Consider the following 51,707-nt stretch of genomic DNA (forward strand, 5'->3'; position numbering starts at 1 on the left):
ACTTCACCGTGGAACCATGTTCCATAATTTTCTTCTGCAAATAAAGTCGCTACTTGATGATAACTATCATTAAAGAGAACGCCATAAAATACAGAATCAATAATGTTTCCTAATGCTCCAGCAAAAATTAAAATAATAGCTATTATTAGGTAGTTAGAACTATGTTTTTTAAGTGAGTCTTGTAACCACCATGCAATTCCAAAAACAGCAAAAATTCTAAAAACAGTTAGAATTATTTTACCATAATCTCCTGGTATTTCAGCACCCCAAGCCATTCCTTCATTTTCTATAAAATGAATTCTAAACCATTCAAAAACTTTTACTTCTTCATTTAGGAAAAAGTTGGTTTTGATATAGACTTTAGAAATTTGATCAATTAATAGAACAATAAATATATAGAGATAGGCTTTCTTTAATGACATTTTTTGAAATTTGTTTCACAAAAGTAATAGATTTTATCGTATAAAAAAACGCCCTTTATTATAAGAGCGTTTTTTTATTATTATTTTAGGATTTAAGACCTAATTAATTGATAACAATATCATCTAATTGTAATGTTGTAGTTGGTCCAGAAACTCCGTTTCCTAAATATTGGAATACGAAAAATCCGTTTCCAGTAACTGAAGCTGGAATATTATAAACTCCACTATTAGTAAATGAAGAGCCATAGCCATTTGTATTACCAGTAGAAATAGTAAAATTTGAAGTAATATCAACTAAAGTTGCAGTTGTAATTTGACTACCTGGAACATAATTCGTTGTATAAAATACTTTAAGTGTTGCACCATTATTATATCCATCATTTGTTTTAAATGATAAAGTATTAGCGGCTGTCATATCAACTGGAACAATAAATAATGATTTATTTGTTTCTGTATTTCCACCACCAAATGATGACATTTGAAGGTATGTGTTTGAGCCAAATGCTTTTCTTTGCCAATATCTACTTCCTTCTGCAGCATCGTTGATGTACTTAGGAAAACTTTGTTGATTAGTAGTTGTGTAAGAAGTGAAAGGCTCGTTTAATGTTGAGTTAAAAACTATACCACTTCCAACAATTGGAGGATAAAAATCAATATCAAGACGATCATTTGGTAAATTAACGTCATTCATAGTTCTAATCATAAACTGATAATCACTATTATATTTAGTTAAAACACCTCTAATTTTTCCACTTCCAGTTGGGATTGAATTTGATGCAAAATTAGCAAATTCACTAATTCTTACAATAATAGTTTGACCAAACTCATCAGTAATAAGGTGATTGGTAGCACCTCCAAAACTATTTACAGAAGGATCATAAAAAGTTTTACCTAAAGAAGCATCTGTAAATTGAACATTATTAAACTCAATTAACATATTTAAATACTGGTTGTTTTTAGCATTTCCAACTGTTAAATTTTTTACAATATCATCTTCATCTACTTTAGTACATGATCTTTTTAAAACATCTTTATATTCTACACCACTGATTCTTCCAACGTTTCCATTGTATAAATTACCTATAACAAAAGAACTTTGGTAAGAAGAAACGTAACGATCTTTCATGTTAATATAAACCAATCTTCCTGGCTCAAATTGATTGAATAAGTTGTATGTATCAACTGTCATACTAAATCCTTTCGTACCATCAACTGATTGAAAAGAAAGTGATTTGTAGAAATTTCCACCTTCATCACTTGAAGTCACGTAAGCTTCAATTATATCATCTCCTGAATATAATGTTGCTGTTGAAGTAGCAGCATTTGTAATATCCGCTACAGTCTTTGTAGCAGTTAAACTAACACACTCAGAAGACAAGTCTGGTGTATTGTACTCATCACTATTTGCACAACCCGAAAAGATTGCCAAAAGTGATACTAATGTTAAATTTTTAATTGTTTTCATAGCTATTTAATTTTCGTAAATTTTGATATCGTCTAATTGAAAAGTAGTTGTTGGGTTTGTAGATTTACTTCCTTGGTATCTGAAAGCAATTCTTACATTTGTTCCTTTATAACTGCTTATATCCATTGGTCCGCTTGATACTCTTACATCATTTTGAGCGCTACTTGTTGGAAGAATTGGATTTAATTCATTCCATGTAGCAGTAGTAATTCCTGGAATAGTTCCGTCATAATCCTCAGAAATATAAACTTTTAAAACGCTTCCGTTATAAAAGCGATTCACTGAACTAAAAGATATTACCTTACTGTCTGAAGCAGATAAATCAATTGATTTTGTTATTAACCATGCATCATCCGTTGATCCAGCAGCAGAGTAAAAAGAAGAGAATTCTGCAAATTTAGTTCCGCTAAATGATTTACCAGACCAAACACGTGTATTAGATGTATTAGTATTTATCCATCCTTCAAGATCAATTGCTATCTCATTTGAACCACTACCAGCAGTAATTTCTTCGAAATTTTCTGTAAATATAACGGGTTTAAGAGTTGGAATAGCAAAGTCATCTTCTTTAACACAACTTGTAAAAGTTAATGTCATTAATGCAATTAAGACAATTGGTTTTATAAATATATTTTTCATAGTTCTTTTTTTATTATATATTAAGGTAGAAGTTTAAGAAATAAGTTCTTCCGTATCCATAGAAATATTTAGGCCCAAAAGTTCTTGTACCACTTACTAAATCTTGTTGTAAATCTGGAAAAGTTGCTTTTCTTGATTGTTCAAAACCACCAGTTTTGTATTCAATATCAAATATATTATTTACAGATGCAAAAATACCAACTGTATTTCTATTTTTCTTGCTAATTCTCCATGATTTTCCACCAATTAGATTAACCAAAGTAAAAGAACTAAATTTTTCTTGTTTTAAAAGACTTCTAACTGTTGCTTCATCAGCTCCATCATAAGAAATACCTGCATTATCAAGTGTGAAATTTTCTGTTCTTAAAACATTAGAAACATCAATATAACTGTCTGCTAAATAATTAACGTTAGCTCCAATCCACCAAAATTTCGGTGATCTATATTCTAAACCTAATGAGTAAGCTTGTTGAGGCATTCCTGGTTGCTTGTAATCTTTTAAATAAGCATTACCAAAAGAAGTTAAAGGATTAGGGTTTGTTGGGCTTGCCTGAGCATCGTCATTAATATATAAATTTGGATTGTTATCATATATATATTGTCCGTAAGAAGCAGCACCATTTACTTTAACTGTTGATGTAATTTGATACTCAATACCTAATTCAAGACCAATATTCTTTTTATTAATTCCTGTTACAATTTCACTAATAAATGCATCTTCATCACCAACAACGTCTGATATATTTTCAGCATAATAGAAAGAGATTTCTCTAGTATTTTGAATTTTTGTCATGAAACCAGTAAGTCTAGCTTTTAATTTAGGTGCTCTGATAATATAACTTGCATCTAAACTCATAATATTTTCACTAGTTAAATCTGGAGTGTAGTTATTGTTTAAACGAGCATTAGAAAATGTATTTCTTAAGTTTGGAGCTTTTGTTAAATATGCACCGTTGAAACTTAACAAATGACGACCTGTAATTTTATAAGTTAATCCACCTTTGAAACCAAAGTTCTCAAAATTTACCTTTTCACTATCTCCAAAAGAGTTATTTGCATAAATTCCGTTTCTATATAAACCTTCTCTTTGATATTCTGTTTTTGAAAAAGATTGAGCTAAATAAAAATCTACCTTATTATAAGAAAATTTAAATTGTGTAAAAGCATCTGCGACAGTAGCATTTAAGTTATAGTTATACCCATAAGTATCACCTTCACCCACTTGTCTGTTTGGATTATTTAAATCTGTTTGAGAAGCGTCTCCAACATAAAATTGATCAATATCTAAATAATAACTTCCACCCATTAAGTCAATTAGGTTTTGAAAATTATGTGATTTTAATTTTTTAAACGAAACCCCAGCATTTAAACTAATATTATCAGATAAGCTTGATGTTAAAATTGAATTTGCGCTAAATTGATCATCATCGGTTCTATCTTCATACAAAGCGTAGATACTTCTTCCTGGATAAGAACTATTTTGATTAGCAATATAAATTGAATTCCAATTAATTTGACTATTGTTTAAAAAGAAATTTCTGGCATTATCTGCTCCTAATTGATTTGGAGTATAATTACCGTCATTATCAAATGTATTTAAAAAATAACTTGGTAAATTTCTATAATATGTTGGGTCAGGATTATTTCCGTTTGTAAAGTCAATTCTTGTGTTACCTATCGAACCAGTTTGATAAGAAACATTAGTATTTAACCTATTGTTTTCGTTAATTTTCCAGTAGTGAGATAAGATCACAATTGGTTCTTGAATATCTTTATCTCTTGAGTTTCTTTTTTTACCGTTTTGGTATCCCCAATATGAGTTATAATCAACACCCATCAAATCGGTAACCTCTTGTGTATTAGGCGAACTTTTTCCTCTACTGTTTTGAGCAAAAATCGAAGTTAAGTTTAAACTGTGTTTTTCGTTAATTTTTTTCTCAACACTAGCAAATAATGAATTTGCACTGTAATCTGTTCCTTGAAAATATCCTTCTTGAGCCCATCTTCTTGAAGCAGAAAGCGTATATGCCCAACCATCTTTGTTAAATCCAGATGCATGAGTAGCCATAGCTCTCCAACTATAATTTGTATTTGTTCCTGAGAAAGTAACTCTATTTCCTGGTCTGTAGAAAGAGGCTCTTGTATTAATTTCCTGAGTTCCTAATATATTACCAAAAGTATAATCATTTGGAGTTGTTCCCATTGAAAATTCTTGGTTTCTTGTAGCATCATTTAATCCACCCCAGTTACTCCATTGTGGTCTTCCATCATAAATCTTATTCATAGCTAAGCCATTAATCATGGTAACACCATATTCATTGTCTAAACCACGAACTCTAAATCTAGCTTGTCCCCAGTTAAAAGCTGCAGCTTGTTGAAATACATCTCTTGTAGCTTGTAATAATCCTGATGTACTTTCAGAACCACTATTGTCGTCACCTAAGTCATTTTCTGTAATGGTAACTAAACTCATTTGTTTTTCTGTTGTAATGTCTTCTTCAATAACAACTGTTCCCAAATCTAATAATTCTCCTTCTGTTAATTCTAGTTGAAACACTTGAGTAGTATAACCCGTGTAAGTGATAATTAAAGAATGATTTCCCGAAGGTACTTGGTCAAATTTAAAAATTCCATTAGAATTTGACACTTTAGATTGATTAGTACTTTCAATTGTCAATACAACGTTTTGGAGTGGCTTTAAAGTTTTAGAATCAATCACTTTACCCTGTAAACTAGCCTCTTGACCAAAAACAACCATTGTTTGTATTAATAATAAAATACCGAATAATAGTTTTTTCATAAAAAAATAATGTTTAAATCGTATATTAAAGTTATGTTAAGAACTACACTTAACAGTCTGCAAATGTACAACTTTTAATAATATTATCTACCTTTGGCACCGTCTTTGAATAAATTTGATATTAAAATAACATACCATTTATGAAAATTAAACAATTCCTTATTGCCTTTTTATTAGTAATCTCAGTAAATAAAGGGGTTTCACAAGAAAAGAAATTCGAATTACACACCATTGCATTTTATAATTTAGAAAATTTATTTGACACGATTAATGATCCTATTATTAATGATGAAGAATATTTACCTTCAAAAGGATGGACTTACAAAAATTACAAGAAGAAACTAGACAATCTAAGTAGGGTTTTGACCCAAATTGGAACTAATGACCAACAAAAAGCATCACCAACAATAATTGGTGTTTGTGAAATTGAAAACAGAAGAGTGCTAGAAGATTTAGTTAAACAACCTCGTTTAATTGACAAAAATTATAAAATCGTTCATTTTGACTCTCCTGATAAAAGAGGTATAGACACTGGATTCTTATATGATCCATTACATTTTACTCCTACTAGTTATAATAATGTTCCGTTATACGTTTATAAGGATGATAATGTAAAGTCAAAAAAAGAAAAAAATGAAGAAACAGACGACGCTGAATCAATAGATAAAAAATCCAGTAGAGTTTACACAAGAGACCAATTACTTGTAACAGGACTTTTAGATGGTGAAGAAGTTAGTTTTATTGTTAACCACTGGCCATCTCGTTCAGGTGGAGAGAAAAAGAGTAGCCCATACAGAGAAGCTGCCGGTGCTTTAAACAGAAAAATAATTGATTCATTATTCAAAATAAATCCTAATGCAAAAGTAATTACAATGGGAGATATGAATGATGGCCCTTATAACAAGAGTATTAAAAAACAAATTGGTGCTGTTGCTCACAAAGAAGATCTAAAAAAATTCGGTGTTTTTAACCCCATGGAAGAAATGTCAAATAATGGAATTGGATCTTTAGCTTATAGAGACTCATGGGATTTATTTGATCAAATTTTATTAACAGAACCATACATAAATAAAGATTATTCATCTTGGACTTTTTGGAAAGCTGGAGTTTATAATAAAGACTTCTTAATTCAAAAAGAAGGACAATATAAAGGATATCCTTTAAGAAATTCAAACGGAGTTCCCGGATTTAGTGATCACTTTCCAGTTTATGTTTATCTAATTAGAGAACAAAGAGCATTTAAAAAAGTAGTTACAAATGTCGTTTCTAACAAAAAAAGCATCTCTTTTACAAAAAATAAAGAAGGACAAATTGAAGTTCCATGCACCGTTAACAAAAACAATTCTAGCTTTGTATATGATGCAGAAGTTGAAGACATATTAATTTCAGGAAAAGAAGCATTATTTTTACTAAAAACAGGAAAAGTTAAACCTGAAAACTATTCTGGTCAACAGGCATATTCTTTAGCTGACGGAAGAATTCCAGAAGGTGCTACCTTGTTAATTGATACTATTGAGTTTAATGGTTTCACACTATCAAATGTAACTGCTGTAATTACTAATAGTATTTCATCTGATTTAGTAATTGGAGAAAACACATTGAAAACACTTGGAACTGTAGAGGTAAACTACAAAGAAAGCACGCTTTCAATCACAAAATAATTTTACTTTTACATATAAATTAAAGGTTAGTTAACGCTAACCTTTTTTTATTTTTAGTAACTTCGTAAGACTAAATATAATATTATGGGAATTCAAAAACCATTCAATCTTAATCAATGGGTTGAAGAAAATAGAGCTTTACTAAAACCACCTGTTGGAAACAAAAATCTATATATAAGTTCAGGTGATTATATCGTAATGATTGTTGCTGGACCCAATGCTAGAAAAGATTATCATTACAACGAAACCGAAGAATTATTCTACCAATTAGAAGGAAATATTACGGTTTATGTTCAGGATGAAGGCAAGAAAAAAGCAATGAAATTAGGTGCTGGTGACATGTTTTTATTACCTGCAAAAGTACCTCATTCACCAGTTCGTGAAGAAAACTCTATTGGATTAGTCGTTGAAAGAAAACGTGCGGGACAAGATATTCCCGATGGTTTACTTTGGTTTTGTGACAATTGCAATCACAAATTATACGAAGTTTACTTTGAACTAAAAGATATTGAAGTCGATTTTCTAGCGCATTTCAAACATTTTTACGGTTCAAAAGAATTACGAACTTGCGATAATTGTGGAACAGTTATGGAAACTGACAAACGATTTGTAAAATAATTTTTAGAAGCTATTTCCAGCTATTCACTATATCTTTTTATTTATTTTGGAAATAAATAAAAAGGATGCCGTTTCTATCTGGGCTAGGGCAAAATCTTAAAATCACAAGTTATTGTGTAACAACAATTGCAAAAAAAGTCAAAAAAAAGCCTTATTTTTGCTAATAATATAACAAAATCACTAAAAAAAGTTACAATGTCAACAATAGCACAACAATTCGGAATGGTTGAAGCACTAGAAAAACTAGGAGTAAAAGCCATTAACGAAGGAACCTCAACAGGAAACGAATGGTTTTCAAACGGAGAAATCATTGAAAGTTATTCACCTGTAGATGGTCAATTAATAGGAAAAGTAAAAACAACAACTGCTGCAGATTACGAAAAAGTAATGCAAAGCGCAACAGCTGCTTTCAAAACATTTAGAGCAATGCCAGCTCCACAAAGAGGAGAAATTGTTCGTCAGTTTGGAAACAAATTAAGAGAATTAAAAGAACCATTAGGAAAATTAGTTTCTTACGAAATGGGTAAATCTTTACAAGAAGGTTACGGAGAAGTGCAAGAAATGATCGACATCTGTGATTTTGCTGTAGGTTTATCAAGACAATTAAACGGACAAACAATTCCTTCAGAACGTCCTGGTCACGTAATGAGAGAACAATGGCATTCAATTGGTGTTGTTGGAATCATTTCTGCATTCAATTTTCCAGTAGCAGTTTGGGCTTGGAATACAGCTCTAGCTTGGATTTGTGGTGATGTTTGTGTTTGGAAAGGTTCAGAAAAAGCTCCTTTATGTACAATCGCTTGTCAAAATATAATTGCTGAAGTTTTAAAAGACAATAATTTACCAGAAGGTATTTCTTCTATCATTAACGGTGATTATAAAGTGGGTGAAATGATGACCACTGATACTAGAATTCCATTAATTTCTGCAACAGGTTCAACTCGTATGGGAAGAATTGTTGGTGCAAAAGTTGCGGAGCGTTTCGGAAAATCATTATTAGAGTTAGGTGGAAACAATGCAATTATTATTACACCAACAGCTGACTTAAAAGTTGTTGTTCCTGGTGCTGTATTTGGCGCAGTTGGAACGGCTGGACAAAGATGTACTTCTACAAGAAGATTAATCATTCACGAATCAGTTTATGATAAAGTTAGAGATGCAATTGTTGGTGCTTATGGTCAATTAACTATTGGAAATCCATTAGATCAAAAAAATCATATCGGACCACTAATTGACAAAGAATCAGTAAACACTTATTTAGCTGCAATTGAATCAGCTAAAGCTGAAGGTGGAAAAGTATTAGTTGAAGGTGGAGTTCTTTCTGGTGAAGGATACGAATCTGGATGTTATGTAAAACCTGCAATCATAGAAGCTGAAAATAGTTTTAAAATTGTACAGCATGAAACATTTGCTCCAGTTTTATATTTAATGAAATATTCTGGTGAAGTTGAAAACGCAATTGATTTACAAAATGGAGTTGTACAAGGATTATCATCAGCAATTATGACTAACGAATTAAAAGAAGCAGAAAAATTCTTATCATTCGCAGGTTCAGATTGTGGAATTGCTAACGTTAACATCGGAACTTCTGGTGCTGAAATTGGTGGTGCCTTTGGTGGTGAAAAAGAAACTGGTGGTGGACGTGAGTCTGGTTCTGATGCTTGGAAAGTATATATGAGAAGACAAACAAATACTGTAAATTATTCAGACGAATTGCCGTTAGCACAAGGAATTAAGTTTGATTTATAGTAAATGAGTATTAAGTATTAAGACATTTTTAAATATCAAAAAACCTGTAAAATATTTTTGCAGGTTTTTTTATTTTTTATCTATATTTCTGTGCGAAAGCTTTGACAAATCGTTTTTTTTTTTTTCTTTGTAAGGTTAATATACAATTTTATGAAAAAAATACTACTGATTCTTTTAGCAATAAATTCTATTGCTATGTTCTCGCAAAAAGTAATTATCGAAGAAAAATTTGAAAAAGACAATGTCCCTTTGGGTTATAATTTTTTAAGCCAAAAAAATGAATTGGTAATCCAAAAAGGAAAACATATTGGAATTTCAACCAATAGAGAAATTCATGAATTAGTCTGCTACGATTCCAAAGGAAATAAAAAAGTTTTACTTGAAAATGCTGAAGTTATGAATCCAGATTTTTCATATAGTGAAAATACTTTTAGGGTTATTGACTATGCTAAAATGAGTTATTCTGGCTCAACTTATAAATTTATAAAAGAGGGTAAAGATTCTAAAAAATATGATGTAAAAGAATATTATAATTATTTTATAGATGATTATCAATTTAATATAGAAAATCAAAAAGGAAAAACTTTTTCAAAAATAAATTTTGAGAAAGATGATTTGTATTTAAATAGTATGAATTTAAACACAAATAAGGTTAATAAATTTAAAATAGAAAAACCAGATATTTCAAGGCTTGTAGGTGGCGAAAACGTTAAATACGCTAAAGATTTAACTTTTAGTGTTATGCCTAAAAAAGAAAATTTTGAATTAATTACAAAAAGTATAAATAGCGACTACAAGTCAATGGTTTTGTATAGAACTGTTTATAATTTCGAAGGGAAAAAAGTTAAAGATTTAAATTACAACATTAACATAAAAGCAAATTATTTAATGTATTGTTTTAATGGTGGTGGACAAATAGGATACAATTCTAATGGATTTCCTGCTTTTGAAGATGATTTAAATATTAATAATTTTATTATAGATGAATTATCTAATGAAGTATATGTTTTTGGTTTAATTGGAAAAAAAGATAGAAGCGCTAGTTATTTTAAAAATGAACCATTAGGTTATTACATTTTTAAATTTAATGAAAAGGGTGATAAAATTTGGGAATCAATTAATATGATTTCTGACAAAAAAGATTTTAATGATGATCAAATAATTTCAAAATTAAATGCTTTCTTAACAATACAAAACAATCAATTAATATTTACTACAGGGCCAAGTTTATTTACTGGTAAAGATATAATGCATTATTCAGAAATAGAAATCAGTAGTGGAAAATTGATTTCGAGTTCAAAGCTAAATTATGAACAAATAAAGAGGGCATCAATGATGACTGGTACACGTGATTTCTTACTTTCCTTTATGGAATTAGAAAAAATGAAAAATAAAGCTTTTGATTATGCTGCTTTAATTATGTATAATAAAGATTCTAAATTTAAAAAATACATTGATTCAATAAATTCAAAAAACGAAGTTTCTTTTAACACCATTATTAACAAAGAAGGTACTTGGTTAATAGAATCGGATAATAGTACTTATTATAAAGTAACTTATTTCTAAAAGTTAACTAGAAAGAGAATAAAAAAAACCTGCAATATTTCAATTGCAGGTTTTTTTATAAAGTAATTCTATTTTATCGTTGCATATTCTTAGCTTCAATACTCATAGTTGCATGAGGAACTAATTTTAAACGTTCTTTAGCAATTAACTTTCCTGTTACTCTGCAAATTCCGTAGGTTTTGTTTTCTACACGGAAAAGTGCGTTCTTTAAATCGCGAAGAAATTTTTCTTGACGAATGGCCAATTGCGAATTTGCTTCTTTAGACATTGTTTCGCTTCCTTCTTCAAATGCTTTAAACGTTGGTGATGTATCATCAGTTCCATTATTTAAGTCATTCATATAAGCACTTTTTATCAAATCTAAATCTGATTGTGCTTTCTCGATTTTCTTTATAATTAAATCCTTAAATTCAGCTAAATCTGAGTCTGAAAATCTCATTTTGTCTTCGGTAATCATAATGTGTTATTTTGAGATTAATATTGTTGTTTTAATATCATCAAATTCAATTTCTGTGCCATTATTTACTTGATCTACAAAAACCAAACTTTCTGTTAATGTTTCAGATTTGATATAATCTTCGTTAGCTAGAACTGCCTCTTCTAACACAGCATTTTTTTCTAACTCCACTTTTATTTTATCCGTAACTTCTAAACCACTATCTTTTCTTATATTTTGAATTCTGTTGACTAACTCTCTCGCAATTCCTTCTTTTCTTAATTCGTCCGTAATTGTTATGTCTAAAGCTACTGTGATACCATTAGCATTAGCAACCAACCAACCCGGAATATCTTGCGACGAAATCTCAACATCTTCTAAGGATAAATTTATGCTTTTTCCTGCAATTTCAATCATTAGGCTTCCTTTTGCATCAATCTCATTAATTTGTTTCGCCGTAAATGCCTGTATCTCTTTGGAAATCAGACCCATATCTTTTCCGAAACGTGGCCCAAGGGCTTTGAAATTTGGCTTAATTTGCTTCACCAAAACTCCAGAAGCATCGTCTAAAAACAAGATTTCTTTGACATTAACTTCAGCTTTTATAAGGTCAGAAACAGCTTCAATTTCAGCCTTTTGAGCATCGTCAAGTACCGGAATCATTACTTTTTGTAACGGTTGACGTACTTTAATCATTTCCTTTTTACGCAGTGATAACACTAAAGAAGAAACAGTCTGAGCTTTCAACATTTTGCTTTCCAACGATTTATCAACATATTTTTCAACATACTCTGGAAATTTTGCCAAATGTACGCTGTCAAAGTTTTCTGAATTTGTTGTTTGTGTTAAATCTCTGTAAAGTTTATCCATAAAGAAAGGTGCAATTGGTGCTCCTAATTTTGCAACAGTAACTAAACAAGTATACAATGTTTGGTAAGCTGCTATTTTATCTGTTCCATATTCCCCTTTCCAAAATCTTCTTCTACATAAACGAACGTACCAGTTACTTAGGTTTTCTTGTACGAAATCAGAAATTGCTCTTGCTACTTTTGTTGGTTCGTAATCTGCGTAGAAACTATCCACATCTTTAACCAAAGTATTTAATTCTGATAAAACCCAACGGTCAATTTCTGGTCTTTCTTCTAAAGGAATTTCAGCTTCAGCGTAAGTGAAATTATCAATATTTGCATATAAACTGAAAAATGAATATGTATTATATAAAGTTCCGAAGAATTTACGACGAACTTCTGCAACTCCTTCTATGTCAAATTTTAAATTATCCCACGGATTTGCATTAGCAATCATGTACCAACGTGTTGCATCTGGACCATATTCTGCTAAAGTTGTGAATGGATCAACAGCATTTCCTAAACGTTTAGACATTTTTTGTCCTTCTTTATCAAGAACCAATCCGTTTGAAACCACATTTTTATAAGCTACTTTATCGAAAACTAAAGTTCCAATTGCGTGTAACGTATAAAACCAACCGCGGGTTTGATCTACTCCTTCTGCAATAAAATCTGCTGGAAAATCTTGATTCTCATCAATTTTCTCTTTGTTTTCAAATGGATAATGCCATTGAGCGTAAGGCATTGAACCTGAATCAAACCAAACATCGATTAAATCACTTTCGCGTTTCATTGGTTTTCCTGATGCAGAAACTAATACAATTTCGTCCACAACATTTTTATGTAAATCAACTAAATCATAATTTGATTCGGCCATATTTCCAATTTCAAATCCTTTAAATGGATTTTCTTTTTGGAAACCAGCTTTTATTGATTTTTCAATTTCGTTATATAATTCTTCTATAGAACCTACTAAAATTTCTTCTGTTCCTTCTTCGTTCCTCCAAATTGGCAATGGAATTCCCCAATATCTTGAACGCGATAAATTCCAGTCATTTGCGTTTTTTAACCAATTTCCAAAACGACCTTCTCCAGTAGCTTTTGGTTTCCAGTTTATAGTTTCGTTTAGATCGAACATACGCTCTTTAACTTCAGTCACTTTAATGAACCAAGAATCTAATGGATAATATAAAATTGGTTTGTCTGTTCTCCAACAATGTGGATAACTGTGTACGTATTTTTCAACCTTAAAGGCTTTGTTTTCTTCTTTTAATTGGATTGCGATTTCTACATCAGCCGAACGCTCTGGTGCTTCACCATCATTGTAGTATTCATTTTTAACGTATTTTCCTGAATAATCCCCTAAACCTTGAATGAATCTTCCTTGTAAATCAACTAAAGGCACTAAATTATCATTAGCATCTTTTACTAACAATGGTGGTATTTCTGGAGTTGCTTCTTTAGCCACTTTAGCATCATCTGCTCCAAAAGTAGGTGCAGTATGAACAATTCCTGTTCCATCTTCTGTTGTAACGAAATCTCCTGAAATTATTCTAAAAGCATCTTCAGGATTATCATTAGGTAAAACTAAGGGCATTAATTGTTCGTAACGAATTCCAACTAAATCTGCACCTTTAAATTCAGTTAAAACTTGAAAAGGAATTTTCTTATCACCTTCTTTAAAGTTTTCAAAATCATGAGGTTCTGACGATTCGAAAAACCCTTTTGTAAATTGCTTTCCAACTAGATTTTTAGCTAGAATTACTTTTGTTGGTCGAAAAGTATATTGATTAAAAGTATCAACCAAAACATAATCTATTTTTGGTCCAACTGTTAAAGCTGTGTTTGAAGGCAATGTCCAAGGAGTTGTCGTCCAAGCTAAAATATGAATATCTCCAAATCCAGTTAAGAAATCTGGCAATGATTCATTAATAGCTTTAAATTGAGCTACAACTGTTGTATCAGTAACATCTCTGTAACTTCCTGGTTGATTTACTTCGTGAGAAGATAAACCTGTTCCAGCTTTTGGAGAATAAGGTTGAATTGTGTAACCTTTGTACATCAAATCTTTATTATAGATTTGTTTCAAAAGCCACCAAACCGTTTCCATATATTTAGATTTATAAGTAACATACGGATCTTCCATGTCTACCCAATACCCCATTTTTTCAGTCAAATCATTCCAAACATCTGTATAACGCATAACGGTTTTCTTACACGCTTCGTTATATTCTGACACAGAAATAGTTTTTCCGATATCTTCTTTGGTGATTCCTAATTCTTTTTCAGTTCCTAGTTCGACGGGTAAACCGTGTGTGTCCCAACCAGCTTTACGCTTAACTTGAAATCCTTTTTGAGTTTTATAGCGACAAAAAATATCTTTAATAGCACGAGCCATTACGTGGTGAATTCCAGGCAATCCGTTTGCAGAAGGAGGTCCTTCAAAAAAAACAAATGGTTGTTTTCCTTCACGAGAAGTTACCGATTGTTCGAATATCTTATTTTCTTTCCAAAATTTAAGGGTTTCTGATGCTACAGTTGGTAAGTCAAGTCCTTTATATTCAGTAAATTTTGTGCTCATTTTGTCGTTTTCTTAAATCAATTTGCGAAAGTAAGGAATTTTGAAAAAAAGAACACAGATTTAGTTAAAATTCATCAAATTTTTATGATAATTTTAGATTTGTAAAGGCAATATCAAAAATTATGAAAAAACTTCCTTTAAAACATCAAGAGATTTAGGTTTTTTGAATCCGTCTAAATGAACAGCATAAAAATCGAGAAGAATTTTTAGCAATAATTGTCTTTCAACTGAAGCAAAATTATTTTGCATGTCATCAAATTTTAAATCTATCAATCTGTTTAATAAACTGGTTTCGTGTTTCGACAAACAACTTGTTCCTTGAAACAGCGAAAAAACTCCGTCAATTGTTTCAAAGTAGGGCAATTCTCTATCGGAAATGTCTGGATAGAAACCTAAATATTTTGTCATCTCCAACAATAGTATTAAGTGAAAATTAGAAATTTCATCATGTGTATCTAACCATTGAAAAGCTGTTTCTAGAAAGGAGAATAAGTTTTCATTTTTTTCTTCTTCTTTTATGCTGTGATGCAATACTTCTGAAAGAAAAATGACTATTGTACTCTTAAAAATATTTGTGTTTATTGATTGATAAGGGAAAGCTAATTTGATTTCCTTAAAGTGCTCTAAAGTTCCTTTGTTTTTATGATTAGCTTCAATTTCAAGAATATTTAAAGGTTGAAAATAAGCGATTTTTTGATTGTTTTTTTTAGAAGAAAATGCACTTCTAACAAAATAAGTTTTTAAACCATCAGATTGTGTAAAACATTTTACAATAAGACTTTTCTCTTGAAACTTTAATACAGAAAGAACAATCGCTTTGGTTTTAACTTGCATTTCTACTTTGATAATTAACGAATAATCATGACTTTTTTGACTTTAGTTTCAATGCCATCTTCTGCAGAAATAAAAATCATATAAACTCCAGATGCAACTCTATATTTTCCAAAGGCAGTTGTATCCCATTCAATTGTTCCTCCTTCAGAAGTAGTTTCGTGAACAAGATTTCCTTCAATATCAGTGATTTTTATAGTTGCTTTGTCAATTAATCCGCTGATTTTTACAGTTCCATTAAATTCTGGTCGAACAGGATTTGGATAAACATAAACATTTGATAAATCGTCGCTTGGTTTAGTGTTTACTCCTAGAAAAGAAATTAGACCCTTATCGGTTGCCATAAAAACTTCACCTGTTACATCATCAATTTCTAAATCTATTATGTTGTTGCTAGGCAATGGAGAATTTGTTTTAGTAAAACGATATATTGTCTGTTGTCCGTTAGGAGAAACTAGAAAAACACCAGCTCCGGCTATTGAAACCCATTTGTTATTTGCGCCATCGACAGCAATATCTAAAACCGATTGCTGATAAAAAAGCTCTTGTGCTAGACCATCTTCCTCAATTATAATTGAATTTGCAACTATTTCATTTTCATTGATAAATTTATCTACAGACAATGTTCTTAGACCTCTGTAAGTTCCTATCCAAAGTTGGTTTCTGTTGTCTATAGCTAGGCAACGAATGTCATTGTTTGGTATATTTCCGTCTTCATCTTTAATAACGATAAACTTGTTATTAAAATTTTCGTTGAAAGCGACTAAACCATTTGCTCTAAAACAAGGAATCCATTTAGTACTATTTTTATCAATCACCAAAGGAGCATATCTTTCAGCTACAGCGTCTACTAAGACACTTGACATATCTATAGATTGCCATGTACCATTACTTTTTAATGATTTTAGAGGTCTTTCTACATATGCATTTGTCATCCAGAGATTTCCACTTTTGTCAAAAGCCGGTCCGTTTATACGAACAGATACATAAGTAGGTGTAGTAATTTGTTGATTTTGCAGACCGTTTGCTCCCGTATTTGTTTCATTAAAAACAGATATACCTGCGTTATTTATTTTCAACAAACCATCGTGATGAGAAGCAACATAAATTTCATCTTCATTAATGGGATTAACTGTTATATTGCTAAGAGTTGTTACTCCTAATAAATCATCATAAGGTATAATTTCCCAACCTACATTATTTGAAAATTTACTTATTCCTTTTTGTGACAAATTTGGGTCATAAGTTCTATCATAACCACCATAAACTGCCCATAAATATTTAGATGTTTTTTTTACTCGAAAAATATAATTTTGTTCAGGTCCATCTGGTGAAAGTAAATCAAAAAGAATTGGATTAGACAATTGTGTTTGAAAAAGTCCGTTATTTTCGGTTCCAATAAACAAATTATCATCAATTGTTATAGCACAAGTAAATAAATTAATATTATCTGGAATTTGTGTAACATGTGCAATTGTTGAGAATAAAATATCTAGAACATAAACATGATTATTGCAAGTAATTATAAGATTTTCATCGGTTGAAGTAAATTTTATTCCTTGCTGTGGCAATGAAAAAACTTGTTGAAAATTTGTACCATTATGTTTATATACTAATTGATTAGAATTTAAAGCTACCAATTGATTATTAAAATTAGTTATGCCTTTCCAAATTCCATTATCAAAAATTTGCCATTGATTAAAATCGATTAAATTTGGATTAGAAACTAATGCTTTTTTTATTCCTTGACTTGTAGTCGCTGCATAAATCTCTCCGTTGTAAACGGTAGTTTGTAATATCGGTAAATCTTCTCCCGATGAACCAATATAATAGGTGTCTTCAAATTCTAAGTTATTTAATTTTAAAACTGTAATGCCATAATTTGTGGAAATATAAACCTTATTATCAAACTCAAAAAAATGATTAATGGTTTTCATGTTTGGAGGTACGGGAACCTCGTTAATAATATCAACTTTGTTGATAATTGTTCCATCATCTTTTGTAATGATTATTAATCCGTTATCATTTCCGGTTAACGTCAATTTATAATTTTGACTATAATAAACTGAAGTTACAGTTTCTGGCTTAAAGCCATCAATAGAATTTTTTATATTTAATTCACTACTAACTATATCCTTAGAAAACAAAGCGTTTTCTGTTGCAGCTACAACTTTTGTGTTTCCATAGGAAATATCAATAATTTCATTGTAAGAATAATATCCTTTCCAAAGCTGATTAGTTTGTGAAAAAGAGACAATTGAAAATAATAGTAGTAAAAATGTTTTTCTCATTTGAATTATTTGATGCAAATATAATACAAACGTTTATATTTAAGTTTTATGATAAAAAAAGCTCTTCAAATTGAAGAGCTTTTAAAAATTTATTTAAAAAAAGTAATTTACACTACTCCTTGAGCTAGCATCGCATCAGCAACTTTAACGAAACCTGCAATGTTTGCACCTTTCACGTAGTCAACATAACCGTCAGCATCTGTACCATATTTTACACATGCTTCGTGAATATCTGCCATGATACTTTTTAATTTTTCATCAACTTCTTCACTTGTCCAAGCTAGACGAAGAGAGTTTTGAGACATTTCTAAACCTGAAGTTGCTACACCACCAGCGTTTGACGCTTTACCTGGAGCAAATAATATTTTTGCTTTATGGAAAACTTCAATTGCTTCTGGAGTTGAAGGCATATTTGCTCCTTCAGCAACACAGATACATCCGTTTGCTACTAAAGTTTTTGCTTCTTCATCGTTTAATTCGTTTTGAGTTGCGCAAGGTAATGCAACATCACATTTAACTTCCCAAGGACGTTTTCCTTCTACGAATTTTGCATTAGGATATTTTTTTACATATTCTGAGATTCTTGAAAAATCAACATTTTTAATTTGCATAATGTGTGCTAATCTTTCAGCATCAATTCCGTCTGCATCATAAATATATCCAGATGAATCAGAAGCAGTAACAACTTTCGCACCTAATTCTGTTGCTTTTTGCATTGCATATTGCGCTACGTTTCCTGATCCAGAAACCACAACAGTTTTACCTTTAAAACTATCTCCTTTAGTTGCTAACATGCTTTGAGCAAAATAAACATCTCCATAACCTGTTGCTTCTGGACGAATTAAAGATCCTCCAAAAGAAATTCCTTTACCTGTTAATACACCTGTAAATTCGTTTCTTAGTCTTTTATATTGACCAAACATAAAACCAACTTCTCTTCCTCCTACACCAATATCTCCAGCTGGTACATCAGTATTTGCACCAATATGTTTAGACAATTCAGTCATAAATGCTTGACAGAAGCGCATAATTTCATTTTCAGATTTTCCTTTTGGATCAAAATCAGCTCCACCTTTTCCACCACCCATAGGTAATGTTGTTAAACTATTTTTAAAAGTTTGTTCGAAAGCTAAGAATTTTAATATACTTAGGTTTACTGATGGATGGAAACGAATTCCTCCTTTATATGGTCCAATAGCTGAATTCATTTGAATTCTATAACCTCTATTTACTTGAGTTTTTCCAGCATCATCCGTCCAGACTACTCTAAACATAATAATTCTTTCAGACTCTACCATACGCTCTAAAAGCATTTTGTTTTGGTATTTTTTATTTTCTTCGATAAAAGGGATAACTGTTTCTGCTACCTCTTTAACAGCCTGCATAAATTCAGGTTCATTTGGGTTTCTTTTAGCAACCGCATCAATAAATGATAAAATATTTGCACTCATAATAGTGTGATTTTGTATTAGAAAAAACGTTTTCGTAATCGTTGGCAAATATACATTTTATTGTAATATTAATATTGAAGTTTTAATAATTATCAATAAAATTTAACTGATTTTTAGCAATTTGGTATATGATTTAGTTGATTAGATTACCAAATATTTAAAATTTACAGTCTTTTTAAGTCTTTTTTGGCTTATATTTTTCAATGTGGATATTGTTTTTATATATTTGTGGTTCAAAGTAATAAAACCCAAATGTTGAAAAAATTAATTATTCCGTTTTTTTTCCTTCTTTTTATTGGTGCAAAATCACACGCTCAGTTTGGTAGAACATATCAAGAAGTTGGAATTATGGCTGGTCCTGTATTTTTTAAATCGGATTATGGAGAACGTGGTGATTTTGAAAATTTTTCAAAAAACATGGGATATTCGGTCGGTGTTTTTTACTACTTTTCATTTATTGAAGACTATAAAAGTTTAAGAGAAAATTTTAAACTTAGAGTGGATGCATCTTACATGAAAGCAGATTTAGAACATTTCGGCAAATATGTAGACCCCGCAAAAACAAGTATTGTGGCAAACCAATTGAGAGCTATGAATGGTTCTACAAGTACAATAAATTTAGGACTTCAAATGGAGTTTTATCCATGGAAAACAGATGATTACAATAGAGGAACTACTTTCTCTCCATACATAAGTTTTGGTGGTCAAATGGGATATTATACTTCAAAAGTAAAATCAGATTTGGGACCAATTGGAACACCACTTACAACCCCAGTAAAATATGCAAGTGGAACAAGGAATGAAAGTCGTCCAGTTGCATCATTGACCTCTAGTGTTGGGGTTAGATATAGAATAGATGATTATAACTCATTAATATTTGATTCAAGATTACAGTATTATACCTCAGACTGGGTAGATGGTTTAAATCCTGACAGAAGAACATATACTGAAAACAAAACTAATGATTATTCATTAACTTTTAATTTTGGCTACGTTTATTACTTCAATTAAAGTTTATCTAAATTTAATATATTAAGCTCTTTTTTAAAGGGCTTTTTTTTATTTCACAAAGCTATTTAATAAAGTAATGTAAAGCCTCAAAACTTTTTAAACAGAGTCTTATATGGCAAATAATTTTTCAAGGTTAAAGGCTTTTTATTATAAATAGAATCTAATAAAATCAGTTTAGAGTGGTTTAATAAAAAAGCAGTATCATACTATAATACTGCTTTTTTTTAAATTTATAAATCAAATGCTTAGTTGACGATAATCTTTTTAGTGAAAGCTAATTCATCTCCTTCAAGTTTTAATAAATAAATACCTGACTGAATTGATTGAAGATTAATTGATTTTTCAGTATTAAAATCATTCATTGTTTGATTAAATACTTTCCTTCCATTAATATCATATAACTCTATATTTAAGTTACCACTATATTTAGCAATTGCAATATTTAACAATCCATTTGAAGGATTAGGAAAAACTTTAATCATATCTTCATTATTAAAAAGACTTGCTTTTAAGACACAATTTGGTCCTGGTGAAGGCTGAGTAAAATCTTGTACTTGATCATTAGGGTTGTTGTTACTTCCTGAAGATGCATTTAATCCAACTCCTCTTCTAGCAAAAACTTCCCAAATTAAACAATAATTTTGGCCACCAGTTGTTGCTTGGTCTGCTGCAATTAAGGCATCTCTTCCAGGTACTATTCCTGGGTTACATGGTTGTAATTTCAAACCATCTAAAACCAACTGCATAACTTTGTTATTTCCACCTGTTCCTGAGTATATATTTGAATCAAACCCATACTTATTTATATATGCCCATGATAAATCCCATAATGTTGTTGCCCAAAATTCACCAACAACATATCTATAACTTGTATTTGATGGATCTGTAGGTATTGGTTCGTTAGAATTAATAAAAGTTAATGGGTTGACAGACATATCAGTTGTATATGGATATTGTCTTAAACCTGCCCCTGTAGTTGGTTGACTAAGAACGAATGTAGCAATAGACTTGGGAGTTGTTCCTACATCACCAGTTTTTAATTGCATCATAAGAGCAAACCAATCTGACCATCCTTCACCCATTCCTTCATAATTACTTAAACAACTTGAATTTGCAGGTCCTCCTGTTAATCTATTAGAAATTCCGTGACCATATTCGTGAGAAATAATTCCATTATCGAAATCACCATCAGAATTCACAAATGTTACAGCGTCTGCTTTAATTGTTCCGTTAACTGTACCAAGAGCCATTTGTGCTAAAATAGCATTTCCTTGATTGTATGTAACAAAAATAGCTGGAATTGTAATTGTTGCATCTGCTCCCGACATATTAACCAAAGTATTTGGTAATGCTGCGTCGTTATTATAAACAATTACAGCTGAAGCACCAGCAAGTTGTGCATTTTTAACTTTTACAACAAAGTCACAATTACCTCTTTTAATAACTGCTATTTTTCCATTTAACTGAGCTGCATTAGTGGCAGCTGAACAAGCTTCGCTAGTTCCTCCTGCATCTAAATACAAAACAAAGTCAGAGGTAAAGCCTGGCAATGGAGGCAAAGGTACATTTCCGGGAGAAAATGCGTTATTAGCAACAGTATAATCACCAACAATTGAAGCAGGTGAATTAATTGTTAAAAATTTTGGTGTTGGTCCAACATTCCAAAGAAACATCTGCATTCTTGGGTTTGCACCATCCGCAGGAGTTGAAAAATTAGCATTATTGGTTCCCGAACCGTCTTGGCAATCAGCAAAAACTGCATCCCCTGAAAATGTAGTAGTTCCTCCTTTACCATAATTGTTTCTTTGAAAATTTCCATTTATTTCATTGAACCCGTATTGGTACCAAACATCGTGCATTATATTGTTCATATAAAACAAGTTTGTTGTAGCTGCATCTAAATAAGTAGAAGGTTGTGCACCTGTTCCTCCATAAGGAAAGTCAAACAATAAAGACGCTCCACCTGATGGACTTAGACCTGTTCCGTTATTTCCATCAGCATCTTCTTGAGCAAAGGTATTGTTACCTCTTGTATCTGTAAATTCATTTCCAGCTATTCCATTCACATCATGCCATCCGTAAGGAGATGCATTTGTGTTGTGAGGATTAGCTATTAATTGTCTTGCTATTTGATTTGGACTTTCATAATTGTATGGAATTACTCTGTAAGAACCAGATTGTGGATTTAACATTGTGTTATTAAATTCGTTAAATCCTTTTTTACTAAAGAAAAAATCATTTTTATGGTTATGATTTGTGTGATTTGCATCTCCAAAAGAACATGAAATAACCCAATCCTGCTTTTCTACTATTTGATTAGTAATAGCGTCGATTCTGACACTCCATAAATGATTATAATCTTGAGAATAAAAGTTCAGATCCCAAGCTAATCTCAATGTGTTTTCACTTGTAACTTGGTAAACTAATTCCGCTAAAACTGGATTATCTGTTAAATTTCCATTTGAAATTTTAAAGTTTTTTGATGAAGTGTTTTCAATTATTTCAGAATTAACTGCATCGTCATTAAGCAGTTGTCTTGCTGTTGATAGCGCTTGTAAAACTGAAACACTTGGTGTTACTGTATTTGTTTTTTGAGCTATATTTGGTATAAAAGAACTTGAGAAATTAATGACTTCTCCGTTTTTTACCCAAGCATTAGAGGCTGATTGAAAAATTTCAATTCCTTGATACCTTTGTTTAATGTAATAAACATCAATTTTAGTAGCGTTAGAATTTCCTTGACTTTCAACAACCCAATCAGATATATCTTGTGTTGATAACCCGAATTTTGCCTTGTTATTATTTAAATAATTTTGAATTTTTGCAGTTGGTTCTTGCGAAAATCCTATACTAATTGTAAATAAAAACAAGAATAGTAATGTTTTTTTCATAGTTTCTTAATAGTTTAATAATCACAAATATATACTTTTAGCTTATAACTAAAAATTATTTTTTGTGATATAATTGACTTTTAACCTTTGTTTGATTCTATAGTATTGTACAGTTGTAAAGCTTTTCCGTCAGTTAGCATAGATACAAAATGGCAAATATGCAATAATCTATCGTATTGGTTTTCTTTTTGAAATTGATATCTTTCTGGCAAAACTTTTAGAATTAAATTATCATAATTTGATGCTTTTCCTTCTATTTTATTGTTGTAAGCAATACAGAACTTATCTAAAAGAGTATTAATTACTTTGTAACCCATTAATTCTTTGTCAATTACTTCTCTACTTTGATATACGTTTTTAACACTAATTTGTATTATATCATCCATTTGAGCAGCATATTGACTTTTATCCATTAAAGCATAAGGAAATTCTCCTTTTAAAATTGCTTCTTCGTTTTCGATAAAAATCTTTACTGCGTCTTGAATTAAACTTCCAATGGCTAAAGCTCTTAAGTAACTTATTCTATCTTCTTTTGTGTTAAGAGAGTTATATTTTTTAGAATCAATTCCGTTTTTGACTAATTTGATTAAATATTCTAAGGCAAATTCTTCTTGAATTAAACCTAAGTTTATTCCGTCTTCAAAATCTATAATAGTGTAGCAAATATCGTCTGCTGCTTCTACTAAGTAGGCTAAAGGATGACGTTCAAAACCAATATCATTTCCTGCTTTGTTTTTAATTAAACCTAATTCTTGTGCTACATCTTTAAAAAAGATTTTGTCTTGTTGAAAAAAACCGTATTTCTTATCGCAAATTCTTGAAGTTGGTTTTTTAGGTAAACTTTCTTTCGGATATTTCATAAAAGCACCAAGAGTTGCATAAGTAATTCTAATTGAACCTTCTACTCCTTCTCTTGATGTTGTTAGTACTGAAAACCCATTTGCATTTCCTTCAAAATCTATTAAATCTTGCCATTCTTTATCGGAAACTTTGTCTTTGAATTGTTGACCGTTTCCAGTTTTGAAATATTCTCCAATGGCTTTTTCACCAGAATGTCCAAAAGGTGGATTTCCAATATCGTGAGCTAATGAAGCTGCTGCGACGATTGCACCAAAATCATTCATTTGATAACCATGAATTTCTGATAAATAAGGATATTTTTCAATGATTTTTTTTCCAACTAATCTTCCTAACGAACGACCAACAACAGAAACTTCTAAACTATGAGTCAATCTATTGTGAACAAAATCTGTTTTTGATAATGGAATAACTTGGGTTTTATCTTGCAAACTTCTAAAAGCTGAAGAAAAAATAATTCTATCATAATCTACCTCAAAACCTAAACGTGTATCATCTTCTTCTTTTCTAAGTCTTTTACTTGTATCACCTTGTCTTTTTAGTGATAATAGTTGTTCCCATTTCATCATTTTGATTTAAGATTTTTGATTAACGATTTTTGATTTCAGAATTTACAAACGTTTTCTTCATACACATACTTGTTTCAACACCAATATATTGTCCATAATTTGGAATATCTTGGTAGCCAAATTTTTTATATAAAGCAATGGCACTTTCTAATTTTTGTGAAGTTTCAAGAACACAAAATTCAAATCCTGACTCTTTTGCCCAACTTTCTAATTCAGTTAGAATTTTTGAGGCTATTTGTTTTCCTCTTGCTTCTGGCAAAACAAACATTCTTTTTAATTCTGCTGTTTTTGAATCTAATTCTTTGAAAGCTCCACAACCTAATGGAATTTCATTTTCATAAAAAACCACTACATTTTTAATATAAATTTGATTGAATTGCGCAAAAAAATCTTTTTCATCACCATCAATATCGACCAAATATTCATCAAACAACTTAGTTAAGTATTTAAAATCTTCATTTTCTGAAGTTGTTCTAAGCAGTTGATTCATAAAAATTATTTCTTTGAAGATTTAAATTTCAACACCTATTTGAGAAATAGAGTTTTGACTGTTTTTAATTTCTTCATATTTTTTAATATCTACAACAACAGTATCAGTCCATGTGTCATGCCATCCTTTATCACCGTTGCCTAAAAATGACAAAAACTCAAAAGGAACAATTCTACTTAATGTTCTTCTTAAAACCACATCTGACTGCGCTTTTGATCCATCAATCATTAAAACTTTTGTATTGGTTATGTATTTACCAATTGTTCTGCCGTTAATGCTTTCAAAAATCAAGTAATAAATAAACAAGAATAAGAAGCCAATAAGAATCTCTGTTACTTTATTAATGTTTTCCATAGCAAAAATAATGTCTTCACTACCTATTATTTGTGCATAAATGGCAACTAATAGACTTACTCCAAACATAAGTATGATTCTTATTATGTAGTCGACAACAAAATTGGCTAATCTTTTATTTTTTGATGCGAGCATATCCTTTGTAATTCGGATATTAGTATGTGGTTTTGTATTCATAAGCTTACTCTTTATCGTTCGCTAAGAAGAATACTCTTGACTTTTTTGGATACTTGTCATAACTAATATCACTTGGGTTTTCGATAACGGTTTTTAGATTCACCTCATCACCAATTTTAAATGATGCTACAGTGTACTTATAATCTAATAAATAAGGTCCACAGAAGAAATTTCCGTCTGCGTCTTGTTCAATAAATCCTGTATGAACTCCTTTTTTTTCCTTTGCCATGATTGCTTGATTTTTATTTTTTCAAATATACTTCAAAAAAGCAAAACAGCCTACAAATTAATGAAGGCTGTTTTTTTATTAGTTTTAAATTAATAAGGACTATTTATATTTTGCAATTATTTCACTAATAACTTTCTCTGTCAACTCTTCTCCTTTTAAAGTTGGAAAACCTTCCCATCTAACAATTCCATCAGGATCAATTAGAACACAATGTGGAATTCCTTGTACTTCATAAATGTTTTTTAAGGTTTCATTTGTATCAATAGCGCTGTAATAGTCTATTTTCACCTTTTTAAAATTATTTATTTTTTCTTTAGATTCGTCACTTATGCCAATAACAACTAAGTCCTCTTTAAACTTTTCATGAAAAGCATTTAATTCTGGAATCGCTCTTATACATGGACCACACCAAGTTGCCCAAAAATCAATTAAAATAAATTTGCCTTTAATATCTGGCTCAGAAGAAATCCATTCCTCAACAACTAATTCTGGAGCCTTTTCATTTAGAAAAGACTTTGCCCAAAGCTGTTTTTTTTGAGCAAAAATTGATAGTGAAAAAAGAAAAACGATTAAAAACATGCTTTTTCTAGACTTCATTCGTGAATGGTTTTTAGTGATTTATAAATTGTTTTTTTATTACTTATTTCAAATATACTTTAAAAAAATAAAACAGCCCTCAAATTAATGAAGGCTGTTTTGTTCTTTTCAATTTATTCTATATTCTTCTTAAGAACCACACATTTCACAATCGTCAATATCTGCATTTCTTGATAATTCGATCATTGCTTTGTATTCGGCAGCTGTCATTTCAACTGGTTCGTTTACAACAGAAATTGTTTCTAATTGTGGTTTAACCATTGGTTTTTCTACAGCTGCAAGAACTGGTTCTGCTTTTTTATCATTATTTAATGTAAACTTAATTGCATCAACCGCTGATTTCGTTCTTAAATAATACATTCCAGTTTTTAAACCACTTTTCCATGCATAAAAGTGCATTGAAGTCAGTTTAGAATAATTTGCATCTTGCATAAACAAGTTCAACGATTGCGATTGGTCAATGAAGTAACCTCTTTGACGAGACATATCAATAATATCTTTCATAGAAAGTTCCCAAACGGTTTTGTATAATTCTTTTAAGTCTTGAGGAATATCTAGATTCTGAACAGAACCGTTATTTCTCATTAACTCTTGCTTTAAAGTCTCATTCCAAAGTCCTAAGTCAACTAAATCGTGTAATAAATGTTTGTTTACTACAATAAATTCACCTGAAAGCACTCTTCTTGTATAAATATTTGAAGTATAAGGTTCAAAAGCTTCGTTATTACCTAAAATTTGAGAAGTTGAAGCTGTTGGCATTGGAGCCACTAAAAGTGAGTTTCTAACTCCATTTTTCATCACTTCTTTTCTTAAGCTTGCCCAATCCCATCTTCCTGACAATTCTTCGTCATTGATGTTCCATAAGTTATGTTGAAATTCTCCTTGCGAAATTGGAGAACCTTCAAATGTTGAATATGGACCTTCTTCGATTGCCATTTCCATTGAAGCCGTAACAGCAGCAAAGTATAACGTTTCGAAGATTTCTTGGTTTAATTTTTTAGCTTCATCACTTGTAAAAGGCATTCTAAGTAAAATGAAAGCATCTGCTAAACCTTGAACGCCTAATCCAACTGGACGGTGACGCATATTTGAATTTTTCGCTTCTTCAACTGGATAATAATTTCTATCAATTACTTTATTTAAGTTTCTTGTAACTCTTTTAGTTACTGTGTAAAGTAAATCGTGATCAAATTTTCCGTTATCAACAAACATTGGAAGTGAAATAGAAGCTAAATTACATACTGCTACTTCATCTGGAGCCGTATATTCCATAATCTCAGTACAAAGATTTGAAGAACGAATTGTTCCTAAATTCTTTTGATTTGATTTACGGTTTGCTGCATCTTTATACAACATATATGGTGTTCCTGTTTCGATTTGCGATTCAAGAATTTTTTCCCAAAGCTCACGTGCTTTTATAGTTTTTCTTCCTTTTCCAGCTGCTTCGTATGAAGTATAAAGTGTTTCAAATTCATCTCCATAAACATCACATAAACCTGGACATTCATTTGGACACATTAAAGTCCAAGTAGTATTTTCTTCTACACGTTTCATGAATAAATCTGAAGTCCACATAGCGAAGAATAAATCTCTTGCACGCATTTCTTCTTTTCCAGTATTTTTTTTCAAATCTAAGAATTCGAAAATATCTGCATGCCAAGTTTCTAAATAAATTGCGAAACTTCCTTTTCTTTTTCCACCACCTTGATCTACGTAACGAGCTGTATCATTAAAAACACGTAACATTGGTACAATTCCGTTTGAAGTTCCGTTTGTTCCTCTAATGTAAGAACCTGTTGCACGTACATTGTGAATTGACAATCCAATTCCACCTGCAGATTGTGATATTCTTGCCGTTTGTTTTAAAGTATCGTAAATTCCATCAATACTATCATCTTTCATGGTTAAAAGGAAACATGATGACATTTGTGGTTTTGGTGTTCCTGCGTTGAATAAAGTTGGAGTTGCATGCGTAAAGAATTTCTTAGACATTAAGTCATAAGTTTCTAAAGCAGATTCAATATCGTTTAGGTGAATTCCAATTGAAACACGCATTAACATATGTTGAGGTCTTTCAACAATTTTTCCGTTTATTTTTAATAAATACGAACGTTCTAATGTTTTGAAACCGAAATAATCATAATTAAAATCTCTGTTGTAAATAATATATGAATCTAAAACAGCAGCATTTTCTTGAATAACCTTATATACTTCTTCTGATAAAAGAGGTGCTTCTTTTCCTGTTCTTGGGTTAACATATTCAAACATTTCTGTTGCCGTTTCTGAGAAAGACTTCGTTGTGTTTTTATGTAAATTTGAAACTGCAATACGCGCAGCAAGTTGTGCGTAATCTGGATGAGAAATTGTCATTGATGCAGCTGTTTCTGCGGCAAGATTATCTAATTCTGATGTACTTACACCATCATAAAGACCTTCAATTACTCGCATTGCTACTTTTACAGCGTCTACTAAATCATTTAAACCATAGCAAAGCTTTTTTACACGATCTGTGATTTTGTCAAAACTTACTGGTTCTTTGTGCCCATCTCTTTTTACTACGTACATACTCTTTTTTGTTTCTTGAAAATAGAAAATCCCTTCCCTATAATCGGGTTATTTGTTTTTTTTGTTGCTTAACAACTTAATTACTTAGTAGCAGAGCTACTAAGTTTAAAAATCAGCGTCGAAACTAATTTTTTGTGCTTCACTATCTGTGTTCATTACACCAGCTTTTTGGTATTCTGCTACACGTTTTTCAAAGAAATTTGTTTTTCCTTGAAGCGAAATCATATCCATAAAATCAAATGGGTTTGAAGAATTGAAAACTCTTTCACATTCTAATTCTACTAATAATCTATCCGTTACGAATTCTAAATATTGCGTCATCAAGGTTGCGTTCATTCCAATTAAACTAGCTGGTAATGATTCTGTAATAAATTGACGTTCGATATTTAAAGCATCAACAATAATTTCTTTAATACGTTCTTTTGGTACTTTATTAATTAAGTGATGGTTATGTAAATGCACAGCAAAATCACAATGCATTCCTTCATCACGAGAAATTAATTCGTTTGAAAAAGTTAAACCTGGCATTAATCCACGTTTTTTTAACCAAAAAATTGAACAAAAAGATCCTGAAAAGAAAATTCCTTCTACAGCAGCGAAAGCAATTAATCTTTCTGCGAATGAATCAGATTCAATCCATTTTAGAGCCCAATCCGCTTTTTCTTTAATGGCTGGAAAAGTTTCAATAGCATGAAATAATTCATGTTTCTCCGCTTCATCTTTCACATAAGTATCAATCAAAAGCGAATAGGTTTCACTATGAATGTTTTCCATCATGATTTGGAAACCGTAGAAAAATTTTGCTTCTGGATATTGCACTTCGTTTACAAAGTTTTCGGCTAAATTTTCGTTTACAATTCCGTCTGAAGCTGCAAAAAAAGCTAAAACGTGTTTGATAAAATAACGTTCATCATCATTTAATTTATTATTCCAATCGTTTAAATCGGTATGTAGATCAATTTCTTCAGCTGTCCAAATACAAGCTTCCTGTTTTTTATACCATTCCCAAAGATCTTGATGTTTGATAGGAAAAATAACGAATCTGTCTTTATTTGGTTGTAAAATTGGTTCAACTGTTGCCATGATAATATATTTTGGGTTGTGAGTTTGAGTACTTCTTGATGTTTACAAAGTTGGCGATTTATTGTCTGAAATGAAAGTCAAACTTATCCACAATCAAGGGAAGTTTTTAACAAAGAGTAAAAAAAGACTTGCTAAAAACATAATCATAAAATTCTGTTATTCAATGATTTACAAAAATAAAATTTAACTAGTAAATCCTTGTAACTATGAGTAAACACATTAGATGCGAGCGTTTTAAACTGTGAAGAAAATGTTAAAAAAAATAAGGTGAATTGAATTTCAAATTGCATAGCAAATTAAAAATATAAAGCTTCATTTTTAAAGTTTAGATTTCATATCTTTAATTATTATTTTAACTCACTTTATTTTATGAAGACTTTATTTTTATTTTTGATTAACTCACTTTTAATTTCTGCATACTCACAAACAACCACAATAGAATACAAGTTACAGCGAAATATTAGTGAAAAGAAACTTAAAGAACAACCAGGTTTTGCAAAAAAAGCATTTTCAAAAGATTATTTCTACATTTTAACATACAGCAACGACATTGTTGAATATAAAATTAATGATTCCATTAAGGACAATGAATCTTATTTAGATTATGAAAAAAATGAAGTAATAAGGATTGACAAATCAATGCAGAAATACATTTATAAAGACTTAAAAAAGAACATTACTTATTCAAAATTAAATTCATTTGACGAAACATTGAATATAAAAGACAGCTTAATTGATAGAAAATGGAAAATCACATCAGAAACCAAAATAATAAATGGTCTTGTTTGTAAAAAAGCAATTTCGAAAATTTTTAAAGTAAAAACTTATGCGTGGTTTACTGAAGAAATTAATATAAAAACAGGGCCAGATTTATTTGATGGATTACCTGGATTAATTCTTGAAATAAACACAGAGCATTTAAATTGGATTGCAACTTCTTTAAAAACAGAATTAAAAGATTCTATTATCAAAAAGCCGGAATTTACAGGTAAAATTTACACTTTTAAAGAAGGGAAAAAAATAACCAAAGAAAAACTACTAAATCGTTATTAATTAGTTTTTACTTCTTCATTTCAGCAGCCACTTTTTCTAAATCATCATACCATTCTTGTCCAAATTTGCGAATTAGTGCTTCTTTCAAAAATTTATAAACAGGCACATCTAATTCTTTTCCTAAAGAACAGGCATCATCACAAATATGCCACTTGTGATAATTTACAGCAGAAAAATCAGCATATTCTTTCACACGAACTGGATATAAATGACAAGAGACCGGTTTTTTCCAATCTATAATTCCCTGATTATAGGCTTGTTCTATACCACAAAGAGCCGTTTTTTTATCAAAAATTACGTAAGCACAATCTTTTCCTCCAATCAATGTAGTTTCTGGCTCACCATCAAGACCGACAACAGAAGTCCCTTGTTCTTCAATGGCTTTGATTCCTTCTTTTCTTAAAAAAGGCTTTATTTTTGGATAAATTTCTTTCAATTTCTCAACTTCAGATTGATCTAAAGGCGCACCAGCGTCACCATCGACACAGCATGCTCCTTTACAAGCAGAAAGATTACAAACAAACTCTTTCTCAAGAATATCTTCAGAAACGATGGTTTTATTTAATTGAAACATTATACTTTATTTAGCTGGCAAATATAAGTAATTGATTGTTGTTATTGGAAACATTTCAATCTTTCAAGCTATTTTTATTCTTTTGAGTGATAATGTATCGTTAAATTCAAACTTAGCTTGATGCATTATTATTATCTTTGCACATAACTTAACACCAATGATTGATTTGGATTTTATTTTTAAGATAAATTGGAAAGATATATTTACGATTAGTATGATTCTTTTTGCTGTTATTGACATTATCGGAAGTATTCCTATAATTGTTGGTTTACGTAGTAAAATAGGACATATTCAATCTGAAAAAGCTACTATTGTTGCAGCTATTATTATGATAGCTTTTTTGTTTGTTGGAGAAGAAATTCTTAAACTCATTGGAATTGATGCTAATTCGTTTGCTGTTGCAGGTTCTTTTGTATTGTTCTTTTTAGCTTTGGAAATGATTCTTGGTATTGATTTGCATAAAGAAGACAATCCTTCGACTGCTTCGATTGTGCCAATTGCTTTTCCGTTAATTGCAGGTGCAGGAACAATGACGACAATTTTGTCATTACGTGCTGCCTATGACAAAATAAATATTATCATTGCTATAATTATAAATGTAATTGTGGTTTATGGTGTGTTAAAATCTTCGGGGAAAATTGAACGCTTATTAGGTGTAAACGGAATAGGAATTATAAGAAAAATATTTGGCGTAATTTTGTTAGCTATAGCTGTAAAATTATTTGCAGCCAACATTAAAGGATTGTTTATTTAAAAAAAAATATAATGAAAATATTTAGCTACGTTGTAATTGTATTGGCATTGGCCTTAATCATTTTTAATTTTTCAAAAGTTAATTTTGATAGTCCCTTTGAGGGAAATAGTTCTGTTGCCTTAATTGGTGTTGTTTGTGGTTTCTGTGCTATTTTTTTAATGGTAATTTTTAGATTATCAAAAATGGTTGAAGAAAAAACTAAGGATAAATAACAGTAAACAATTTAGATTATGTTTGATGTACTAATTATTGGCGGTGGTGTTTCTGGTGTTTCCTGTGCTTTGGTTTTAGGTTCCGCAAAGAACAAACCTTTTGCGACCGATAAGAAAATTGGAATCATTACACATCAAAAAGCTTCTTCTTTGCAAAATGCAGTTTTTAATAATGCATACGGAATTCCGCCAGGAAAGTTAGGCTCTGACTTATTAACAGAAAGTGTTGAGCATTTGCAAAAACTTTATCCACATGTTGAACAGATTAATGGTGAAAAAGTTTTAAAAATTCAGGGTGAAGTTGGCGATTATACTTTAATTACCAATAAAAATACATTCAAAACCAAAATTATCGCCATTGGAATTGGTTCCTCTAGTCCTTTTATGATTGAAGGTTTAGAAAGTTTTATTGAACCTCATCAAAAAGCTGCTCCTGAAAAAAACAGAATTCAGTTAAAAAATCACGACCATTTAGTTAAAGAAGGCGTTTATGTTATGGGAACTTTAGCAGGACAAAGAAGTCAACTTGCTATTGCTGCAGGAAGTGGCGCAAGTGTTGCTACAGATATTCTTAGTTTATGGAATGAGGGAAAACCTGTTCAGGTTCATGATGCTTTAGGAAAATAATTGTTTTTACTTCATCACTTTTTTAACCATTGCATCTTGCGAAAGAATAATTTGGTAGTAAGAATCATCATCAAATAATTGACGAATAAATTCTGCATATAAATAGATTTTTACTTTTTCTTTTTGGGTAGAAAAGTTTAATAAAAATCCACTTTGTGCTACATATTCTTTAAAACTATTTAGGTATTTATCATTACCAACAATTTCTTTTTTTAACCCTTCTTTTGAAAGCTTGTTGAAAAATTTTCGGTCTTTATCTAGTTGTTCAAAGACAAAGTAATCTACTACTCCAGACTTCATTATCATTAGTGTAGCTTCTTCTCCGTGTTTGGCTTCATAAGGCACAAAAACATCAGGTGTAATTCCACCACCACCAAAAACGATTCTGCCGTTTTTAGTCTTGAATTTTAAGCTGTCGGCTACTTTTATGCTATCTTTTTCATATAATTCACCACTTATAAAACGTTTTTCAAATTCATTAAAATAGCCATCAGCTTTATCTTCATAAGGTTTTTGAATAGATCGCCCAGAAGGTGTATAATATCTTGCGACTGTTAATCGAATCATTGAACCATCACCAAGAGGCATTTCCCTTTGAACTAATCCCTTTCCGAAAGAACGTCTTCCTACAATTGTTCCTCTATCATTGTCTTGAATCGCTCCGGCTAAAACTTCACTAGCAGAAGCACTATTTTCGTTGATTAAAATAGTCACTTTACCGGTTTCGAAATCTCCTTTTTTTGTAGCAAATGTTTTTTCTTCAGTTCCTTTTTTGTTAATGGTTTTAACGATTAATTCTTTATCTTTAAGAAATTCATCAACCATTTCTGTTGCTATTTCTAAATAACCACCACCATTATCTCGTAAATCAATAATAAGTTCGGTTGCACCAATATTTTTTAATTTTAAAATAGCTTTGTGAAATTCATCAAAAGTAGTTTCAGCAAATCTATTTACTTTAATATAACCTGTTTTATCATCAATCAATGTCGCAATATCAACACTTTTTATGGGCACAATGTCTCTAGTTACATTTACTTTAAATTTTTTATTAGTTGCTTTACGAAATATTGTTAACTCAACTTTAGAACCTTCTTCTCCTTTTAACTTAGCAAACAAAGTTTCGTTTGATACTTTCTTATTAAATAATTGAAATTTATCGGCAAATAATATTCTGTCACCCGATTTTATACCCGCTTTATCAGAAGGCCCATTTTTTATTGGTTTTATAACAACTACGGTGTCTTTATGTAAATAGAAGTTAATTCCAATACCTACAAAATCACCTTTCATACTTTGGTTAATTTGTTCTACTTCATTTTTTGCAATGTAGACGGAATGAGGATCCAAGTTTTCTAAAATTCCATTAACCGTTAAATCTACTATAGAATCTGTATTGATATCATCAACATATTCATTGTCAATAAGATTGATTAGTTTATTTAATTTTTCAGATTTTGTATTACGAGAAAAATTTGCATTTGGTAAAAAAGCAGTAATAAAACCTCCTAACAAAAGTCCAATGGCAATTGATAAACTTATAATAATAGGAAGATATACTTTATTAACTTTCATTTCTTTTATTGCGTTAAATCTTCAATTAAATCAACTTCTACTCCTGCTTTTCTTAAAAAATCTAAGCCTGAACAATCTTTGTATTCTTGATGGTAAACAACTCTCTTAATTCCGGATTGATGAATTAGTTTACTACAATCTTTACATGGAGAAAGTGTTATGTATAAAGTTGCACCTTCACAAGATTGGGTTGAGCGCGCTACTTTTGAAATTGCATTAGCTTCTGCATGAAGTACATACCATTTTGTATTATTCTCTTCATCTTCGCAACAATTTTCAAATCCAGAAGGTGTTCCGTTATATCCATCAGAAATAATCATTTTATCTCTAACAATTATCGCACCAACTTTTTTTCGATTGCAATAGGATAATTGACCCCATTCTTTTGCTATTCTTAAATAAGCTTTATCGTATTTCTCTTTTTTTTGTGACATATTATTTATTCCAAATTTCACTTTCTATTATCATGGGCAAAACTACTCCAATTACAAAAGCTGACATAACTAAAGCCCAATCTTTTTTAGAAAATCTAAAGAAAGTTTGAACAATATAAGCTAGGATTAAAACGGCAAAAACTGCAATTAGTTGTGCGGCCTCAATTCCTAATGCAAATTCTAATGACGGAATTAATTTATCAGAAGCATTTCCTGGCAAAATTGATTTAAAATAATTTGAAAAGCCTAAGCCATGAATTACACCAAAGAACAATGTAGTTACACCCATAAAAGATAAGTTTCCGTTGCCTTTTGTGTTTTTTCCTGCTGTAAAAAGTGTATAGAATGCAGTAGTAATAATTGTTATTGGAATTAAAAATTCTATCGCATTTGGGTTTACATAAATCACGCTATATACCGACAAGATCAATGACATCGTGTGACCTATTGTAAATAGAGAAACCAAAAGCAATACTCTTTTCCAATCTTTAAAAGTATAGGGAATCATTAATGCAATTAAAAACAAAACGTGATCATATGCATTAATATCTAAAACGTGATTGATTCCAACTTTAAAATACAACCAAAATTCTGACATTAGTAATTTGTTTAATAATATCAAAACTACAACTTATTTTCAGATTTTTAGAAAGATTAAGAAAAGCTTATAAATAATTTTATTTAAATTCTAAATAAAAGTATATTTGCAGAATTAAAATTAAAACTATGTCATTTTCAGATTTATTTGATAACGAATTCAAAAACAGAAATAAAGGTCATTTTTCATCAATCGTTAGAGTAGCTTTATCAGATGGCGAATTAACAACAGAAGAAAGAGCGTTTTTAGATAAATTAGCTATTCGTTTAGAAATTTCTCAAGCAGAATACGATGAGATTTTAGAAAGCCCATCTAAATACCCTGTTAATCCTCCTCATTTACATGTTCAAAGACTAGAGCGTTTATACGACTTGTCGAGAATGGTTTATGCTGATCATGTATTGGGTCCAAAACAAAAAGCAATTTTAACTCGTTTTGCTTTGGCATTAGGTTTTACACCAAGTAATGTATCCTATATCGTTGACAAAGCTTTGTCATTATTAGTGTTAAATGTAGACTTAGATACTTTTATTTATGAAATACAACACATGAATAAATAAGAATTATAAAGCATAAAAAAAGGAGCAATTATTTATTGCTCCTTTTTTATTTTTAATACTTTATAAATTGAAGTAAAGATGTCTTCTGCAGAAAAAGGTTTAACAATGTAATCATCTACTTTTAATGTTTTGCCTAATTCTTTGTCTTTTTTAATATCATAAGCACTTAATGCGACAATCTTTGTGTTGTTAAAGTTATCGTTGGTCATTATATATTCAATAGCTTCAAAACCATTCATTTTTGGCATATGAAGATCCATAAAAATTAAATCATATTCTTCTTTTTTAGCCATTTCTATAGCGTGTTCACCATTGTTTGCAATATCCATGTAAAAACCACCATGATTTACTAATAATTTCATCAAAACCAATTGATTAATTTCATTGTCATCAACTATAAGTACGTTAAACTTATTCTTAATATCAATTTTAGTGAATTTTTTAATTGATTTTCTTGATTTTTGAGATTCAATTTCAGCTTCAAAAGGCAACGTTAGTTCAAATTTCGAACCTTCATTTACTTTTGAATCAAAAGAAAACGAACCATTCATTAATTCTATTAATTTAGTAACGATTGACAATCCTAAACCAGAACCTTCAATATCTTGATTATGTAATTTTTTGAAACTTTCGAATTGATTATTGCTTGTTTTTTCAAATCCAATTCCTGTGTCTTTTATACTAAATTTTAATCTAACATTTTTAGCTCTTCTGTAGTCTAATGAAATTTCGAAAACTACTTTTCCTTCGTTAGTATATTTGTAAGCGTTATCTACAAGATTAGTTATGATTTGTACAACTCTATTATAATCTCCAATTAATTTACTTGGGACTTTATTAGAAATCACAACCTGAAATTCAATATTCTTTAAAATGAATTTTTCTAAATAAACACGTTCAATATTTTTTATTAATTCATCTAAATCGAACGAACTACTTTCTATTTTAAATTCACCATATTCTATTTTAGACAAGTCAAAAACATCACCAACTAATCTATCCATATGAGACATGGAAGAACTAATTGTTGACAACAATTCTTTCTGTTCGTAAGTAAGGTTTTCTTTTCTAAACAATTCTAACAAACCTAAAACTCCAGAAATAGGCGTTCTTAAGTCATGACTAATAGAAGCTAAAAATTTGTTCTTAAAACTTTTTTCTTGGTTTAGCTTTATATTTTTCTCATTTTCATGAAAGTTAGAAATAAACAATTCATTTTTATCTTGTGTTACTTCTTGAATTTCTTTGTAGTATTCGGATCTATCAAAAATTAATAAAAAAGGATTTTGCTTAATCGAACCAGAATACACTATAATATCAGCAATAATATTTATATCACCTATTTGCAATAATATTATTTTGAAAATTTCTTCTATATCTTTTGTTTGAATAATTGTATTAAAAACCTCAAAAAAGGGATGAATATCGTATATAGTTTTGGCTTTACTTACAGGAAATAAAGTGTCGTCTGAAGTTATAATTTTTCCATTAAAGTCAAACTCAATTTTTTGAATAATTACATTCAGATAAGTATCTATTGTTTTTTGAATCATATGTTATTTAAAAAATTTAATCCTAATTTATTAAAAATTTCTTCAACATTTTTACTTGTCTTAGCACTTGTAAAAAAATCTATTGGATAGTTTATTTGTTTTTTAAATTCTTTTTTATCTATTAAATCTACCTTGTTTGCAATAGTTAACAATTGTGCTGATGGATAATTTGACTTCAAATAAGCGATCTCACTTTCAATATTAACATACGTTGAACTTCTTGTAGGATCAATTACATACATAAAACCTGAAGTTCCAATTAAATGCGACTTTCTTACCTTTTCTACATCATCTTTCCCTTCTAAATCCCAAATTACAAACGTTAGCTTTTGTCCATTGACTTCTATTTCCTTTTTTAAAATATGAACCCCAATGGTAACCTTATAATCATCGGTAAAAACATCATCCACAAAACGTCTTATGATAGAAGTTTTACCTACACCAAAGTGACCTACTAATACTACTTTTTTTGAATTAATCATTAAATAACGATTCTATTAATTTGTTTGTGACTTTTGAGTCTTCTACTAACTTTTCTTTTTTGTGTTTTGAAGCAAAATCTAAAATTTTATCTTCTAACTCATCCTTAAATTCTGTGTTAAACGAGCCAGAAATTACTGCTGCCACATAATAAGACGACATATTTTGAATATAAATATTATATAATTCATATTGAATTAATTCTAAGCTTTGTTCTTCTTTTGTAAAGGCATCTTCGACAAAACTTTTGATGGCAGTTAGCATTCCTGCGATCATGTCTTTATCAATATTTTCTTGACTTTTTGAAACATTTGCAATCAATAAACCAGAACCTTTTTCTATAATAAAAACTTGTTCAACATTTGGTTTAGCCATTTCTGAAAGAATAATGCTTTCTTCTGAAACACCTGTGAAAAACGATTTGAATTTACGTTTCCATTTTTTTATTGAAAAAGTACTTTGAACTTGGCTATTTATGCTTTCAGACAAGTTTTTCATTTCTTGCTGAATATATTTTTTAATCATTTTTCCAATAATAGGAAATAATGCCTCTACAACTTGATCTTGAGAATCTCTAATTTGAATTTTTAATGCTTCTGTAATTGTTGGTCCTAATTTAGAAGGAATTTCATCTGCAAAAGTTTCAATTTTTTTATCAATTATAGGATTAACTTTTTCAGAAAGTAATTCTTCTTCGTTTAATGTTTTTTCAACTGATTCTAATTTTTGAAGAATTTGTAACGCAAAATCCCTGTCCTCATTAAGAAGCAGCTGTTTAAGTTTTACTAATTTTTCTGAATCGGTCATTTTTTAGAAAGAATTAATCTTTCATTATCTTTTCTCCCATAGAAACTAATAATGAACCTAATAAATTTCTATCTACTTTTTTATGATTTAATTCGTCTGTTTTTTCGTTAACCTTATCTTCTAATTCTGTAATACGAATATTTAAATCTGTTGACAAATTATCAATTGTAGTAGAAAGTTCTTTGTGAGTATCTTCGATTAAAGCTTCGATTTCTTCTTTCCTTTTTTCAATATGACTTTTAATCGAATTAAATTCTGCATCAATTTGCTGAATATTTTCACCAAAAATCAGATTCTTAATTGCTTCCAATCGTTGAGCTGATTCATTAGTGTTTGCAGAATTTACATCAACTTCTTTGTTTTGATTTTTAGACATTTACTATACGTTTTCGTTTGTTTAGGATTTGCAAATGTAAAAAAAAATTAACATATTAAATATCTTTGACTTAAAATGGTTATAACATATGGTCTTTGAGATGTTAAATATTGTTTTTAAAGGTTATTTGTGGGGAAAATTAAGAATTCTTCATGAATTCTTCTGCCTTTTCAACCATGTTATAACTTCCACAGAAAAAAGAAACTCTTTGATGTAGTTCTGTTGGTTCAATTTCCATAATTCTATTGTACCCATCAGATGCTTTTCCACCAGCTTGTTCTGCCAAGAAAGCCATTGGGTTGCATTCGTAAAGCAAACGCAATTTACCATTTGGTGCTTTTGAACTTGTAGGGTAAATATATATCCCACCTTTAATCATATTTCTATGGAAATCCGAAACCAAACTTCCAATATATCTTGAAGAATAAGGTCTATCACCTTCTTCAGCTTGACAATATTTTAAATAATTTTTTACACCCTGAGGAAAATGAACATAATTTCCTTCGTTGATAGAGTAAATATTTCCATCTTTAGAAAATTGCATATTTGGATGTGAAAGATAAAACGTCCCAATTGCTGGATTTAAAGTAAAACCATTTACTCCATGACCAGTTGTATAAACTAGCATAGTTGAAGTTCCATAAACAACATAACCCGCAGCAACTTGATTAACACCTTTCTGCAGAAAATCTTCACTTGTAACAGGAGTTCCAACAGGAGTTACTCTTCTAAAAACCGAAAAAATTGTTCCAACTGAAACATTTACATCAATATTTGAAGATCCATCCAAAGGATCCATTAACACAACATATTTGTTTTGATTATTTTCATCTAAACTGTTTACAGTGATAAAATCATCATTTTCTTCAGATGCAATTCCACAAACAATGTTTCTATTTATTAAAGTTTGAATAAATGTGTCATTGGCAAATACATCTAACTTTTGTTGGTCTTCCCCTTGAATATTTTGTTCTCCAGCTGCTCCAACGATATCAACTAAACCAGCTTTATTTACTTTATAATTAACAACTTTAGCCGCTAATCTAATAGAGTTAATGATTCTAGATAATTCACCTGTTGAGTATTGAAATGCATTTTGATTTTCAATTATGTATTCCCCTAAAGTTTTGTTTTTTTCTTGCATTTCGAAATCGATGTAGTTGTGTTAATGGCACAAATATCGGATTTTTTGTGAAAAGAAATAGGATTTTTAGGTATATGTTTTTCTTAATGTTATTTTTGCTTAAATTTTGATATTATGATAATAAGAAAAGGAACAAAAGAAGATATGCAAGCTGTACTCGATTTAATCATTGAGTTAGCTGTTTTTGAAAAAGAGCCTGATGCTGTTGTCGTTACCAAAGAAGATTTAATTAGAGATGGATTTTCTTCAAACCCTTTATTTCATACTTTTGTAGCAGAAAAAAATGGTGAAATTGTTGGTGTAGCTTTATATTATTACAGATATTCTACTTGGAAGGGAAAAACCATTCATTTAGAAGATTTAGTTGTAAAAGAAAGTCAACGAGGAACTGGTGCTGGATTTGCTCTATATAGCGAAATCATAAAACAAGGAAAAAAAGACAACGTTAGAAGAATTGAATGGAACGTTTTAGATTGGAATGAAAATGCTATTGCTTTTTATGAAAAATCTGGAGCAAATATTCTAAAAGATTGGTATGTTGTGCAAATGGATGAAAAAGCTATTTCAAATTTTTTAGTGAATTTGAAAAGCAAAAAATAAAAAATAAACTCCAAAATCCAAAACTTGCACTGTTAAAGCAAACCATTTGGAATTTGGAATTTGGAATATTGGAATTTATAAAAAATTTGAAGAATGAAAATTTTTAAGTTTGGTGGTGCGTCAGTTAAAGATGCTGATGGAGTAAAAAACGTTTTAAATGTTTTAAAAACAGTTGGTCACGAAGATGTTTTGATAGTAGTTTCGGCCATGGGAAAAATGACTAATGCTCTTGAATTGGTAATTACAAACTACTTTGATAAATCAACCGAATTTAATGCATCACTGCAAGAAGTAAAAAAATATCACAATCAAATTTTGATGGATTTATTTGATGATGAAGATAATGATGTTTTTTTTGCTATAAATAGTCATCTAGCTGATTTAGAATATTTTTTAAGAAGCAATAAATCGCCAAATTATAGTTTCGTTTACGATCAAGTAATTAGTTATGGAGAATTGATTTCTACAACAATTGTGAGTCATTATTTCAATGAACAAGGTTTAAATAACAATTGGATTGATGTTAGAAATTTCATCAAAACAGACAACAATTATAGAGATGGAAATGTCGATTGGGAACAAACTCAAAAATTAATTTCAAAAGGTATTAAAAAGAAAAACTTAAACATCACACAAGGATTTTTAGGTTCAGATGAAAACAACTTTACCACAACTTTAGGAAGAGAAGGTTCAGATTACACAGCTGCTATTTTTGCCTATTGTTTAGGTGCAGAAAGTGTAACTATTTGGAAAGATGTTCCAGGTGTAATGAATGCTGATCCAAGGTACTTTGAAAATGCAATTCTTTTAAACCAAATTTCGTATCGTGAAGCTATTGAATTAGCATTTTATGGAGCAAGTGTAATTCACCCAAAAACATTGCAACCCCTTCAAAGAAAAGAAATCCCTTTGTTTGTAAAGTCATTTATAAATCCGCTTTTGCCGGGCACTTCAGTTTCTAAAGGAGCAGATTTAGATCCACTTATTCCTTGTTTTATCATTAAGAAAAATCAATTATTGCTTTCATTGTCATCTTTGGATTTTTCATTTATGATGGAAGATCACATGAGTGAAATTTTCGCATTATTTTCAGAGCATAAAATTAAAGTAAATCTAATTCAAAATTCAGCGATTAGTTTTTCGGTCTGTATTGAAGACAAATATGGAAACTTTAATCCTTTAAAAACAAGTTTGTCAAAAAAATTCAAAGTTTCATACAATGAAAATGTGTCTCTTTACACGGTTAGACATTTTGATGAAGAAGCATTACAAATTGTAGAAAAAAACAAAACGATTTTGTTGAAACAGATTTCTAGAGGAACTTTGCAGGTTGTGACTAAGGAATAATTTTGTTTTACGGCAAATTCACACATTATTCTTTAAGTATGAACCTGTGAACCTGTGGCAAAACTCTTTAGTGGCAAAAAATCCCAAATTTATACTACTTTTGAAAATTGTGAGTTATAGTATTTATGGGCAAGAAGTGGTTTTTATGGATTTGTTTGTTTGTTGTTTCGGGCATTTTGGCTCAAGAAACAAAAATGCCTTATAAATCAAAGAAATTTGTTGCTTCAAAAGATACTATTTCTTTAGAAAAAGTCAGTATTAACAAAGCTTTCTTCAAAGTTTTAGATAAAAACGGAATCGAAATTGATTCTTCAGCTTACAACGTTGACTTTAAAACCGGAAAAATATTTTTTAAAGAGAACTTCTCTTCAAAAGACACTTTAGAAGTCAAATACTTAACTTTTCCTGAATTTTTAACGAAAACCTATTCCATTTATGATGAGAACATAGTCGTTCCAAATAAAGCTGGTCAACTTTTTACCATAAAAAATCCAAACAAAAGTACTTTCAAACCTTTTGATGGCTTAAATACAAATGGAAGTATTACAAGAGGAGTGACAATTGGAAACAATCAAAACACGGTTGTAAATTCAAATTTAGATCTTCAAATTACTGGAAAATTATCCGATAAAGTCAGTTTGCGAGCTTCTATTCAAGACAGTAATATTCCATTGCAAGATGGTGGTTATTCGCAAAAACTAGATGAATTTGATCAAATCTTCATTGAATTATTTTCGGACAAATGGAGTATTCGAGCTGGAGATTTATTTTTAGAAAATCGAAAAGCTTCATTTTTAAATTTCAATAAAAAAGTACAAGGAATTTCATCACATTTTACTTTTGGTTCGGACGAAAACAAAACAGACATTTTTGCATCTGCAGCTTTAGTTCGTGGACAATATGCTCGAAGCACTTTTACAGGACAAGAAGGAAATCAAGGACCTTATAAATTGCGAGGAAATAATGGTGAACTCTATATTTTAGTAATTTCTGGTTCAGAACGCGTTTTTGTAAACGGAATTTTATTAACTCGTGGAGAAAATAACGACTACATTATCGATTATAACGCTGGTGAAGTAATTTTCACCTCTTTATTTCCAATTACTTCCGAAATGCGAATCAATGTAGAATATCAATACACGGATAGAAATTACACACGATTTATAACGTATGCTGGTGCAACTCATGAAACAGAAAAATGGAATATTGGTGGTTTTTTATATTCTGAAAATGATGTAAAAAATCAACCGTTACAACAAAATTTGTCAGAAGATCAAGTTGCGGTTTTGCAAAATGCTGGTGATAATTTGTCTTTGATGAATGCTCCTTCTGCTTATTTAGATAGTTATTCAGAAAATAAAGTTTTGTATAAAAAAGTCATTATTTCTGGAATTGAGGTTTATGAATATTCTAACAATCCTGATGATGAATTATACAATGTTCGTTTTAGTTTAGTTGGAAGCAATCTTGGAAATTATATTTTGGCCAACAACCAAGCTATTGGAAAAATTTATGAATACATTCAACCTGTTGCGGGAATTCCTCAAGGAAATTACGAACCTGTTGTTCGATTAATTGCACCTACAAAAATTCAAATTGCAACTATTTTAGGTGGTTATAATCCTTCTGAAAAAACTAAAGTTGATTTTGAAATTGGTGTTAGCAATAATGATTTGAATCTATATTCTAATTTAGATGACAACAACAATAACGGAATTGCAGGAAAAATAAATGCAAAACAACGTTTATTGACTCAAAAAACCACAATTGATGCTTTTGCAAATTTTCAATTTATTCAACAAGATTTTAAAACCATTGAACGACTATTTACAATAGAATTTAATCGGGATTGGAATTTAACAACACCTTTAGGCAATCAAAGTTTATTGATTTCAGGTTTGGATTTTAACTTCAATAAGAAAGGATTTGCTAAATATCAATTGGAGAAATTAGATTTTTCGAAAAATTTTTCTGGAACAAGACATAGCCTTTTTGGAAATTACATCCATAAAAACTTCACACTATTCAATCAGAGTAGTGCTATGAAAAGTGATGGAAGCTATTCTGATACTAAATTCATTCGAAATCAAACTAGAGCAAAATACAATTTCAAGAAAAACTGGATTGGAAGTAGTTTTAACTTTGAAGATAATTCAGAAAAACTAGTTGAAACCAATGAATTTTCAGCTTTAAGTCAAAAATTTGCAGAATATGGAGCCTTTATTGGTCGCGGTGATTCAACGAAAGTTTTTGTAGAATTAGGCTATTTACAACGAAAAAACGACAGCTTACAAAACGGAATTATTCAACGTGTAAACCATTCCAATTCGTATTATTTGAATTCACAATTGGTAAAAACAGAAAAAAGTAATTTGAGTATTTTTGTAAAATATCGAACTTTAAAATATGAAGATGTTGCTAAGAAAGATGAACCTTCTTTAAATTCAAGAATTATTTATAACGATAGGTTTTTTGATCAATTGATACAATTATCTACAATTTATGAAAACTCATCAGGAACAATTGCTCAACAAGAATTCACTTATTTAGAAGTTGAGCCAGGACAAGGAGTTTACACTTGGAATGATTACAACAACAATGGAATTCAGGAATTGCAAGAATTTGAAATTGCTCCTTTTGTTGATTTAGCCAAATATGTTCGCGTTTTTTTACCTAATCAGGTTTTTGTTCGAACCCATCAAAATAAGTTTTCTCAATCGTTGACTTTTAATTTCAATCAATGGCAAAATAGGACAGGTTTTTTAAAATTTATGTCCCTGTTTTATAATCAAAGTTCGTTTTTAATTGATAGGAAAATAGCAAGAGATGGCAATAATTTTGATTTGAATCCATTTTCAAATTCAGATGAAAATCTTATTGGATTAAACAATAGTTTTAGAAATAGTTTGTTTTTCAATAGAGGAAAACAGCGAAATTCTATCACTTATAATTTTTTGACGAATGATTCTAAAAATTTGCTATCTGTTGGTTCAGTTGAAAATAAAGCTAAATCACATCAATTACAATATCAACATTTAATTCAAAAAACTTGGCTGTTTACTTTATCAGGAAAAACGGTTTTTAGTGAAGCTTTTTCTGAAAATTATCCAAGTCGAAATTTTCAAATTCAAGGATTTCAAGCCTTTCCAAAGGTTTCCTATTTGTTTTCAAAAAATGCGAGTTGGGATGTTTTTTATGAATATCAAAACAAAGAAAATCAAATTGGAAATTTTGAAAGTTTAAAACAAAATAGATTTGGAACATCATTTACTTTCAATAGTGATAAAGGCTTTAGTGTTAATGGAGAGTTTTCTCATTACAATAATTCTTTTGAAGGAAATGCATTATCAGCTGTTGGTTTTCAATTGTTAGAAGGTTTACAGGTTGGAAAAAATCAGACTTGGCGTTTGTTGTTACAAAAAAATCTAACAACCTATTTAGATATAAACATTAATTATCAAGGTCGAAAAAGTGAAACTTCTAAAGCAATTCATACTGGAAATGTGCAATTAAGAGCCTTTTTCTAATAAATTAAATTTTTGTTAAAATTCTTTAAAGAAAGTGTAATTTTTACTTATACTAATTATTTTATTTACATTTACTTCCTTAAAAAAATTACGATGCGTTTAAGTTTACTAATAGCTTTTATTTTTACTAATTTCATGTTTGGTCAACTTAGTAATAAACACTGGTTACCTCCTTTACACTCAAGAGATGGCGTTGCAGAAGATCATTATTTATATCTATCTACACCAAATCCTACTCCTTTTACTGTTTCTGTAAAAAGTGGAAACGGCACACCAATTAACGGATCACCTTTTACAATTTCTCAAGGAAATCCTCAAACTATAAATATCGGTAATGGTCAACCATCACTTATGTTTTTAAATCAAAGTGATGTTAATGTTGTAAAAAGTGATAAGGGATTAATTTTAGAAGCCACAAAGGATTTTTATGCCACATTTAAAGTACGTGCTGGAAACCATGCTGAAGTTCTAGTAGCAAAAGGTATTCCTGGTATTGGTACAAATTTTAGAGTTGGAAGCGTACCTCAAGGAGGAAATGGAACCATTAGAAATTTTGTATCTAGTTTTATGGCAACTGAAGACAACACATCAGTTAATGTTTCTGATTATAACACGAACGTTGTTTTTACTTCAGGTTCTGGTGATATCACTTTAGATACACAAAACTTCGTTTTAAACAAAGGAGAATCTGTTGTGCTCTCTGGTTATACCGATTTCTCTGCTAATTATGATGGCTTTATTGGAGCTCTAATTTCTTCCGACAAACCAATAGCAGTTAGCACTGGAAATGCTTTAGGAGGCACATTAAGCGCTACAGACGGACAAGATTTTAACTTAGACCAAATTGTGTCCTATGAACAAGTTGGCTCAGAATACATCGTTGTTCGAGGAAATGGTGGAGATGATTCAGAATTTCCTATAGTTATTGCAACTCAAAATAATACTGAAATTTTTATAAATGGAAGTACAACTCCATTCACTACAATTAATACGGGAGGTTATTTAATAGTTCCTCCAACTTTTTATCAAGGAACGAATCATAAAAACATGTATATTACGAGTAGTAAACCTATTTATTTATATCAAGTTTTAGCTGGTTCTGGTAGTTCTGCAACTACGGGAATGAACTTTATTCCTCCATTAAGTTGTTTTTTTCAAAAGAGTGTTGATTTGATTCCGAGCATAAATTCTATAGGAAATACACAATACACAAGTGATATTATTGCACTTACTTATGCTAGCTCAACTGTAACTATTAATGGAAATCCAACTACAACTACTCCTGAAGCAGTTTTAGGAACTTCGGATTGGGTTACATACAGAATTCCTGGATTTACTGGAAATGTAGTAGTTGAATCTACTGGCCCTTTGGCCGTAGGTGTTTTTGGAGCTAGTGGTGCTGCAGGATATGGTGGTTACTATTCAGGTTTTGGTAGTGAACCAAGAGATACTAATGTCACTATTTGTTCTAGTGGCACAACCGATTTATTAGACGCAATTGACGGAAATCCTGAAACTGGTGGTGTATGGACTCCTGCTTTGGCAAGTGGAACCGATATTTTTGATCCAAATGTTGATTTACCTGGAACTTATAATTATTCTTATACTGCGACTTGTGCAAATATTAGTGTTGATATTACTGTAGCTATTCAACAAGCACCAGACGCAGGAACAAATAATACGATTGAAGTTTGTTCAACAGATCCTCAAGTTGATTTATTTTCTTTATTAGGAACTAACGTAACAACAGGAGGAACTTGGTCTCCAGCGATGGCAAGTGGAACGGGCTTATATGACCCAGCTATTGATGCAGGTGTTGTTTATACTTACACTATCCCAAGTGATGGAATTTGTGAAGATATTTTTGCAACAATAACTGTAACTAAAAATGTTACTCCTTCTATTGTAGCAATTACAGCTTATGAAATTTGTGATAATAATGTTGACGGTGATGATGCAAATGGTTTTGTAACATTTAGTTTACCCACAAAAAATGCTGAAGTTTTAGATGGACAATCCGGAATAACAGTAAGTTATCATGCCAATCAAATTGATGCAGACAACAATAGTAGTCCATTAACTAACTATTATGCTACAACGCAATTAGTTTATGTTAGACTGACAAATAACACCACAAATTGTTTTGCTACAACCTCTTTTAATTTAGTAGTTAATCCTTTACCTGTAGTCACAAACAATGTAAATTTAAAACAATGTGATACAGATACAGATGCAATTACAGATTTTAACTTAACGTTTGCAAACCTTTTAATATCAAACGACACAACATTAAATTTTACCTACTTCACAAGTCAATTAAATGCACAAAACAATATCTTTCCAATAACAAATGAAACAAATTATACCTCTGGAAATAATGGTGAAGTTTGGGCAAGAGTTGAAACCTTGGCTAATTGCTTTAGAATTGTTAAAGTAAATTTATTAGTTTCAACGACAACGCCAGTTACTGGTATACCATTAAATGCATGTGATGATTATATAGATTTAAATGACCCATCAAACGATGGATTCGATTATTTTGATTTAAATATAGCTACAACTGGCATTCTAGCTCAATTTCCTCCTAATCAAAACTTGCAAGTTTCCTATTACGAAAATGAAGCTGATGCAACAGCTGGGTTAAACCCAATTAATACGGCTACTAACTACAGAAATACAGTTGCAAATAATCAATTGGTGTGGGTTAGAATTGATAGTGCTATTAACAATGAATGTTTTGGTTTGGGCCAATTTGTAGAACTAACTGTAGATCCAATTCCGAATGTAGAATTAGGTTTAGACTTTGTTGTTTGTTTAGATGCAATTACTGGTGCTGGCTCACAAACTATTAATGCAACACCTATAACTGCTGGAAATTATAGCTATAATTGGACACCTGCAAACCCAACAACAAATTCATCTGGAGATCAATCGGCAATTTACACAGTTACACAATCTGGAATTTATAGTGTTGAAGTTACAAATATTGACACTCAATGTAAAAATATGGATAGCGTAGAAGCAACCTTTTCATCTGAACCTGTAAGTGTTAGTGCTGTTTTAATCACACCTTTATTTTCACCAGGAACAGCAACAATTGAAGCGCTTCCTGTTGGTGGTTATGGCATTTATGAATATAGCATTGATAATGGAATTAATTGGCAACCAAGTCCTATTTTTGGTGGATTAACTAATGGTAACTATACTGTTTTAGTTAGAGACATCAAGCAATGTGGTGTACAATTTTCACAATCTATTCAAACGGTTACTTATCCTCCTTATTTTACACCAAATGGTGATGGTTTTAACGAATATTGGAATATTAATGGTTTGTTACAATCTTATCAAGGTAAAATATTCATTTTTGATAGATATGGAAAGTTTTTAAAAGAAATTAGTCCTAATGGAAATGGCTGGGATGGAACTTTTAATGGTCAACCACTACCTTCAACTGATTATTGGTTTAAGATAGAATATACAGAAAACGGAAATAGACAAGAATTCAAATCTCATTTCACTTTAAAAAGATAAACAAATACTAATAAATAGAGCTAGTTCACAAAAAAAGCAACATTATATAAATGTTGCTTTTTTTATGAACTCCTTTTTTTTGTAATTGAATTCTATTTTTTATTGATTCTAACTTCTATTAAATGTTGAACAGTTAATTCGATTGTATTTTGTAATTCTCTTTTTTTTTAATAGCTTTGAAATAAACACAAAAGTATTTGTTAATTTTGCTCTATTAAAATTTGCATAATCTGTATTAGATCTTAAATAAACTACTGAAATTTTAATTTTTTTTAGTATGGTATGCTACCTCAAGTAAATTTTCTTCTATATATAGAATAACATCCTCACCTCATGCTAATGTGCCAGTAACTTGATATCCTAAGTTGTTTAATTGCATGGCAATATTAGCAGCAATAATCATTTCGTCTTCTACAATTAAAATTTTATAAATTTTTTTCATTTGCTCTACGAATGTATTTATTAAACAGAATTTGATCAATATTCAAAAGCTCTAATAAAGCTATCAATTAAGTAATTTTATAAATTTTATCTTACGTTTGAATCCTTAAATTTAACGAATTTAATTTACAGTTATCGATTAATGCCTAATATTGAGCCATTTAAATAAAAAAAATCTTTTAAATAGGCTCTTTTTAAATAAAAATTAAATGTTGTAATACAAGAATAATTTATTTGAATTGCCACAATTAACTTAATTACCTTTTTTATCTTTACAAAAAATAAGACAATGAAGTTATTCTTATTATTACAAAATCTAAGCATAGAAGAAAAAGTAAAAAATGCACCAGACAGTAGTTATGAAGTAGGCCTATTTATTGGCACCTATTTACCTTTTGTTCTTTTAATAGGACTGGCTTATTTTCTCTATTATAGAGCAAAAAAAAGAAAAATTTCTGATAAAAATTAATAAAGAATCATGAGTTATATAAGAATCACGAAACAATTTAGCTTTGAAACCGGACATGCTTTATATGGTTATGACGGAAAATGTAAAAATGTTCATGGACATAGTTATAAACTTTCTGTAACTGTAATTGGCAAACCTATTACAGATTCTAGCAATGTTAAATATGGTATGGTTATAGATTTTACCGATCTTAAAAAGATTGTAAGAGAAGAAATTGTTGATGTTTTCGATCATGCAACTGTTTTTAATAAAAACACCCCTCATATTGAATTAGCAAACGAATTAAAACAAAGAGATCATCATGTAATTTTAGTTGAATATCAACCTACGAGTGAAAACATGGTAATTGATTTTGCTGATAAAATACAAAAAAGGCTTCCAAATAATATAAAATTACATTCTCTAAGGTTACAAGAAACCGAATCTTCTTTTGCAGAGTGGTTTGCTTCTGATAATTAAAACTATTATTTATTTCCCCCATAAAAAAATCCCTAATTCAATTGAAATAGGGATTTTTTAGTTTTGGTTGGGTTGGTTAATTTTATTTTCTGTTCTTATTTCTTAACGATTAAGAATTCCGAACGTCTGTTTTGAGCATGCTCTTCTTCTGAACAATCATCACAAACCACTTTTGGTTCGCTTTCTCCAAATCCTTGTCCTGTAATTCTATCTTTTGCAATTCCTTTTGAGATAATATACTGAACTGTAGATTTTGCTCTTCTATCTGATAAGTTTAAGTTATATCTATCACTTCCTCTGTTATCCGTATGCGATTTTGCAAATATAACCATGTCTTTGTGCTCTTCTGTCTTCATTACTTCCACTAACTTATCAAGCTCTTCAGCTCCTTGCTCAGTGATGTT

General features: G+C 30.2%; 42 protein-coding genes and 1 pseudogene (1 of these 43 cut by a window edge). 16 read left to right on the plus strand and 27 right to left on the minus strand.

Annotated elements, in window-relative coordinates; all coding sequences use genetic code 11:
* From G507_RS0106210 to G507_RS0106225, 4 genes are all read right to left on the minus strand, one after another.
* Positions 1 to 422, minus strand: partial view of a lipoprotein signal peptidase gene (locus tag G507_RS0106210; protein ID WP_026716686.1) — the 5' portion only. The gene continues 184 nt to the left of window position 1, outside the view; 422 of the gene's 606 nt are visible here — the first part of the coding sequence; it begins with the start codon at positions 420 to 422; its stop codon lies beyond the left edge, outside the window.
* Positions 423 to 525: 103 nt separating this feature from the next.
* Entirely contained in the window at positions 526 to 1,887 is a 1,362-nt protein-coding gene (locus G507_RS0106215) for a DUF5689 domain-containing protein (RefSeq protein ID WP_026716687.1), read from the minus strand.
* 6 nt (positions 1,888 to 1,893) lie between these two features.
* On the minus strand, positions 1,894 to 2,526 hold the full coding sequence (locus G507_RS0106220) for a choice-of-anchor J domain-containing protein (RefSeq protein ID WP_035665733.1): 633 nt from the start codon (positions 2,524 to 2,526) through the stop codon (positions 1,894 to 1,896).
* Positions 2,527 to 2,539: 13 nt separating this feature from the next.
* Positions 2,540 to 5,326 carry a TonB-dependent receptor gene (locus G507_RS0106225; protein ID WP_026716689.1) on the minus strand — a complete coding sequence of 929 codons (2,787 nt, stop codon included), beginning with the start codon at positions 5,324 to 5,326 and terminating at the stop codon, positions 2,540 to 2,542.
* A gap of 140 nt (positions 5,327 to 5,466) precedes the next feature.
* Between G507_RS0106225 and G507_RS16500 the strand changes: the two are divergent.
* The 4 genes and pseudogenes from G507_RS16500 to G507_RS0106245 form a co-directional block, all read left to right on the plus strand.
* Positions 5,467 to 6,555, plus strand: a pseudogene (locus G507_RS16500) (endonuclease/exonuclease/phosphatase family protein); the annotation flags it as partial.
* A gap of 516 nt (positions 6,556 to 7,071) precedes the next feature.
* Positions 7,072 to 7,605 (plus strand): 3-hydroxyanthranilate 3,4-dioxygenase, encoded by a 534-nt coding sequence (locus G507_RS0106235; RefSeq protein ID WP_026716690.1) that lies wholly within the window; start codon positions 7,072 to 7,074, stop codon positions 7,603 to 7,605.
* A 195-nt stretch (positions 7,606 to 7,800) separates the two neighbouring features.
* Positions 7,801 to 9,354, plus strand: coding sequence for an L-piperidine-6-carboxylate dehydrogenase (gene amaB / locus G507_RS0106240; protein WP_026716691.1), 1,554 nt, complete (start codon positions 7,801 to 7,803; stop codon positions 9,352 to 9,354).
* A gap of 150 nt (positions 9,355 to 9,504) precedes the next feature.
* Positions 9,505 to 10,920: a hypothetical protein gene (locus tag G507_RS0106245; RefSeq protein WP_026716692.1), complete on the plus strand. Its 1,416-nt coding sequence runs from the start codon at positions 9,505 to 9,507 to the stop codon at positions 10,918 to 10,920.
* Between the two features lie 73 nt (positions 10,921 to 10,993).
* Here G507_RS0106245 and G507_RS0106250 read toward each other — a convergent pair whose 3' ends face one another.
* The 5 genes from G507_RS0106250 to gdhA all read right to left on the minus strand — a co-directional run bounded on the left by G507_RS0106250 (position 10,994) and on the right by gdhA (position 19,358).
* Positions 10,994 to 11,377 (minus strand): TraR/DksA family transcriptional regulator, encoded by a 384-nt coding sequence (locus G507_RS0106250; protein WP_035665734.1) that lies wholly within the window; start codon positions 11,375 to 11,377, stop codon positions 10,994 to 10,996.
* A gap of 6 nt (positions 11,378 to 11,383) precedes the next feature.
* Positions 11,384 to 14,785, minus strand: coding sequence for an isoleucine--tRNA ligase (gene ileS, locus G507_RS0106255; protein ID WP_026716694.1), 3,402 nt, complete (start codon positions 14,783 to 14,785; stop codon positions 11,384 to 11,386).
* A gap of 120 nt (positions 14,786 to 14,905) precedes the next feature.
* Entirely contained in the window at positions 14,906 to 15,619 is a 714-nt protein-coding gene (recO, locus tag G507_RS0106260) for a DNA repair protein RecO (protein WP_026716695.1), read from the minus strand.
* Positions 15,620 to 15,633: 14 nt separating this feature from the next.
* On the minus strand, positions 15,634 to 17,907 hold the full coding sequence (gene porZ / locus G507_RS0106265) for a type IX secretion system anionic LPS delivery protein PorZ (protein ID WP_026716696.1): 2,274 nt from the start codon (positions 17,905 to 17,907) through the stop codon (positions 15,634 to 15,636).
* Positions 17,908 to 18,014: 107 nt separating this feature from the next.
* Entirely contained in the window at positions 18,015 to 19,358 is a 1,344-nt protein-coding gene (gdhA, locus tag G507_RS0106270) for an NADP-specific glutamate dehydrogenase (protein ID WP_026716697.1), read from the minus strand.
* A 252-nt stretch (positions 19,359 to 19,610) separates the two neighbouring features.
* Between gdhA and G507_RS0106275 the strand changes: the two genes are divergently transcribed.
* Entirely contained in the window at positions 19,611 to 20,369 is a 759-nt protein-coding gene (locus tag G507_RS0106275) for a THC0290_0291 family protein (RefSeq protein WP_035665735.1), read from the plus strand.
* Positions 20,370 to 20,614: 245 nt separating this feature from the next.
* Here the strand turns inward: G507_RS0106275 and G507_RS0106280 are convergent, their stop codons facing one another.
* The 8 genes from G507_RS0106280 to G507_RS0106315 form a co-directional block, all read right to left on the minus strand.
* The gene (locus G507_RS0106280; protein ID WP_026716699.1) at positions 20,615 to 23,260 is read right to left on the minus strand and encodes a T9SS-dependent M36 family metallopeptidase; all 2,646 of its coding nucleotides are present in this window, start codon (positions 23,258 to 23,260) and stop codon (positions 20,615 to 20,617) included.
* 80 nt (positions 23,261 to 23,340) lie between these two features.
* Positions 23,341 to 24,684, minus strand: a complete 1,344-nt coding sequence (locus G507_RS0106285) for a deoxyguanosinetriphosphate triphosphohydrolase (RefSeq protein ID WP_035665749.1) — start codon at positions 24,682 to 24,684, stop codon at positions 23,341 to 23,343.
* 22 nt (positions 24,685 to 24,706) lie between these two features.
* Positions 24,707 to 25,177, minus strand: a complete 471-nt coding sequence (locus G507_RS0106290; protein WP_026716701.1) for a GNAT family N-acetyltransferase — start codon at positions 25,175 to 25,177, stop codon at positions 24,707 to 24,709.
* 21 nt (positions 25,178 to 25,198) lie between these two features.
* Entirely contained in the window at positions 25,199 to 25,708 is a 510-nt protein-coding gene (locus G507_RS0106295; RefSeq protein WP_084518939.1) for an RDD family protein, read from the minus strand.
* Between the two features lie 4 nt (positions 25,709 to 25,712).
* Positions 25,713 to 25,937: a hypothetical protein gene (locus G507_RS0106300; protein ID WP_026716703.1), complete on the minus strand. Its 225-nt coding sequence runs from the start codon at positions 25,935 to 25,937 to the stop codon at positions 25,713 to 25,715.
* 99 nt (positions 25,938 to 26,036) lie between these two features.
* Complete coding sequence (locus tag G507_RS0106305) at positions 26,037 to 26,534, minus strand: TlpA family protein disulfide reductase (protein ID WP_026716704.1); 498 nt, start codon at positions 26,532 to 26,534, stop codon at positions 26,037 to 26,039.
* 129 nt (positions 26,535 to 26,663) lie between these two features.
* Complete coding sequence (locus tag G507_RS0106310; RefSeq protein WP_026716705.1) at positions 26,664 to 29,099, minus strand: ribonucleoside-diphosphate reductase subunit alpha; 2,436 nt, start codon at positions 29,097 to 29,099, stop codon at positions 26,664 to 26,666.
* 105 nt (positions 29,100 to 29,204) lie between these two features.
* Positions 29,205 to 30,182: a ribonucleotide-diphosphate reductase subunit beta gene (locus G507_RS0106315; protein WP_026716706.1), complete on the minus strand. Its 978-nt coding sequence runs from the start codon at positions 30,180 to 30,182 to the stop codon at positions 29,205 to 29,207.
* Positions 30,183 to 30,551: 369 nt separating this feature from the next.
* On the opposite strand from G507_RS0106315, the gene G507_RS17295 reads away from it, so the two are divergent.
* Entirely contained in the window at positions 30,552 to 31,235 is a 684-nt protein-coding gene (locus G507_RS17295; RefSeq protein WP_026716707.1) for a GLPGLI family protein, read from the plus strand.
* A 7-nt stretch (positions 31,236 to 31,242) separates the two neighbouring features.
* Here G507_RS17295 and G507_RS0106325 read toward each other — a convergent pair whose 3' ends face one another.
* A complete protein-coding gene (locus tag G507_RS0106325; RefSeq protein WP_026716708.1) occupies positions 31,243 to 31,809 on the minus strand; it encodes a DUF3109 family protein in 567 nt (188 codons plus the stop codon).
* 157 nt (positions 31,810 to 31,966) lie between these two features.
* On the opposite strand from G507_RS0106325, the gene G507_RS0106330 reads away from it, so the two are divergent.
* Genes G507_RS0106330 through G507_RS0106340 form a run of 3 tightly spaced genes read left to right on the plus strand, consistent with a single transcriptional unit; the run spans position 31,967 to position 33,402 of the window.
* The gene (locus G507_RS0106330) at positions 31,967 to 32,563 is read left to right on the plus strand and encodes a MarC family protein (protein WP_157496502.1); all 597 of its coding nucleotides are present in this window, start codon (positions 31,967 to 31,969) and stop codon (positions 32,561 to 32,563) included.
* Between the two features lie 11 nt (positions 32,564 to 32,574).
* Entirely contained in the window at positions 32,575 to 32,775 is a 201-nt protein-coding gene (locus tag G507_RS0106335) for a hypothetical protein (protein WP_026716710.1), read from the plus strand.
* An 18-nt stretch (positions 32,776 to 32,793) separates the two neighbouring features.
* Positions 32,794 to 33,402: an FAD-dependent oxidoreductase gene (locus G507_RS0106340; RefSeq protein WP_026716711.1), complete on the plus strand. Its 609-nt coding sequence runs from the start codon at positions 32,794 to 32,796 to the stop codon at positions 33,400 to 33,402.
* A gap of 6 nt (positions 33,403 to 33,408) precedes the next feature.
* On the opposite strand, the gene G507_RS0106345 is transcribed toward G507_RS0106340, so the two are convergent.
* From G507_RS0106345 to G507_RS0106355, 3 genes are read right to left on the minus strand one after another with little or no spacing between them, the layout of a single operon-like run.
* Positions 33,409 to 34,977 carry a S41 family peptidase gene (locus tag G507_RS0106345; protein ID WP_026716712.1) on the minus strand — a complete coding sequence of 523 codons (1,569 nt, stop codon included), beginning with the start codon at positions 34,975 to 34,977 and terminating at the stop codon, positions 33,409 to 33,411.
* A gap of 5 nt (positions 34,978 to 34,982) precedes the next feature.
* Entirely contained in the window at positions 34,983 to 35,411 is a 429-nt protein-coding gene (locus G507_RS0106350) for a deoxycytidylate deaminase (protein ID WP_026716713.1), read from the minus strand.
* Position 35,412: 1 nt separating this feature from the next.
* On the minus strand, positions 35,413 to 36,009 hold the full coding sequence (locus tag G507_RS0106355; RefSeq protein ID WP_026716714.1) for a HupE/UreJ family protein: 597 nt from the start codon (positions 36,007 to 36,009) through the stop codon (positions 35,413 to 35,415).
* 128 nt (positions 36,010 to 36,137) lie between these two features.
* Between G507_RS0106355 and G507_RS0106360 the strand changes: the two genes are divergently transcribed.
* Positions 36,138 to 36,569 carry a tellurite resistance TerB family protein gene (locus G507_RS0106360; protein ID WP_026716715.1) on the plus strand — a complete coding sequence of 144 codons (432 nt, stop codon included), beginning with the start codon at positions 36,138 to 36,140 and terminating at the stop codon, positions 36,567 to 36,569.
* A 32-nt stretch (positions 36,570 to 36,601) separates the two neighbouring features.
* On the opposite strand, the gene G507_RS0106365 is transcribed toward G507_RS0106360, so the two are convergent.
* From G507_RS0106365 to fbp, 5 genes are all read right to left on the minus strand, one after another.
* On the minus strand, positions 36,602 to 38,122 hold the full coding sequence (locus G507_RS0106365) for an ATP-binding response regulator (protein ID WP_026716716.1): 1,521 nt from the start codon (positions 38,120 to 38,122) through the stop codon (positions 36,602 to 36,604).
* On the minus strand, positions 38,119 to 38,604 hold the full coding sequence (locus G507_RS0106370) for a Rab family GTPase (protein ID WP_026716717.1): 486 nt from the start codon (positions 38,602 to 38,604) through the stop codon (positions 38,119 to 38,121). Before G507_RS0106370 ends, G507_RS0106365 begins: the two co-directional genes overlap by 4 nt.
* Positions 38,597 to 39,409, minus strand: a complete 813-nt coding sequence (locus tag G507_RS0106375) for a primase-like DNA-binding domain-containing protein (protein ID WP_026716718.1) — start codon at positions 39,407 to 39,409, stop codon at positions 38,597 to 38,599. The genes G507_RS0106370 and G507_RS0106375 overlap by 8 nt, the downstream gene beginning before the upstream one ends.
* A gap of 13 nt (positions 39,410 to 39,422) precedes the next feature.
* A complete protein-coding gene (locus tag G507_RS0106380) occupies positions 39,423 to 39,785 on the minus strand; it encodes a hypothetical protein (protein ID WP_026716719.1) in 363 nt (120 codons plus the stop codon).
* Between the two features lie 139 nt (positions 39,786 to 39,924).
* The gene (gene fbp / locus G507_RS0106385) at positions 39,925 to 40,929 is read right to left on the minus strand and encodes a class 1 fructose-bisphosphatase (protein WP_026716720.1); all 1,005 of its coding nucleotides are present in this window, start codon (positions 40,927 to 40,929) and stop codon (positions 39,925 to 39,927) included.
* 114 nt (positions 40,930 to 41,043) lie between these two features.
* On the opposite strand from fbp, the gene G507_RS0106390 reads away from it, so the two are divergent.
* From G507_RS0106390 to G507_RS0106420, 6 genes are all read left to right on the plus strand, one after another.
* Positions 41,044 to 41,529, plus strand: a complete 486-nt coding sequence (locus G507_RS0106390) for a GNAT family N-acetyltransferase (RefSeq protein WP_026716721.1) — start codon at positions 41,044 to 41,046, stop codon at positions 41,527 to 41,529.
* A 93-nt stretch (positions 41,530 to 41,622) separates the two neighbouring features.
* Positions 41,623 to 42,876, plus strand: coding sequence for an aspartate kinase (locus G507_RS0106395; protein ID WP_026716722.1), 1,254 nt, complete (start codon positions 41,623 to 41,625; stop codon positions 42,874 to 42,876).
* A 125-nt stretch (positions 42,877 to 43,001) separates the two neighbouring features.
* Positions 43,002 to 46,403 (plus strand): hypothetical protein, encoded by a 3,402-nt coding sequence (locus G507_RS0106400; RefSeq protein ID WP_026716723.1) that lies wholly within the window; start codon positions 43,002 to 43,004, stop codon positions 46,401 to 46,403.
* 93 nt (positions 46,404 to 46,496) lie between these two features.
* Positions 46,497 to 49,934 carry a T9SS type B sorting domain-containing protein gene (locus G507_RS17300; protein WP_051191505.1) on the plus strand — a complete coding sequence of 1,146 codons (3,438 nt, stop codon included), beginning with the start codon at positions 46,497 to 46,499 and terminating at the stop codon, positions 49,932 to 49,934.
* Positions 49,935 to 50,664: 730 nt separating this feature from the next.
* Entirely contained in the window at positions 50,665 to 50,844 is a 180-nt protein-coding gene (locus tag G507_RS0106415; RefSeq protein WP_026716724.1) for a hypothetical protein, read from the plus strand.
* Between the two features lie 9 nt (positions 50,845 to 50,853).
* Positions 50,854 to 51,303, plus strand: a complete 450-nt coding sequence (locus G507_RS0106420) for a 6-pyruvoyl trahydropterin synthase family protein (protein WP_026716725.1) — start codon at positions 50,854 to 50,856, stop codon at positions 51,301 to 51,303.
* 95 nt (positions 51,304 to 51,398) lie between these two features.
* Here the strand turns inward: G507_RS0106420 and G507_RS0106425 are convergent.
* The coding region (locus tag G507_RS0106425) for an OmpA family protein (RefSeq protein WP_026716726.1) at positions 51,399 to 51,707 on the minus strand (309 nt) is incomplete at its 5' end.

This window comes from Flavobacterium gelidilacus DSM 15343, assembly GCF_000422685.1.
GTDB lineage: Bacteria > Bacteroidota > Bacteroidia > Flavobacteriales > Flavobacteriaceae > Flavobacterium > Flavobacterium gelidilacus.

Bases quoted from the DNA above. Each gene is read 5' to 3' on its own strand.
- G507_RS0106420 (WP_026716725.1), top strand. From the start codon at position 50,854: ATGAGTTATATAAGAATCACGAAACAATTTAGCTTTGAAACCGGACAT.
- G507_RS0106380 (WP_026716719.1), bottom strand. From the start codon at position 39,785: ATGTCTAAAAATCAAAACAAAGAAGTTGATGTAAATTCTGCAAACACT.
- G507_RS0106250 (WP_035665734.1), bottom strand. From the start codon at position 11,377: ATGATTACCGAAGACAAAATGAGATTTTCAGACTCAGATTTAGCTGAA.
- G507_RS0106400 (WP_026716723.1), top strand. From the start codon at position 43,002: ATGGGCAAGAAGTGGTTTTTATGGATTTGTTTGTTTGTTGTTTCGGGC.
- G507_RS0106225 (WP_026716689.1), bottom strand. From the start codon at position 5,326: ATGAAAAAACTATTATTCGGTATTTTATTATTAATACAAACAATGGTT.
- G507_RS0106315 (WP_026716706.1), bottom strand. From the start codon at position 30,182: ATGGCAACAGTTGAACCAATTTTACAACCAAATAAAGACAGATTCGTT.
- gdhA (WP_026716697.1), bottom strand. From the start codon at position 19,358: ATGAGTGCAAATATTTTATCATTTATTGATGCGGTTGCTAAAAGAAAC.
- G507_RS0106355 (WP_026716714.1), bottom strand. From the start codon at position 36,009: ATGTCAGAATTTTGGTTGTATTTTAAAGTTGGAATCAATCACGTTTTA.
- G507_RS0106245 (WP_026716692.1), top strand. From the start codon at position 9,505: ATGAAAAAAATACTACTGATTCTTTTAGCAATAAATTCTATTGCTATG.
- G507_RS17300 (WP_051191505.1), top strand. From the start codon at position 46,497: ATGCGTTTAAGTTTACTAATAGCTTTTATTTTTACTAATTTCATGTTT.
- G507_RS0106370 (WP_026716717.1), bottom strand. From the start codon at position 38,604: ATGATTAATTCAAAAAAAGTAGTATTAGTAGGTCACTTTGGTGTAGGT.
- G507_RS0106375 (WP_026716718.1), bottom strand. From the start codon at position 39,409: ATGACCGATTCAGAAAAATTAGTAAAACTTAAACAGCTGCTTCTTAAT.
- G507_RS0106390 (WP_026716721.1), top strand. From the start codon at position 41,044: ATGATAATAAGAAAAGGAACAAAAGAAGATATGCAAGCTGTACTCGAT.
- G507_RS17295 (WP_026716707.1), top strand. From the start codon at position 30,552: ATGAAGACTTTATTTTTATTTTTGATTAACTCACTTTTAATTTCTGCA.
- G507_RS0106220 (WP_035665733.1), bottom strand. From the start codon at position 2,526: ATGAAAAATATATTTATAAAACCAATTGTCTTAATTGCATTAATGACA.
- ileS (WP_026716694.1), bottom strand. From the start codon at position 14,785: ATGAGCACAAAATTTACTGAATATAAAGGACTTGACTTACCAACTGTA.
- G507_RS0106395 (WP_026716722.1), top strand. From the start codon at position 41,623: ATGAAAATTTTTAAGTTTGGTGGTGCGTCAGTTAAAGATGCTGATGGA.
- recO (WP_026716695.1), bottom strand. From the start codon at position 15,619: ATGCAAGTTAAAACCAAAGCGATTGTTCTTTCTGTATTAAAGTTTCAA.
- G507_RS0106360 (WP_026716715.1), top strand. From the start codon at position 36,138: ATGTCATTTTCAGATTTATTTGATAACGAATTCAAAAACAGAAATAAA.
- G507_RS0106290 (WP_026716701.1), bottom strand. From the start codon at position 25,177: ATGAATCAACTGCTTAGAACAACTTCAGAAAATGAAGATTTTAAATAC.
- G507_RS0106335 (WP_026716710.1), top strand. From the start codon at position 32,575: ATGAAAATATTTAGCTACGTTGTAATTGTATTGGCATTGGCCTTAATC.
- G507_RS0106280 (WP_026716699.1), bottom strand. From the start codon at position 23,260: ATGAAAAAAACATTACTATTCTTGTTTTTATTTACAATTAGTATAGGA.
- amaB (WP_026716691.1), top strand. From the start codon at position 7,801: ATGTCAACAATAGCACAACAATTCGGAATGGTTGAAGCACTAGAAAAA.
- G507_RS0106325 (WP_026716708.1), bottom strand. From the start codon at position 31,809: ATGTTTCAATTAAATAAAACCATCGTTTCTGAAGATATTCTTGAGAAA.
- G507_RS0106365 (WP_026716716.1), bottom strand. From the start codon at position 38,122: ATGATTCAAAAAACAATAGATACTTATCTGAATGTAATTATTCAAAAA.
- porZ (WP_026716696.1), bottom strand. From the start codon at position 17,907: ATGAGAAAAACATTTTTACTACTATTATTTTCAATTGTCTCTTTTTCA.
- G507_RS0106275 (WP_035665735.1), top strand. From the start codon at position 19,611: ATGTTGAAAAAATTAATTATTCCGTTTTTTTTCCTTCTTTTTATTGGT.
- G507_RS0106215 (WP_026716687.1), bottom strand. From the start codon at position 1,887: ATGAAAACAATTAAAAATTTAACATTAGTATCACTTTTGGCAATCTTT.
- G507_RS0106415 (WP_026716724.1), top strand. From the start codon at position 50,665: ATGAAGTTATTCTTATTATTACAAAATCTAAGCATAGAAGAAAAAGTA.
- G507_RS0106345 (WP_026716712.1), bottom strand. From the start codon at position 34,977: ATGAAAGTTAATAAAGTATATCTTCCTATTATTATAAGTTTATCAATT.
- G507_RS0106300 (WP_026716703.1), bottom strand. From the start codon at position 25,937: ATGGCAAAGGAAAAAAAAGGAGTTCATACAGGATTTATTGAACAAGAC.
- G507_RS0106285 (WP_035665749.1), bottom strand. From the start codon at position 24,684: ATGAAATGGGAACAACTATTATCACTAAAAAGACAAGGTGATACAAGT.
- G507_RS0106350 (WP_026716713.1), bottom strand. From the start codon at position 35,411: ATGTCACAAAAAAAAGAGAAATACGATAAAGCTTATTTAAGAATAGCA.
- fbp (WP_026716720.1), bottom strand. From the start codon at position 40,929: ATGCAAGAAAAAAACAAAACTTTAGGGGAATACATAATTGAAAATCAA.
- G507_RS0106310 (WP_026716705.1), bottom strand. From the start codon at position 29,099: ATGTACGTAGTAAAAAGAGATGGGCACAAAGAACCAGTAAGTTTTGAC.
- G507_RS0106305 (WP_026716704.1), bottom strand. From the start codon at position 26,534: ATGAAGTCTAGAAAAAGCATGTTTTTAATCGTTTTTCTTTTTTCACTA.
- G507_RS0106235 (WP_026716690.1), top strand. From the start codon at position 7,072: ATGGGAATTCAAAAACCATTCAATCTTAATCAATGGGTTGAAGAAAAT.
- G507_RS0106340 (WP_026716711.1), top strand. From the start codon at position 32,794: ATGTTTGATGTACTAATTATTGGCGGTGGTGTTTCTGGTGTTTCCTGT.
- G507_RS0106295 (WP_084518939.1), bottom strand. From the start codon at position 25,708: ATGAATACAAAACCACATACTAATATCCGAATTACAAAGGATATGCTC.
- G507_RS0106330 (WP_157496502.1), top strand. From the start codon at position 31,967: ATGATTGATTTGGATTTTATTTTTAAGATAAATTGGAAAGATATATTT.